Here is a 47,805-nt window from a genome sequence, read left to right as displayed (position 1 = left end):
GGTCAATTTGGTTGAGGCATTGACCAAGCGGTTCTCCAAGTTTTTGAGAGCGTATCGAATCCTTTTCAAAATGTCTGCAATCTTCGCACGTTCTCACAAACTCACCCCCTGCATGGCCGCCAGGAAGTCAATATCCGCCCTCAGCCGCTCCGTCTCACTGGGCGGGGGCGCGGGCTTAGAAGCCCGGTCCGCGGCGATCTCCTCCTCGGTGCGAGGGATTACCGTCTCCCCATCCCAGCGGTACAGCGGGATACTGTCCATGGTGCAGAGCGGCGGGTTTTCCTCGCCGCCTGGGAACAATCTCAGTTGATAGCCTCCACTGCCAAACTTTACATACCCTTCTGTTGTGCGCCCATTGTGGGGGCCGTCCGAAAATGCGTCAATGACAGAACCGTCATTTCTTACTTTCAGATAATAGCTATTTTTGAAATCGAAGTCCATATTCAACACCCCTTCATGGAAGAGTATCGGTTTCCACAATGCGGCTTGATAAAAACAGCGTCCTTTTCACTCCATCCGCATTTGAGCCGTCTGACAATGGTAGGCTCCGGAACTTTTGATATTTTGGACCAGTCCCTTAGTATATGCGTCTCCCCGTCTATTGTAATATGGTGGTTGCTTCTCATGTTTGTGTGTTGCGTTTCAACGTCTGCCCATCTGCAATTTTCAGGGCAGTAGTTGCCATTTACGTCAATCCTATCAATAGACAAGTTATCTGTATATCCGTTGGCAGTAGCCCATTCATAGAACGATTCAAAGCTCTTTTCCCATTCATCACATACGGAAATTCCACGTCCTCCGTAAAATTTGTAGACGGTTGAGTTCGAGTTATAGCATCTCTTTCTTAGACCCTTCCAGATTCTATAAAGTCTGGTTTTTGATTTTCCATGAGTAATTATCTTCTCTACCGTTCTTTGCCTTGATGTGCATCCGCAAGAAAGACTGTGCCCTTTTGTAAGAGAATAGTGATTGACAGTTGAAATTGTTCCACAATCACACTTGCACTCCCAATAAGGAACCCGGCTTTTATTTCTGTGGGAAAATTTAACGACTGCCCAGTTTCCAAATCTTTTCCCAGTTAAATCTTGCATAAAAACCTCACGTCTCCTCCTCGTTGATGCAGATTGCATCTGTAGTATCGCGCCCCTGGTGCGGCCCTGCTCGTCTACGTTGATGTAATGGCTGCTATAAAACTTATCCATGTTGCACCTCCTACAAGTTGGCGTCAAATAACAAGGGCGTGTCAATTCTTGCGGTTACAGGGTATCCAGGTACAAATTTGGATGTGTCTGGAACGTTAATTAAAATGTTACATGACGTTGACGATCCCCACCTGAAGCTCGCTGTTAAATTTTCGTAGAACCCATTCCCGCCATAACCAGCCATTTGTGCTCTGATTCCCGTTTTGGTCTGCATCGTCGGCGTACTCCTCATAGTGCAGGGGAAATTCACTCCAATATTGATACCTGCGCCATCCACTTCACCGGCGCCATAGTACGAACTAGTCGCATATTGATACCGCTGACATTTCGCCAGCTCCAGGGCCTTGTTGGGCGGCGGGTCGTTGAGCACCCAGGTATCGCCCTCTTTATGGGCAAGGGTTTGGTGTGAGCCAAGTTCCAGTTTACCTGCGACAAGTGTTTTATTAACTGTGGTATGAAAAACTGCTTGCCAATACGGAACATTTGGAAGGTTTCTAAACGAAATCCACCCCCAATCGGTATTTGCATATAAGCTATGTTCTGCATTGTGTGCAGCCCTTCCTGTACACACGGTCAGCTCTCCATCCGTGTCTAAAAATGACAGCGTGAGCAAAGTATTTTCCTCGATCTCCTCTAATGGAATAGCTTGAACGAACTGGCTCCCAGATGATTTGGCTATGATTTGTACCCTGGATTCAAGCAGCTTTACAGACACGCACTCGTATGAGTACCACCTGTCGATGGTGTACCCATTCTCGCAGTATCCCCTTACTGCCGCACTCGGAGCCGCATAATAGAAAGACTGGTGATACGCCGGATCCCTTACTTTTGCGTAAGCTGCTGTCTTCTCCACGACCTCGCAGGCAGCAGCGGCTGGGCCAATCAGCTCTGTAAATCCTGAGTCCCTGTATATTACTGCACCTTTGGGGATCATGTACCCATGCCGCTGGTCTATGGGGTCTGCAAAATACCAGTTGTCCAGCAGGTTGCGGTTCGAAAACCCGGTTGTGCCCAGCAGTACGCCGGTATCCCTATAGGAAGATGTGCCAATATCCCAGGTCCACCAGGTGCCGTTTTTTATGATGGGAGACTTGCCGACGCTGGCGTCAATCTGCGCCGCTGTGTACGGCAGACGCCATATTTTCTCTGGCAAAATCAATCACTCCTTAATAGTAAATGAGGATTCCGCCGGGGCCACCGTTGCCTCCGGCCCCGCCCTTTCCGCCTGGACCGCCTGCGCCGCCACGGGCGTAGGCTTGCCCCCTGTAGGAGTAGGCGTTGCCGCCGGATCCGCCGCCGCCGCCGCCGTTTCCGCCCGCGCCTGCTCCGCCCAACACAGTTGCGTTTGCGCCGTTTGCCCCGTTTGCGCCAGCGCCGCCTGCGCCGCCGTACCCAGAATCGCCTCTTCCGCTTCCATCTCCACCGTTTTGGCCGTTTGACCCATAAGCTGCTCCGCCGCCGTGGCCTCCTACGCCAACCCAAACCGCGGTAGCTGCCCCCGGCGCATGGCCTTCCGATCTGTCACTCTGTCCGTCTTCTCCTGGCTTCCAACCGTATACAGTCGGTTCTCCGGGAAAATCGTAGTCATTTGCTTCGCGTCCCCTGCCTCCATCTACACCGGGGACGTTTTTTGTCGCGTAGATCTCGCCGGAAAATATATTGGCTATCCCATTCTGGGGCGTCACGCCGGAGTCGGAAGAATAGGCGCCGAAAACAGACGCGCCGCCCCTTGCATTGGACGCGCCGCCCACCCCGCAGGCGTAATTGATTGCAGTCAGGCCGGTACAGTCTATCGTCACGGTAAGTACTTTCCCCGGGGTTCCCGGGCCACCGGCCGCCCCGCCCTTCCCACCCGGCGGGGCGGCCGGGGTATAGTCATAGGACTGATACACGCCGTTCGCCCCCGGCTCTCCGTCCGCCCCCGCAAATCCGCCATCTCCCGCGCCGATAATGACAGCCTGGAGGATGGGCCGGGGCTTTGCCAGGATTTCTGCCGGAATAGTCCACACCCCGCTCCCCGTCAAAATGGTGTACTTCGTATAATTGTTTCCCTGCCAAATGGGGGAATAATCCGTGATAATTTTGCACTCCGACTTAATATTGCTTGAGACGTTGGACTGCATGGATGCGATAATGCCAGAGATGGGCTCGTCGTAGGGGTCATAGCCTGTAATCATGTCCCCCGGGCGCTCCCCGTCCTCCACGATGGAGGCGGTGACGGTTTTGTGTGAACTGAAATACGCCAGGACGCGGCTTGCCACATTGTCGCTGTTCGTCGCGTTGACCAGATACGCCTCCGCCACTTTCTTCACATTTTCCCGCTGCGTATCCCTGCCGGGCGCTTGCTTGCGCAGGATGCGGGTGCTGTGGGTGAATTTCTTCCCGGTCAAAATCCCGGTCCCGGTGACGACAGCCCAGTTGACGCCGCTTGAATGGATCACCAAAGAACCGGTGGTTGACAGGCTGTGTAACGGACCGTTGGGAAACGCGAGAAAGGTATTGTCTGCCGTTTCGGAACCGTCGGTATTGTCGTATACGGTGACGGTCTCATCTGTACTCAGGGCGAAGAAGCTGTGCTCCGTCACGTCCACCGCGGATACCAGGGCGGGGTATTCAACGGACCCGTCGTAATAGATCCTTTTTTTAGGGATGTCCTTCACGTCTTTGTTTGAAATGAACCGAAACTCCATATCCCCCGCGGCGTTCCGGCCAATCATAACGCCGGTGGCGAATAAAAGCTGGTGCAGGTTTGACCGCTTCGTGCCGTAGGGAAGCCAGCCGTACACTTTGATATTCCTGACCTCCTCCGCCATGCTGAAAGGGACCGAATTCCCGATAATCTCAGACGCTACCGAGGCAAAGCTCTCGCCGTGATAGATCCCCCCGTAGTGCATCTGGCCCTCCAGAAGGCCGACGGGGGATACGCAGTGCAGCCAGTATCTGTTTTTCGCCATACGCTTCACATCGGAGAGATACATTTTGCAGGCAAGGGTACCGTCCCGGAAGTACCTTACCAACGTCCCGTAGTTCAGATTCCTCGGGTTTGCATAGACCTGGTTGGACGCAATGGCGTAGCCGTCCGTGCTGATGGCAATATCGCTGTACTTTGGGACAATGAGCTGGTAGGAGGTATCGCCGCCGTAGAAATCCACGCTGGCCGTGAGCGTGTCTATGGAAAGTTCGCTGCCTACCAAATCTACGGCGGTGATACCGTTCATGCCCACAATATCCCCGTCCTCAATCTGACATTCCGGGTTGTTTATGTCCGCCCCTATCACAAGTTTATGGCCCATGTTGCTCTACCTCGATGTAAACGTGACAGACGTGCGGGTCCAATACTCATCCCCTCCCGCGCCAAAGCCGCGGTAGGTCTGCGTGGTCACATGCCTGCGCATTTCCTCTTCCCTGTATCCGTTTGTCTTTGGGTCAAAATACTCAACCATGTGGTATACCCTCCCGTATACCTCATTCAAAAGGGCGGATAGCTGCTCCTGCGTCAGGGGCATACAGTTCAGCGTGACTACGGTCCGGATTTTCAGCTCGTCTTCCATATAGGTGCCGTCCAGCATCTGGCCCGCGTTGCTCCCCTGTACGCTCTCATACCCAACCGAATAGCCGGTTCTGGTAAAATAGCCGCTGTAGTCCGTGCCGTTGATTTTCAGCCGCTTCCCGTCCGTCATGACGGCTCACCTCCCTTACTGCTACTGCACCATCGCCGCGCCGATTCTTTCGCTCTCGGCCCTGTTGTACCGGAACATCCGGCGGGACAAAATTTCCCCGTCAATGGTTTCTGTGATGTTAATCACAATGTCTCCTCCTTGTTCCGCCATAACGCCGCCAGAGTTTTGCGTTTGCCCAATCCCAGAGTGGATATTTGCGGTAGTCTCGAAATTAAGGTCCGGCGTTTTGAATCCAAAATCCAGCGCGTCGCCAAACGCACTCTCTAACAGGGCCTCATTGTCTTTAATCCCCTTTGCAAAAAGCTGCATCATATCAGGGGCGTAGGTGTGAAAGTTGCTTAAAGGGCCTTTATCCGGCTCCGAAAAGCCAATGTAGTCCGCAATTGTTTTCCCTATGTTTTTTACAGAATCTACGACTTTTCCGATAGAATCTTTAATCCCTTGGACAAAATTGTCAATCAGGTCCGCGCCCCACTGAGCCGCTCCTTTAATCGCGTTGTCTATACCTTCTCCAACGGCGGATATAATTTCAAATCCGGCTTCTGTCATACTGCCAAGCCTGTCTGTAATAGATTGGACCAGCCCAAAAAACATTTTGGGCATAACTAATGCCAGCTGAGGGAGAGATTCTAACATTCCGCCTGCAAGAGCTATCACAATTTTTACTCCAGCCGCTCCAAACTTTGGTGTACTCTTGTTGAGTGTGCTTAGTAGTTTTGTTATTATTTCTGGCGCTTTTTCGATGAGTTCAGGCAAAGCATTGGCTATACCTTCCGCAAGGGATACCAGCAATTCCATCCCTGCATCCAAAATTTTGTCCGCATTATCTAAAAGCGTCTCTGCAAATTGCAAAATTGCGCTTATTGCCACCGGGATTAGCTCTGGAAGGTATTCTGAAACCCCAGCAGCCAGAGAGGTAATGATTTCGATTGCCGCTTCCGCTAATTGCGGTAATGCAGAAACCAGGCCGTCTACCAATGTAGTTACAATCTCGATAGCAGAATCTATAATCGTTGGTAGGTTGTCAATAAGGCCCTGCCCAAGCGCTCCCGCAACCTCCATACCGGCATTGATTACTGACGGAAGGTTTTCGATGATCATATTGAGGCCGTCACTTAAAAACGTTCCGAACGCCTCCATCGCGCCGGATAAACCGCCCTCTTTGAACGCGTCCGTAATGCTGCTGATTCCATCGGTTCCAAACTGGACAAATTCCCGGAGGCCGGGTGTGAGCTGGTCTGATAGGATGATCTGTGCTCCTTCCAGCGCGGATTTAAACTTTATGACATCGCCGGAAAGGTTGTCCAGTTGCGTTTCCGCCATCTGCGCCGCCGCGCCAGAAGACTCATCAAAAGCTAACTGCAAATTTTCCAGGTCGCCGCCCAATGCTTGTATGATTTGGTCAACAGAAACCCCGGCGTCAACCACCTCGAACAGACCAGACGCGACAGCTTTAGCGCCCTTTTTGCCATACGTGGAAAGAACGTAATTAAGCTCTTCCGCGCTCACTCCGAGCTTTTCAAGATTCTGTTCCAACTTTGACATACTGATATTATTCGTCTCGTCTAGCGCCTTTTCAAAATTGTCGATGGAGAAAGACGCCGCATCAATATATCCGCCAAGTTCGTAGAATCTAGCCCCCGCATTAGCCAACAGGGCTTCTGCCGATTTTAAGTCCCTGCTATTGAAAATATTGCTTAGTACCTCCATCCTTTCTTCTTGCGTCATATGGGACAGAATTATATTTAGTTCCGAAAATATATCGTTTAGAGAGCGCATCTTCCCGGACGCATCAAACACTTTAATCCCCAAGTTCTCCATGAGTGCAGACGCTGTATCTGTAGGAGCGGTAAGTGAAAGAATGATGTTTCTCAGCGCCGTGCCGCCCTCTGCGCCCTTTACGCCGTTGTCCGCCAGGATGCCCAAAGCGGTGGCCAACTCAGTTGTGCCGCCCGCAAGGTTCTTCGCGGTGCCGCCAACCGTCAGGATTGCTTCTCCTAACTGCGCTACGCTGGTATTGGACTTGCTGGAGGCCATCGCCATCTTATCTACCAGTTCGGCAGATTCCTCCATGCTCAAGCCAAGGGCAGACTGCGCGTCTGTCACCATGTCCGAAGCAGCGGCCAGTTCTATTCCACCCGCTGCTGCAAGATTTAGAACGTTTGGAAGAGCCTCCATAGCCTGCTCGGCGTCATATCCGGCGAGGGCCATGTAATTCAGTGCGTCCGCAGCTTGTGAGGCAGAAAAAGCGGTCTTTGACCCCATTTCCATTGCGAAGTCACGAAGTGCCCCAATTTTATCCACAGTGGTGCCCATCGTTGCCGCAACTTGAGACATCGAAGAATCAAAATCAGCGCCAACTTTTACAGAGGCACCAGCAAATGCAGCCGCGGCCCCAGTTGCCGCCGTAAGAGCAACAGCGCCTACTTTTGCTATCGTTTTTAGGCCATTGCCAAAACTTTTGGCTAGCTTGCTCGCGTTGCTCAGCCCGTTTTCGTAATCGCTTGTGTCCAGAATGATTCGCGCCACAAGGTCAAATACATTCAATTCGGAATTCCTCCTTTCTTACAAAATGGGACTTATACAGCGGCGAGTTTTGATTTGATATGCTGCACGATTTCTTCCGCCGTTCTGGTCTCCTGAACCTCTTTTTGAAACAGGTCTCTATACCTCGTTTCCAATCCGCGCCCGTGGGCCAGGCCCCATAAGGTGTCTGTGACGTATATCCGATACACCTTCTCCTTCTGGGCCTGGTCCATTCGGGCCTCGAAATAGCGGATCAGTGCGTTTACGTTTTGGGGGCCTCGGTACTCTCCGATGCAGAGCCAGAGGAGGCCGGGGTCTGACCCTGCAATCCGAAAAGCATCATCAGCTCGGGGTCGGAGATCATGGTGAACACGTCAACCAGGACTGTGGCGGCGGTACAGTGGTAGTCCGCCGGGTCTTGGTCGTTCAGCGTGGCCAGCATGGTCATGACATCCTGCGCGTGCCTTTGCAGAAGCAGGGAGGCAAACTCCCCCATATGCTTACTGCTTTTTTGCGCATTCGCCATTTCCTTGTCTGCGGCAATGTTCCCGATGGGCACCAGCAGCTTTGCGACTACTTCAATGCCCTTTTTGTCCCTGAAATCAGACAGCCTCATATTCCGCCACCTCCGTATCAGAATTGGTAGGAGCCGCACTGTAAAACTCCATTGGCATGGTGTCCTGGTCCTTGATGGAGACATGTCCGGTCAGCTCCATAGAGACCTGGCCCTTGCCGTTTTTGGTTGTCTGGAGGGAGAAGCCGCCGGTGGACAGAGCGTTGATCAGACGGATAGCGACCATGCCGCCGTCCGCCCGGTCGCCCACCCACCAGACATCGGAGAAGTCTTCTAGTTTCACGCTGCGCCGGGGAGTGATCTTGCCGGTGGCGGCGTCGATGTCCGCCGCACCCAGGGCAAGGCGGATGGATTCCGCAGATGTGCCCAGAGAGGTAAAGCCCATCTTGCACTCCCAGCCGTCCAGGTGCTTAAACTCCATGAGATTGATAGGCGCGTTGTCCACATCCTCCGCAAAGTCGCTGTATGTAGGTACACAGGACGGGTTAATGCCGCCGGTGGTGGCGCAGATGATGTCTTCATCCTTGGGGGCCGCACCGGTCTCCGGGTTAAATGTCCTCAGCAGTACGCCTGCGTCCAGCTGCAAGCCCTCAAAGGTATCCTGGGGGATAACGGTAAATTTGCCCATATTGCACTTCCTTTCAGAAAATAAGGTGCCATTTATTCAAAATTATCGAATAAACGGCACCTTTTAGCCCTTCCCGCCCTAAGCGTTGGGCGGGGAACAACGTTCAGTTTTTTGTCAGATATTCGGCAGTAACGTTGATGTACCGCCGCTTGATGGTCGGCGATGTCTCGTCGCTCAGGCTTTGGCACCAGGGCGTGCCGCGCTTGAGCCAGATATAACCGCCGTCACAGGGGATGATCTTCCCACCCAAACTGATTGCTTCAGACAGCTCCTCCGCCTTTGCGTTTGGCACAGCCTCCGACGTTGTGTAGAACCACAGGTTGACCGTCAGGCCGACCGGTTCCCCGCCCCAGGCGCTGGTGATAAGCTCGTAGGTCAAATAGGGGAATGTCACATCGTCCGGAACACTGGTGGCGGTGTAGGCTGGCATCCCAAACGAGGAAAAGAATTGATAGAGAGATGCGGCTTTGGTCATACCGCCCCAGCCTCCTGCCACGCTTTCCAGATTTTCGGGCCTTGAATGGCAATCCAGTCCACAAGTTCCTCGTTCTGCGCCCACGGGCTGTTTTCGGCAAGGCCGCACTCAAACAGGAAAGCATGGACAATTTCGTGACGGACATTTTTCTTCCGCTGAATGTCCAGCTGTCCCTTTACTCCGGGTTTCCCATCATCGCCCTCGTAGGTCTCTACAACGATTTCTTTTGTGGTTTCATCGCAAAAGCCGTCGATATTTTCCAGGCGCGGGTCATTGTGGCTTTGTGTGATGGTGTACTGTGCTCCCAAAATATTGATTGTCAAATTCTCACTCCTTGCATAAAAAATTCCCGCCACCTCATAGAGATAGCGGGAATTTTGATTGATTTGGTTGTTAGATTGAAGTGAGTATCCAGAAAAAGCCAAGGATTGCCGCGGTGCCAATCAGCCCCGCCAGAAGTTGAAATTTCTGCGTTCCGGTCAGCCGCTCCTCTGCCTCCCGGCGGATGGTAATGCCGTCCTCACGGATGGTCATCTCAAAGCGTTTCACAGGCGCTGACCTCCTCTCCGGGAAATGCCGCCTGGGCCTGCGCGGCGTCGCCTGTCAGGGTAATCGTCTTGCTCATGCCGACGCCCCCCGTCCTTCTCCCAGTGCGCTGTTTTCAAACAAGCACAGCTGCCCAGGTATCTGCTGGGAGAACGCCACCGGAACCGGAATGCCCCAAGTCTCCAACACGCTCTTGGTCATGGCTCCGATTTCGACCGGGCTGTTCCCCATGTCCAACATGACTTGCCGGGTGACAGTAATCAGTTTGGCAAGACCGCTGGGAGACACATCTGGGATACGCTTTGGGACGGGCGGCGTTGTCAGGGTCTGCCGCATCTCCTCAAAGGCTGAGACGTAGGCGGCGGTGAACAGGACGCCCTTCTTGCCGTTCATCTTGTTCGCCACCATGTCGCAGCCCTTCTTGGTGATAAGGAAGTTTGGCTGCTCCTGCCCATTGCTGGCTGTGTAAGTACTTTCGATGAAAAAATCGACCTGGGAGATTTCTCCCTCGTTAAGATACTTCACATACTGCCGGATGCTCTTCATCAGGTCGTTGTGGGGCCGATCCACCATCTGGGCCACATCCCGGCTGTCCACAACCTTCTTGCCGTGGAAGTCATGGGCTTTCAGCTCGTTCATGCCATTGCCCTCCTCAAGTCCACGCAGGCATAGATGCACAGGCGGTTGGCCGTGTTGACAATAGCGTGGTCAATCAGTACGTCGCCCAGGGCTTCCATGAGGGCCTTGTCCTCTTTGCCGATGACTACTTCCTGGTCAGGGCCGATAAGGACGGTGAATGTGGTGTCGTCTGCCATAACGGCAGCAAGTTCTTTGATGGTCATACCGTCGCCTCCTTTCTTTGAAAGAGGCCATTTTCTGCCAGAATCAACAGGGCCGCAGCAACGGCTTGCGGGTTTTGGCATGTGTTCAGCATTTCGTTGAATCGTTCGTTGTTTGTCTTTTTCTCGCTCATGGTGAAAACCTCCTTTTTTCTTGCGCGGAGGCCTCCCGTGTGGTATACTAAGGTATCCAGTTGGGGAACCTCCTGGTGTTTCTGAAACAGTCTGCTACTTTGACGAGGGGCGGGCTGTTTCACTTTTTTATGTCGTCCCCCAACTTTTTGATACCTCTCCTTACAGCTTCACCGCGCTCTACGCCTTTTTGTTTGCAATAGGTACTCAATGTGGACTCTGCTTCTTCATCAAGGCGAACCGTGATTTTGTAGGGTTTTGGATTGTCAGTAGGACGACCTGTACGCGGAGACATTCAATCACCTCACTTTTGTCTTCCATAAGTCATTATATATTTATGCCTTCCAAAAGTCAAGTGCTTTTTCAAAAAATTATGGACAAATTTTGAACATTGTGCTACAGTAAGTATATCTTATGAGAAAGAAGGAGGAAATATGGTGAAAAGGAAAATTCTTGCACTAATCTTAGCGGGACTAATGGCGGTTTCGTTGGCTGGGTGCGTGGAAGGTGAAAGAAACGCAGATTCTACACCACCGCCAACACAAGAGGTTGCAATTACACCTACACCCAAGCCTGAACCAAGCAAAGAACCGAAGTTTGTAGGTACGCCACTCTTTGAGGATGTTTACATAACATACGCAGAGAGAAAGCAATCCCTTGCGTTTGATGATGTGAAAGCATTTGTTGAGGAACTCGATTACGAAACAGAAATAACAGAACCCACGACGGATGACCTCGGACAAATTAAAGTGTTTGATTTAGGCAAAGAAGGCGACTATGTTTTTATCACTTTCTTGCCAAACGAAGCTAATTATGAAATTATATATTTGATTAGCTATTATCAGGCCGAAACAAATTGCGAAGTTTCTATGGCTAATTACTCAACAAACAGATTTGAGGCATACGATGAATTTAAAACTCACATAATTGGTGAAACAGAAATAACAGTATCAGGGATAGATGAGCAGAGAGAATTTTTGTTTTCACCCGATTCCAAGAAGCCAAAAGTCACAGAAAGCGCAGAAGGCCCTCAAGAAATGATTTCAGTTGGCTTTTCCGTAAATGTGGAAGGTTCGACTGGAAAACCGGAATTCCACATCGAAACTAACCTACCGGACGAAACCGTGCTTATGTTAACGTTGGACAGGGATGATTCCAGAGCCCAAACAAAGGTTATAGTCAAAAATGGTGAAGCAACAAGCGAAGCATTTTCCGACAAAGGCGCTCCATTAAGTGGAGATTATTTATTAACAGTCTCCATGGGCTTGCCGCGTTTGCAATCCGATTATGTTCGTTCTATAATAGGGGAAAACGGAGAATACATTGAGGGCCCTTACGTTGAAACGGATAGCATAACAGGTGAAAACGTGGTCAGCGCAACGTTTGATTTTGAATTTTAAGGATGAACACAGAATGATACTTACCACCACAGACCATATCGAGGGGAACCCATTTCGGAATACCTTGGGTTGGTTTCTGCTATCTACACTTTGTTGATAAGCGGGCCGAACAAAAAGACCTAAAATGCAACGACGAGTTTCGCATCGAACATTATTCACCGTCAGATTATGTGGATTTCAAAAGATGAACAACCCCCTCCGTTTTATAGCGGAGGGGGTTCAAAATTTCCGCTATCTCTATGAAGTTTTCAAGGTACACATTGTTTGCGTTATCCCAGCGGCAACGAATATTCCTCCGCCGTCACCTGGGAAAACGGAGTGATGTCGGAGGTGGGCGGCGTCTGCACGTCCTTGCCATCGGAGGTCACGCGGAACGTCTGTCCGTCGCTCTCCCGGCGGAACACGTCATGGAAGGACAGCAGAGCATTTTTTGGTGTGGTCACACGGTAGATTTTCGCCATGCCCTGGCGTTCGGCGATGACCGCTGTGGTGGAGGTGTCCAGCACCACCGCAGCCATAAACTCTGCGCCGTCCGTCCAGCCGGTGGTCCAGCCGCCCTCGCCGTCCGGGACTTTTTTGCTCTCGATGATGGTGCATTTTTCCTGCCATTGTTCAATCAGGCTCATGTGCGTCCTCCTCCGTTGAACCCATAACCAGGGAAAAGCGGGGGTTCCCAGGTTTCGGTAACAACTTCCTTTACCATGTTTCCTTCATAGTCGTATTCACGGATAGTCTCCGTTGTTTTGACTATTTTCTTGGTTTCCTCCATTAAATCTCCCTCAACTTTCTGTACGGGTTCAGCCGGGCCCGGAACGCTGCCTGCCAGCCGCCGGAACCGGTGCTATCCCCTGCGCCGCTGGCCTTGCTATAGCTGTAGCCGCCGAAGCTCTCACTGGTGTAAGGGCTGTCAATGACCGCCCCATACTTTTCTTTCCATGCGGCGATTTCAGCTGCCAAGTTTACTACGGATTTGGGGATTGCCAGCGACCAAATGGAGCCGTCAAAGGTTTCGTCCTGCAACAGTTCCATTTCCGGGCCATAGCGGTGGAGGCCGTCGTTGAACACGCTGCCTGTGATGCGGAAATACTGGCCGTCTTTAAGGAAGGGCAGCGTGATACCGCCGTCCTGGATGATATATGTACCACGATAGATGCCCACCTGGAACCAGTTGTGGATATGCGTCAGGACCTGCTCCAGCATCACGCCACCTCCTTCTTACTTGCTGGCTGTCTTGGCGGACGCCGCAGCGGGCTCGGACGCCGTAGCGGGCGACGCGCCGCCGATGGTGCCCTTCACGACGCCCTCTGCATACTCCACCAAGAACTGGATGCCGCTCATGACCAGGCTCTCGATCTGGGCCCGCTCCTCGTTGCGGTAGCCGCTGTTGATGCCGATCAGGCCCAAATCGTCGGCGGTGAGGCCAAACGCATTTGCCACGTCGCCGTTCATGGTCAGGTAGTACATGATGAAGTTCTCCTTCGCCGTGGACACGAAGGTCCCCTGAGTGATGCGGGAGGACATGACTACGGTGCCCAAGCCAAGGAAGTCCTCGATGTAATTCATGCCAAATGCGGTCTGGGTGGTAATGCTTGCCTTGCCCAGGTAGTCGGAGACATCCAGCGGGTTCAGGAAGTGGACAGGCTGGGTGGTGTCGTCCTCAAACTTGACCTGAAGCTGGCCCCATGCGGCGGCCAGCGCGGCCTGAAGACCGTCCCCAGACACAGGCGTGGAATTGGTGATGGTCCCGTTCATGAAGTCGAACAGGTCCTTGCGGGTGCTCACCTGAACGTCCCGCAGCAGGGCCGCGTCTGTATCCCGGACAGCGGCAGTGTAGCCGGATTTCTTGATTGCCTCAGCGCTGGCAGCTTTGCGCCACTTCTTCAGCGTGATTTCTCCAATAGGCGTCTTCTCAGTTTTGTACTCGCTCAATGGGATGATCTCGCCCTCGGCCACGTTGCCGTCCTGGAGCTCGCCGGTGGTGGTGTAGTAGTAGAGGGTGGTTCCCTCCATCATGGGGATCTTGCGTGTGGCGCCCAGCACCTCGATCAGCTTCGCCAGGCTCTTATGCTGGAACTGGTTTACAAAATCCACTTCCCGGATTTTCTTCATCTTCTCCGCCGTGATCAGATTGGTCTCGGCGGTGGTGTTTACTGTAGCCATAAGTTGCTCCTTTCATCAGATACCGAAAAGGTCGCTGTGTTCGGCCATTGCCTTATAGCGCTCGTCGATATCCTTGATATCCATGATCTGCTCTTTCGTCATCGTGTGGCCGCCGGTATTGGCAGGAGGCGTCGCAGTCGGTGCGCCCTCGGTGTGGGTGGTGGGGATGAAGTCGGCCCACTCGGTCTTAATGGACTCGGACAGCTTGTCCGCGCCCTTGATTTGGCCCTTGTCATCCAGCTCCACGCCGTCCACGTCGCTGACGCGCAGGACGGCCTCGATGCGCTTTTCGCTCACTCCGGCCTCCTTCAGGATCGCCCGGTAGGCGGTTTCCTTCGCCGTGCGGGTGTCCTTTTTGGCCTGTTCGGCCTTGAAGTCCTCAAATTCCTTTTTGAGGTCCTTGTACTCCTGTGTGTCTTTGACAGCAGGAGGAGGGTCTTGCTTGTTCTCCTCAAGGGCCGTTTTCACCTGACCTGCCGCATATGCATCTCTGGCCGAAAGATGCTCCTGCACCAGGACATCCTCAAACTCCTTGGGAAGTTCCATGCCGCTTTCCTTTGCGGCCTTACGGATAAATTCGCGTGTAAATGGCATGTTCGTTCTCCTTTTCTTTGGCCCCTGTTCTTCGGGGGCGAACGTTGTATAAAAACCGCCTGAGCGGGTCTTACCAAAATAAAAAGGCACCAACTTACAAGAAATCCTTACAAGCTGGCGCCTTTTCGCCCTTCCTGCCCACCATTTCGGGCAGGGAAATATTCAATTGTTTGTCTCACTGAGCTATAATGTCAAATACCCTGCAAAACGGGCGTGGGATTTCATCCGAAACAAATTTCTTTTTTGCCTTGCACCATGTATCTGGTCCAATGTAGTTCGGGGGAGTTGATACATAGCAAAGGTTTTTACAAAATTTGCATTTCCTATGTCGATTTCGCCACTCATTTATTGTCATTTTGACCGCCATCCTCCGCAAAGCTGCGTCTGCTGGTTGGTCTGCCGGATAAGCATAGACACATTGGTGCTGGGCCTCCAACGCTGGATGTACTCCACCGCCTCGTCAAAGCGCTTGCGGGGGATGTTGTTGCGGCTGTTAACCCGGAACCACTTTTGGATGTCCCGGTTGCACTCGCTGTATGTACGGCCCCGAACGTTCTTGTCGTGGTAGGCTGGGGCATCCGCACCGCCCAGCGCGTTAATGACCACGGCGTTGACCTGAGAAGCAAGGGTACGCTGCTGGCTGTAGTCGATGACCATGCTTTCTTCCAGAGCGGTGATCCTTTGCTCGTGCTTCATCGTCCGGCTGTCCAGCATGAAAATTGCTTGCAGTTCCTTGGACGTTCCGTCAAAGGTGTAGCTTCCGGTCTTGCGGATGGAGGGGATCACCTCATGCGTGATCCAGCGCTTGAAGGCTTTGGCCTCCGGCTTCCGGCTCCCAAGCACCAGGGAGTACAGGCCAGGTTCGTTGACGATGTTCATTTTCTGCTCGCCACCAGGGGTACTGATTGAACACGTACCCTTTTCGTCGTCGTCCAGCCGTTGTAGCGCGTTCCAGGTATCGGAAATCTCCAGCGCCCGGCACACATCCGCCGCCACAAACCATGGTTCTCCGCCTCGCTCAATGACGCGGATTTGCCCAAACTTGGGATTCTCGAAAATTTGCAGGTCGTTCATTTTTTATAGCTTCTTTCTGCCCTTCCGGCGGAACGTTCCGCCGGGTTTCGTCATTCAGTTGTTGCCAAGTATTTCCCGCAGGCGGGCCACGGCCTTTTCGTTGTAGCGCCATGCCGGGACCTGCTTGCTGCTGTATCGGGACTTGTCCCACACTTCCACGCCCAACTCGGGTGTTTTTAGGTGGTGCTCATTGGCCAGCCTGCCGATTTTATTCCCGCTGACCCCCAGCATCCTCCCCACCTCTTCGGCGGTGTATGTACGCTCCCTGACCTCTGGCAGAGGGAGCACTGCTGTGCCGCCGGTCAGCTCCGCGCTGGCGTAGTGGGCGCATATCTGCTGGTATTCCGGGATCGGGTTGACTTGAGCTATTTTCAGCCACATGGACGCCACCCTGGCGCGGGCGTTCTTGGCTTTGGCTTCGGCCAATGCGGATTTTGCTGTGTTTGCCGCCGCTTCCCGGCGCTGCTCCGGAGTGGCGCAAAAGTAGACGTTCACCAGCTGCCGCTGGACTGTCCAGGCCAGATCGTCGGTAAAGGACTTCACCAGCATCAGATAGCCGGATTCGGTGATGAGGGTCAAGCCTTGCGAGTTGGGGCGCTCTACGAAATCCGTAGAACGAGCCTCTTCATAGGTGAGTTGGAAGTAATCTACGCCCTCAATAAGATGTTTCTTGTTGGTGTAGAAGTTTCTCCCTGCCGTCCCTTCCGGGCGCTCATGCACAGCGTCGATCTCCTTTAGGGTCACAACACGCTGGCCCTTGTACTCCTTAATCGGGAGTTCCATTTTGTTGACGGTTACCTTCAGTTCCTTGCTCATTTTATAGCTCCTTTCAGCTTTCAGGTGGTCCTTTTACCGCCCGGATTTTACAAAGTTTTGCATATGTCCAAAGTTAACGCACCTCAACACATTCCCGTCATATGCGGCTTTCATGCACCTCGAATGCGACTTACAATCAATACATGATGCTGGCGCGTCTTTGTTTTGACCGGATTTTACAATGACTCGCTTGACGTGCGAGATTTTTATGGTTCCGTTGGGCCCCGGCCCGACCTCCGCCCGGTCACCTTTGGCGATGATGGCGTTGATGAGGGGGAGGTCGTCCACGGTGGCGGTGGGGACGGGTTTGGCGCTCTTCTCACCCACCGAACGTCACCGCCCCGCCCAGAAACTTCACATCCTCCAGATTGACGCCGGTGAAGGAGTGGGTGACCTGTTTCTCGCTGTCGTAGATTTCCAGCATATAGGTGATTCCACATCCGCAGCTGCGAAAGTCCTTCCGCTCCAACTTCACCAGCTCCCCGGTGAAGCCGTTGTAGATTACTTGCATGGTGTGGGCCTCCTTTTTCATTCTCATCCCAGCAAGAAACTCTTGCCGAAAAATTTTTGCAAATTCCTCTGTGTTTTTGGAAATTGCTGCCTGTAATAGACTCTCGCTCATATGTACAACACCTTTATTCTCTCACGCATTTTCCAGAGATCGTTTCAACAGGTCCCAATACTCCTGCGCATGGTCGGCAACAGCCGGTTTTAAGTACGGTCTTGGTTTCTGTGGATAGGCTCTATGGAAATTCCCAAATTCGTCCTGATAGACCCAGCTGGGCTTGGTTGTGCCGCCGCCGGTGGAGGCATATTGCCCAGTGCCTAACTCCACTTACTTGGGTAAGGAGCGTACTCGACCGCGCTCCCCACGTAGATTACAACCCCCATTTGACCACCTCATTTCTCTTGCACCATATAGGTGATACTGTTTCGCAGACGTCCCGTATCAACCGCGCCCTGCGCTGTGATATTGTCCTTTGCGTGCTTAACAGCAGTCTCACCGATTGCCATTGCGGCGCGGTCTATGGCGTTCTGCAACGCTTCCAGCGCTTCTTGGCTATGGTCGTCAATATGTACAATGATTTTAGTCATTTTTGATTTCCACCCTTATATTTGCTCGTCTTCGCTGTTCGGCGGTCAGGATTGATTTGAACTGAATTCCATCTGTAACGCTTGTGCAACGGCAGTTTATCGTATTCCATAGGCTTGCCCCCATACTCTTGTCTCCCGGACCCATCAGTTTTTCGCCACCAACAATGAATGGTTCTTTATTTGGAACTACTTGTCCGTCTGCCTCCATATGGTCATGACGTGTACGGTTATCAGGAGTAGCAACCCACCTTTTAGTGAGAATTGCTCCTTTTTCTTCTAATGCGTCTCTCGCCGCCTGCCTCCCAGCGTTTTCCGCCTCTGTAACGGCTGTGCGGGCCGCTCTAACGGCGCTGGTGCGGTTCATGTCCGTTACCCTGCTCATCAGGTGCCGCGCCATCTGGTTAATGCTCTGGCCCTGCAAAATCCCGCTGGTGACAACTGAGGTAATTTGCCGCTTGCCATAAGCCAAATCAATGCCGCGTTTGATCGCTCTGGCCTCTGGATAGTATGGCATTAGGTCAGGCCGTTCCAGGAGGAGACGTTTTACGGTGTGCTCGTCGAACAGGGCAAAGTCGATGCCATCCAGAATACCTCCAACCTGGCCCTTCACGCTGTTTATTGTGTATGCGTGATTCAGGGCGTAGATTTTCGGCAGATCACCGTTAATATAGGCGGCGGTCACTTCGCTCGCCCGTGTCATCCGCTCCGCCAACCTGTCCCGCAGGGCCTTGAACCGCTCCCCGCGCCCGATTTGATCCAGCCGCCACTGCTTATAATCCTGGTTGGTGTAAACCTTCCCGTTAACGATCGTGCCAATCAGCGCCTTTTGCTCCGCGTCCCGCTTGGCGAAGGAGGTAAAATAGGCGTCGATTTTATCAGTCAGCTCGTCAGCGGCCTTTTTGTATTCGGCGGCGATGCGGCGTTCCAGCTTTTCGAGTTCGGCGTCTGTCCAAACGTGAGCTTCGTCAGGCTTCATTGCAGATGTACAAATCAGCAAACTGTTGTTCGACCGTCACAGTTCCGATGTCAGATACTTCTTCTTCGATTATTTTTTTGATAACCCCGCTCAACTCCTCTTTTACGCTTGCTTGCAAGCAGTCGAACGGAAGAAGCCCATTTGTATTTTCATCTACGCAAAATTCTATTGTGATAGTTCCGACATATTTCCCTCTAATCATTTTTTCACCTCTTTCTGGCGGCGATGCGCTTTTCAAGGGCGGCAAGCTCTTGGTCGGTCAGGCGGTGGGCGAGGTCAGGCTTGCTCATGGCCTGTCGGGATATTTCCGCTTTATGATGGAATGGCTTTTGATTTCAGCGTCAATCTCAAAAATATCGCTATAAGGGTTTGCGTCCTCATTGTCACAGACTGTCAGCGACTGCGCCGCCGTTCCCTTCTTTTCAACCTCAATCCACCAAATGGCGGCATCTGCTTTTGGGTAGCCGACACGGATTACAGTTCCGTCAACAAATCGAACCCTAACATCACTGTCAAAGCATCCGATTTCATCTTCTTTGTATGCGCTGCCCTCAATTTCACAGAGGTCGTCGCTTGCACCGTAAACTTTAACCATTTCCGTTTTCCTCTCCTTCCTCCGGCTCATTCCCGCCGTCCTGCGGGTTGTTTCCGTCAAACCGCCCCAAATCATCAGCCGCACGGCGCTTCAGGATTTCGTCGGCCATGTCGCCGTCGCCCAGGATGGTCAGGGTCTTGCGGGTGATGTACTCCTCGTCGAAGTACTGCGCCGCCATGAGGACGGTCTGCATTTCCTCCTGCTCGTTGATGATGCGGTTGCGGGTGTAGGTCGGCTCGTCGTCGATGCCAGCCAGCGCCAGAATGCCGCTGATGAACTCCGTCACCTGACGCTCAAACTTGTCCACTTTCAAATCCAGCGGCACATAGCTGGCCTTGATTGCCGTGGCGCTCTGGTTGCTGGCCGTTACGGCGGAGCTGTCAAACGCCTGGAAGTCCTGGTAGAGCTTCTTCTCCAGCATGTCGATGGTGGTCTGTGTGCCCTCGAAGGGGGCTTCAATGGCGTGGGGCGCAGCGCTGGAGCCCTCGTCTCCGTTTTCGGCCCACGAAATATGTGTAGTTCTCACGCGATCAAGGAATTTTACCGCGCCTTCCTCATCCATTCCGCCACAGTTGGTCAGGACCCAATAGATCAGATTTCCCTCATCGACATTGTTAATCATGTTGGAACAGGCCAGGTCAAGGGCATCCACCGTGTTCCGCCTGCCTACCAACTCCGACTTGCAGTGCCGGTTATTTTTCAGCGGCACAATCGGGAATGTCGGATAATTTTCTCCGTTGTAAATTTTGGTTCTGTCTGCCGCCGTTTCCGTCACGTGTAGTATGTAGGGGCGCTTTTCTCCGCCATCCATAATTTTCATTTCCTCTCCAGGGCGCTGGATGTACTCCGTAAAGCCGTCCAGCTCGTAGAGCGTACACCGCAGGGGCCTATCCTGCGCAATCTTCCAGAAGCGGATGCCAGCGGAAAGAGAGCCGTTTTCCTCGTCCTCCAGCGGGACAAATTCTGTTACCGGAAACACTTCTAAGTGGTCCAGGTTCCAGAAGCCAAACGACACGCCGCCGATTAGGGCGTATTCTCCGGCGGAATGGATTTGTCGATCGAATTTCTTGCCTAACTTCTTTTTGGTGGAATCCTTTTTGAAGTTCACGCCGTTGCCCAGAAGGTAGCCTGTCTCCTGGTCTACCACAATGCCGAAAAACTTGCTGGCGATCTTGTGGTTCGCCGTCCACATATCTCTGTGGGCCCTGCCTTGCATATCGTAGATGATTTTCTCATACCGGTTTATGGTGGGGTTTTCGCCGTCATAGTATAACTGCGCGTCAGCAGCAGTCTGGTAAATGCGGCCCGCCTTGTGGTCAGCAATGGCAGACTGAATGAACGCAATCACGTCCGCCTCTCTGCCGCTTGCGCGGGCCTCCAGCAAATCTTGATAGGTTTTGATGGTATCACCACCCTTGAATGCCAGCTTCTATGAGCCGTATTGTAATGTTTCTCCTTACTATCTTTTTCCTATACACATCATCCACTATGTAAAAGTCAACATCAGTACATTTTGCGACGAACAGCCTGTTTCCGTTACCATCAGAGTAAGAGAATATCCCCATGTCAAAGTCTAAGAGCGTTGGAATAATCACATCATCTTCTGAATCAATAATTACATCCACTCGCCCTTTTGCTGGCAACGGAACGATTTTCATACTCTCTCACCTCTGGGCGGCTTTTACAGCGTATCCAGCAAAAGAATATCCTTGTCCTTTGCAACAATAATCGGGTGCCCATAATATCCATTGTGGGCGTTATAAACGGCAAACTGTAAAACAGAGCCATTCCCCATTTTGAAATCAACAAACTGGATTCCACCCTCGTAGAAACCATACGGCTCAAATTCATCCAGTTTCTTTTCGTTAAGGGCTGTATCAGTCAGTTCAACAGAATTCAGATTTTGTCCGATGAATTTTTCAAAATCATCATCACTGGAGAAATATCCCCAGCTTTCGCAGCAGGATTGACCATTGTCAATCAAAATCATGTACTCGTGTTCCGTCGTAGTGATTTTATATCCGTCATATTCGCTGCAACCACACAGAACATTCAGCATTTGAGCCATGCCAAGACTGACACGCTCCGTCGGCCTACCTGCATTCCCTAATTTCAGTCCGGTGATTTCCTCAATCTTCAGAACCTTCTCCATATATCCTTCCTCCGTTTTCAGCGGGGATTATCGGGCGGGGTTAATCAGCAATTCCGAGTCTGATTTTCAACCGCTCAATTTTACTGCGCTTATATTCCCGCACAGCTTCTTCACAGCCGTGCAAAATAATCATCTGCTCCAGCATGATTTGAACATCTGCAATTTCTTCCGCAATATGTTCTGTGTTGTCTGCGCCTCTGGAGTGCTTGCACAGTTCCTTCTGAAGTTCGGACATTTCCTCGAAAACCATGACAGTCTGCGCGTCTGCACCCCATCTGTTCAGCGCAGTTCTGAATATTTCTTTATTGTCCATGTTATCTCTCCGTCCTCTCGCGGTCAGGGGGCGTGGGCAGCGGCATCCAGTGGGTGACTTCATATTGCATCCAGCTCGAAATTTGTTCGGCGTTCCACCCTCGTATGCTTTTAAACTCCCACGCCTTTGCCTTTCTATTTTTTATGTCTGTTGTGATGTAACCAACAGCAAAAACATTTTTTCGGCTATGGATATTATCGTTGAACAAAACCAAGACTGGAATTTTATATTCTGGCAATCTGTCTTTTACGCTAATCCATTCCATCCCCCTACCTCCCCAAAATTGACTGGTACGGCTTTTCGCCGTACTTTAACAACTGCTGATACCAGGGCTCCAATCCGTATTCGAACGCATCCAAGCTGTCAATATCGCTTGTGCCATCGTCCAAGCGGACGTCCTCATAGCTTTTCGGGTCATAGACCGCCGTCTGGAACGCATCAATCAGGTGCTCACACTTCCGGGCCACATACAGCCGCTTCTGCGCCATCAGCAGTTGGGTCAGCTTGATCCGGTTTTTGATCTCCATCTTTTTCGCGTTGTGGACACTGCACCGCAGGTTTTCCCGCTGCACGGCGTTTCGGATGCCGCGGATCAGGACCGATTCCTCATTGTCCGCTCTGGTCTGAGCCTCACCGTAAATCGCCGTCACCCGCCGCGCAAACTCCACAAACCGCCGGTTGAGCTTGTCCGGATCCAGGTCGTTGCTGTCCATCCAGTCTTGGTCCAGGGCCAGCACGGTCAGCTTGTTGGTGATCCCCACCGCAACAAACGTGGTCGCCGATTTGGTCCCGCCGAAGTCCACACCAATCATCACGCGGGTGATGCGCTGGTTGTTCTCGCGGCACCATGAAAGGGGATCGTCAATCAGAAAATCGCTGGTGTTGTCCGCAAAGGTCTGATAGATCAAGCCCTCCGCTATACACCTCTTGCCCAGAATGTCCCGCTTGTACCAGACACTGTTCGGGTCATATCTGGATTTGATTTCCTCCCGGCGTTCATCTGTAATGGACAGGTTATCATCTATGGTGAAATGCTCGTACAGGTACCCTGGCTGTTTGTCCCGCTGGTACTTGTCGATGTAGTCCTCATAAATCCGGTGTTTGGGATTACAGGGGTTCAGGTCCCACAAAACCAGCGGGTCCAGCGCCGCAACTTGACGGCCAAAGGCGACCTTGATAAAACTCTCCCGGCTGTCGTCGCTGTCGTAGTGCTCGTTGATTTCCGTAGCAATCCATAAACCATAGGAGTTGCCCAAGATACGCTTGTAGCTGTCGGCCTTGCCGCCCCCAGCGAATACCACTACCTTCTCGCCGGTCTGGGTGTAGAGGAACAGCGCCTCGTTGTCCCGGTACTTCCCCCACTTGCAGCGGCCACGAAACAGAGCCTCCAGACCGAAGCCGTTGCATACGCCGATATTCAACTTCGCGTTGCCGATGGTAGAGCCTGACGCAAGGTGAATCCTGTCCCGGCACAGCTCCAGGTGCGCGGCGGCGATAATGCAGTGGTCGATTGTCTTGCCGGAGCGAATCGCGCCCTCGGCGACACATATTTTGTTTTCGAGGGCGGCGTTTATGTAGCGCTTGTGCTTGTCGGAGAAGTCCGCCCAGGGGATGGTTTGGGTGAGAATCATCTCGCATTTGCCTCACTCGTCTTTCCCAAAAACGCCTCAATGAAAGCAGCAGCCTCTTTTACCGCTTCCTCTCTACAAGCCGAACATTTCATACCGTGGCAACCCATAATTCCACAAAATTCGTAAACTTTTGGGTCTGATAGGTTCTGATTGCATCTCAACCAAGAAATGAGATCCTCACGGTTCATCTTCTTCCCCTCGCTCTTTCGCATTGTAAATCTTGCAAACTTCCATATGCACACAACTTATTTCCCTGTTGCGACCAACACAAGGGCCGCAAATTCCCAGCAAGTCTGTGCGTAGATAAAAATGTTCGCAAGTCAAACAGCACTCTTTCAGCTTAATTTCCATTTTCTCCATCTTCTCACACCCTCAATTTCTCCGCCAGCGCGGTCAAGTCCTCCATGGAGGTCTGTTGTTTGTTCTGCGGCTCCCATGTGCCGAAATGCTTTCCAAGCAACTCAAGAGCCTTAACTTTATCGGCCAGCTTATATTTCTTGATGAATCCCACATAGTTCCCATCACTATCTGCAACATCCTGCACATCTAGGCCAACCAGCGCAGCGGCGGTATCGTCGTCCAGCTTTGATATGTCTAACGGCTTCCCGTTCTTATCGAACATCTTCCGAATATCGAAAAAAGCCAATTTCGCGGTTTCCTTCAAAACCATATCCTGGGTGATTTTGGTTCGTTTCTCGCGCTCCTGTATGGCCTGATTTATTGCAGTTTCAATCTGAGGTTTTCTAAGGTTTTCATAACCAATAACCTCAGCCGTCTTTTTGCTGTATCCGGCCCTGATTGCAGCGGCAGTGGCATTGAGGTCCACCAGATATTCTTGTACAAATCGTTTTTGCTTCGGCGTTAATGCCATCCCCACCACCTCTCCTCAAAATCATCTATCCAACATAATTCCCGCAGCACCCGCCATAAAAGTACGGCGGATATTGCGCCGGATGTTGCACACAGCACTGTGTCAGCTGATACTGTGGTCTGTATCCCATGTATCCAGGCATGGGAAGTAAACTCATCACTGCTGCCGCACGCAGATTTTGTATCATTTGAAGTTCCAAACCGCCGTTTTGCGCTCTTAGGCTGTTTATCTGTTGATCTATCTGAGCCGTCGTCTGTTCCATCGGCTGATTTATTTGTTGGCGCATTTGCTCCATCTGTGCGGCTATCTGCTGTTCCGGGTTCTGCAATACCATATATTTCCCAAAGCCTCGCAGTTCCCCTGTATCGACCGGCCTCGGTTTTCTCCTGCTCACCCACTCCAGTTTTCCGTCCTCTGTCAGCCGCAGCCCGTCTAGCCCCCACCAGAGGATGATAGTTTGGTCAACTGGTTCCTGGGTTTCAAGAATATCGATGGCGGCTTGCTCTGTGCGGGCATAGTATTCGGAAATTACAAATGGCTCTAAATGTTCTGGTAGTTGTTCTTTTTGTGGCCTTGTCCACAATCCGATACGGTAAATCAGCGCAGATAATACCATCAGAAACGGTACAGCTAGAGCCGCTATGATTGTCACCATCACTTCAAAAACTCCTCCCACAGCCGAAGGAACAGATACCGCAGCTTCTCCGGGTCAACCTTGCGCTCTATCATCCAGGCCCGGAAATCCTGCCACAGCGCTTCGCTCTCAGTTGCATGCTGCTCCAGGTCACTCTCAAACAATTCGGGCTGATAGCCGTATTTGCTGGAGACTTCACCCACCCGTCGGGCGGTTGTGATTTTGTGGCGGTTCATTATAAATGCGCCCCGATAATTCCTCGCCCTTTTACTGGTTCAAATGCTTCCCTGCACCCATCTGGATCACCACATCCGGGCCAAAATCCCCGATGACAAAAGGTTTCGTCGGATAAATCATCAACATCAAAGTGCGCACAAAGTTCGCATTGATATGCCTTGATTTTGCTTTTGTCATTTTTGCAAAGTTGTATTTTGCTTCCGTGCCTTACTTCAATTCCCTTCATTTTCTTTTCTCCCCCAATCCTCTGCTGGTGGCCTACCGGTTAAAAGCCGGTTGCTCGACCTTCGAGCTAATGGGCCGTATAAGACCAAGGAGACCTCCGACCAACTCACACCGAATCTGTTCGCAAATAAATCTGCGGCTATCATCGGTTTCTTCTCCCTGGCCTGGCACGGACGGTAGGGAATCGAACCCACCGCAAGGAGATTTGGAGTCTCCCTCGCCGCCTTGGTACATGCGCCCGTATTTATAGCCAACGCTGTTTCTGCATAGGGGCTTTCGCCTTGCTGCATTATGGTTCCTTCCTTTGTTGGCTATTTTGCAGGTTTGTGGTTCGCGACCCGCCCGCTCTGCTTGCGGACACAGCCAAGGACTTGAACCTTGCGGGGAGCGACCCCGGCTACCTGCACTGTGCATATGTGGCACTATCGCAGGTCCCGCGCCGCCGAAATGTTATAACAGTTCCCGCAGAATGGGTATGATACTCTCATAATATCGGAACGACTGCACTTCTTTGCTGGAGTGTGCGGACTTGTCCACGAACCATTTCCCGTACTTATCGGTTTTCAAGCCGTTCGAGTTGGTCATCGTTCCGACCTTGTGGGCGGATATCCCGAGCGCCACACCGATCTCGGCAGCAGAGTAGGTCTTACGCTCCAGTGCAGGCAGAGGCAAGAGAAATTCTCCGGTGAGTTCCTTTGTGGCGTAGGCCTGAAGGACTTGCTTGTATGTACCATCGTACTCAGACGCGATCTGATTGAGCAGTTTTGCCTTCTGGATGCAGATATTCTGCTGCTGATAACTGGTCATGGGCCTAATCTGGTACCTTCCGTCCTTTCGGATGGATGGTAGGACCTCTGCTGTTACCCACCGGCGGAACTTCTTTGCGCCAGGGAGCTTGCTGGAGAGAACCAGCGAATACAGGCCGCTCTCGTTGATGATGGTCAGCCCTCGGTTCGGAATATCTAAGGTGGCGATTTGCCCCCTTTGGATTATTCGCTTGTCTTCGGCGTCGACATGGTCAGACAGGGCAGATTTTGTGTCGGCATACCCAAGTGCCGATGCCACGTCCTTTCCCACCAGCCACGGCTCACCGTCAATCTCCACGGTGCGGACAGTCCCAAACTCGGGGTTGTTGAAAATTTGCAGTTTGTTCATTCGAGAGGTCTCCTTTCATAATTTGATTGGAGAGGCGGCGGGGGTTATATCCCGCCATGCGTTTCCTCTCTTGGCGCAGTTTCCGGCTCATGCACCGGGTTTCTGCGTATATTGAGCGCCGTGCCGGTCCTTCCCCGGCTGGCCGTTTTTTGATATGACCCGGCGCTCATTTTTTGCTGGATACTCTCCCTCTCGACCTCTCCAGCGTTGCGCACTCCCTACCAGGCGGCCGCCCTTAACAACATTGTGCGCGTCCCATATTTTCCGCTTATCCCGTTCTCCCCATCGCCGAACCCTAATTCATAAGGCCAGTAGTCGAAACCTTTCAGCAGAAGAGCGATTTTCAGCGGAGGTTGCCCCATTCCGTCCCGCGGGGCTGGCGGTTCTTGCTTTAAACTTTTCCGCAGGACGGGTCTCCGGTGTTTATCCTGCCTTCTGCCGTAGCGAGCGGCGCCCCCGTCTATTCTTCTATCCCCTGATTTCAAGAGCCTGACATTTACCAGGAAGTTTAAAGCTGCTCCGTGTACTTTGGAGCGGTTTCTCTTGCGCCCGCATGTTACCGGCACATCCCGGATCGTGGGAGGCTATCACAAGGGGCAATGTAAATGCTGTGCCGAGAACTACGACACAAACAGCCGCTGGACCGACTCGAACGGTCGACTGTCCACAGGCGTACCTCGTGCTGCTCTTCCAACTGAGCTACAGCGGCATGGAGGACCCTGATAGGGCGGCGAAGCGTTTGCCCCACCGCCCATTACAGGGCAAGGAGGGAGGAGGATGGAATGAACACGGGGCATAGACTGACCCGCATAGTCAGTGTAAACCATGCGGGTCATCCAAGATCCCCTTAAAAGGGGAATTTTAAAAATTTTATCGATAATTTATGCGCCCGGTCAGGTAATCAAGTGATACCTCGAAATGGTCCGCAATCTTAATCAGCGCATCCATTGTCGGTTTTGATTCCCCTCTTTCATACCTCCGTACAGCATCTGATGGAAGTCCGCACAGCTCCGAAACAATTTTACGGCTCTTGCGCTGCTCTTCTCTCAGTCTTCTCAGCCTCTTTGGGAATTCGCTTTCAGCCACATCAGTTCCCCCTGTCCTCTCGCCGGGTGCTGTCTCTGATAATCTTATAGATTACACAGGCAGCGGACACAACAATCACCGCCGCGGCACACACGCATACCGTTCCAACCGCGAAGTAAAATCCACCAACCATAAACTCAAAGAGTTTCATTTTTTTCACCTCTTTTCCCGTTTTTCAGTTCTCTTTCGCATTGCAGGACCACTCTTTTCCCTAAACCCAGCTGCGCGGCAATCTCTTCTGCCCTGTACCCCTGGCCGATCATCTCTCTCGCCTGCGCCAGCGCCTTCTGGCGCTGTGCCGCGGCTCTTTCCTTTACCACAGGGCCAAACCGTCTCAAGTGCCCTGAGATGCAGCCCTGTGTCTTCCCTGTCTTTTCGGCGATCTCCTTTATGCCCAGTCCGCTGTTCCACAGAGCGTAGATTTCCCGGCTGACTTTCGTTGGCTTTGGTATTTCCCTCACTTGTAGAAGGCATCCCTTTTTGTGTGGATTGCACTCAGGCAGAGGGCAGCGCTCAAGGCAGCCGTCAATCCGCTCCTGGCTGTCGTAGCACATAATTCCTGCCTTGTGTTTCCCCTCTGTATCTGCCGGATCTCCGCCGCTCCAGGGCCGTCGGGCCCCCGGCAGCTTTCCGCCGTCCCATACAGCTATTGGCCCAACGCTGAACGGTCTGGTCCAGTCAACCACGGCGTTCCGCCTCCTCTTCCAAGTCCATCACCATACTTTCTCTAAACATCCCCAGCCTCCCGGTGAAGGCTGCGGCCGGTGTCAAATCCGTCCGGATACCGGGCCTTGAGCTTTTTGATGTTGGCCCGCATCACGCTTTCCAAGTCAAGCCCCAGTGCGGTACAGGCCTCCGCAATCATCCACAGGCAGTCGCCCAGTTCCTTTTTCAGATGGTCTGGGTCGATTTTGTGGCCCTGGTACTCTTTCTGAAAAATCCCGCTTACTTCCTGTCGCACAGGTTATGTAAACAATGCTACAAGGTGAGTATATCAAAGCGTATCCTATGCTTTCCCCGTTCTTTGTAACAAACACTGGCATACCATCCATCTCCCGCAGTTCGTCCAGGGTCAAAGGGTCGTTGTTGGGCGTTTTAGCCTGAATATCGTCCAAAGCGAACACGATACCAACGCAGAACAGCTCTCCATCCTCACAGATGTCGAATGTCTCATGGGGAATATCCGTCTCAAACGTCCAGCAGGGGTTGCCCTCGTCGTGCCATACGGCTCTGATGGACCGGGCCTCCTTGACCGCCTGGTTGAGATAAGGGCATTCATCCATGTCGCACTCGGAGGTTGGAGCATAAAGAATCCCGCTTTTGTTGATATAAATGGTGGTTTCCTCATAAGCCCCGATCTCGTCGTCGATGGCACCCCGAAATTCCACATTATCATCGGAGTAGCCGTACACCACAACCAGGCCAGCAGCTTGGGCGTTTCGTTCCTCTAGTGGGTAAATTTCACCGCCATATTCACGACCGGACAATATTCCCGCCAACTCTTTAACTGTCATTGTCTTCCTCCTCCCTCTTTTTCAGCGCCGCCTCGGCTTCTTCGCGGGTCCGAAATATAATCCTTCCAAAGTCTCCAGGCCGGAAAAAACCCAAATCAAAATCCTTTTCTATTATTTCATAACAATTTCCATCGAAATTAAATCTAACACGGTATATTTTCGCCCCTTCTTTTACTGGAAGCACCATCAGCCGCCCGTCCTTCTCGGCCTGTTGCCAGCGTTTAACCCGATCCACAAATGCACCGAAATGTACAGGATCAACAAGATCAAGCCCTTCAACTGTACGGTAAAAGTAAGTAAATCTCTCCAGTGGATCACTCACTGTCTCAGGGGACAGCCCGGTGTCCTCGTAGGCGGCGAGGCGGTCGATTGCCTCCTGCCTTGGAACGTGTATTGTCCATCCTCCAAAAATGCTTTTAATTGTCAGCCGTTCCATCGTTTCCTCCAATCCTCCGTTTCAGTACATTCCCCGGCCCACTGCTGCGCCATAGCGCGGGCCACGCCCGGGAAGGTCTTTGCACGGTTCTTTTGGCGGTCTTTCCCGCCTTTCATAAACCACGTCCCCGCCTCATGGCACCCGCAGTTATACTGCACAATATCCGTCGGCATCAGCGGCGGCAGTCCTTTCAGCCAAAGGCGGGTCTTTTTCTGCATGGGATGTCCAAACAGCCACGGCTGGATTTCCTGCGTATGCGGCGGCATTTCATAAATGCGGCTGGAAACGGGATTTTCTACGGCAATTTTTGGGCAGTCCGCAGAAAGGAACCGCAGGAAAAACGCCTTTGCCTCAAGCCCTTTTTGGTATCGCTCTTGATTCAGTTGTCCGCCTCGAAAAAGGTGTTTTGCCCCAGCGTTGGAGAGGTATGTACAGGGCGGAAAAGCGAGAATCATATCCCATTTCATTTTGAGCAGTTCCAGCGCATCCACCTGTAAGTGCCACTCAGGATGTCCGCCGGAACACGGCTCGATATCGCAGGAATACGCCTCATGCCCAAGGCGGCGCAGTTCTTTTGTAACCGCCTGAGATTCTTCACAGGCAACAAGGATTCTCATGGCGTTATCCTTCGTTCCAGCTCCGCCCAAGCTTCCTCGGTGAGAGGTCGCCCGCAGAATGGGCAGTAGTTAATTTTGACACCTTCCCATCCAAACTGTGCGTCAAAATAGTAGAGCGTGTCGCCATCGATGCGGAAATCATGCGCTCCACCATCTGCCCAGTCAGCTTGAGTCCATTGGGTGCTGCACATCTCGCAACTCTCCAGTGTACGGGACTGCTGGGCACGGAGGGCGGAGATTGCCATTTCTAGTGCCTCTTCAATTTGCACAAACGAAAAGCCATCTCCTGGAATAGTCGTTTTTCGTTCTAAGGTTTTAATCGCTTTTTCTATGGTCATAGTTGCCCTCCCATCAAATCGAACAGTGTTTCCTGTTTTTCATCCGCAGCAATCTGCATTTCCAAATCAGTCAGCATTTTCGCATTTGCCTCTTTTGCAAAATGCTTTGAAACCTCAAACCCATATGCGTTTCTCCCAAGCTCATACGCCGCTCTCAGCGTTGTTCCGCTTCCAGCGCACGGGTCTATCACCACGTCGCCTTGGTCCGTCAAAACCTCAATCAGACGCTTCAACACTCTGACGGGCTTTTGGTTTGGATGGATTTTAGGAATATTCGAGCCATCCCGTTCCCAAGGAAACCAGTTAAAAACCATCTGGCCGCTGTTTCTGAATTTTGGAAGCTTCTCCCTGTACAGCAGCATCCCGTATTCTGTCGCCCCAACAATCTTCATATTTGCTTTAAGTACCTGTGGAGAAAAATTTTTAACAAAAACAAGGGGGATATGGTGCTTAAAACCATATTTCTCTCCGTATTGGATAACCGTTGATAGCTGCTCAAACGAGCAAAAAACAACCATGCACGGGGCTTCATTTCGTTCCTTCGGCTCTTTTTTGAGAAGTCGATTGCAAAAATGGAAATATTCTGCGATATTGAAGGAAAAGTCTGTATGAAAAAACGCTTTTCCGGCCTTTTCGCTTGCTCCATTCCTGCTGTCTCCGCCCTTCCACCAGAGCGGCGAACTTCCATAAGCGTTTACACCGATGTTGTACGGGATGTCCGCAATCACAAGTTGCGCTTTCGGAATTCCATAGCGCTTGTAATTCTGGAAATTGTCATTGTACAGAGCGCACCGAACATTCCCCTTCACAGCCGCCTCCTCGCATACTCCGCCATCAGCAGCGCCTCCGCCATTCCATCGTGGTCTTTTTTGCAGCGGTCAGTCCTCTTCAAACTCACGCCCGGGAACAGACGCTTGCATACGGCGATGGAGCTGTTTTTATCTCCGGTGATCTGAAACTCCTTTTTCCACTTTTGAGGCGTTACAAGCTCATATGGGATAGAGTAAGCGGTCAAAAGGCCCTTGATGAAGCCGAAGTTTTCCATCAGGGCCCCCTGGCTCTTGTGGCCTTCTCCAGGCATCGTCCATACGCGCTCCAGGCAGCATTTGCAAAGTTGCTCAGTTACTATGGAAAGCGCCTTTGCGTATACCTCGTGCTCAAATGTCATAATAACCGGCGGCTCTTCTTCGTACAGGAATGCCACCGCTCCGTCCTTGCCGGGGTCTATGCCTATGTAAATCACCCGAACACCTCCCGGGCCAGACGCATTTTCTCCTCCGCCGCCTTTTTCCGGCGGGACGGGCCGTCGAAATATACTGGCACACACATCTCCAGTACTCGGTCGTAAATCCGCCCGAACCGCATGTCTTTTGGATTCTCCAGCTCCTTTTTGGTCAGGTTGGTGGTGACAATCAGCGGTTTCCCAGTTTTGTACCGCTCGTCCACTACGTACTGCACAATCTCCAGGGCGTAGTCATTCTCCCGCTCCGCGCCCAGATCGTCGATGACCAGCAGCGGGAAATGCTTCATCTCGCCGGCGATCGCCGCTTTATCCCAGCCGGAATTGAGAATCTTGAGAAAGCTGGTCACCAGCACCGGCACCCCCCGGTCAATAAGCGCGTTGGCAATACAGGCGGCGGCGTAGGTCTTTCCGGTCCCCACATTCCCCCAGAACAACAGGCCGCTGTTGCTGGACAGCATCTCCGGCCAGCGCTCCACATATTTCCGGCAGCGGGAAATATTCTTTGACGGCTCCGCCGTGTGAAACGTGTACTCCCGCACCGCCTTGTCTTGGATCCCGTTCACCCGCAGCTTTTTGATCCGGATCATCCGCTGCTCTTCCTCGGATTTCCGTTTCTCCCGCTCCCAGGCCACCTCCTCGCACCGGCACATACAGCCCACAGTCAGTATCTTCCCGCCGTACTCCACTCGGCACTGCTTTGGCATTCCGCATACGCCGCAGTGGAGCAGACCGCCCCGCTGATAGTCCCCTTCCGCCGCTCTTTTCTCCGATTTGTGCGTCAGGCTGTTAATGATTGTGTCAAACTCACTCATAAGCTGCCCTCCAAGTCTCCCGGGTCGTAGACAAACCCAGCTTCTTTTTCCCGTTTTGCTCCCTTTTCCAGCCTCTCCCAGATAATCCCCTGCCAGTTGGACGCCATACACTCCCGGATAAGCGCGCAGACGGCCTCCTCGCCGTGGGTGTCCGCCTTCTTGCGGATTTGGGACAGCAGTGACCGAAGCCCCGTGGGTTTATACCCCTGTCGTTTTTCCCGCTTGTAAGCAAGCCATTCCTCCACCGCCTCCAACAGTGCTCCGCCAAACACCTCACCCGGCGAGGGGGATACAGGGGGTGATACTCTCTTAGTCTTAGTCTTAGTCTTAGTCTTAGTCTTAGTCTTAGTCTTAGTCTTTATATGGGTCGCGTTTTCTGTCGCGGATACTGTCGCGTTTTCTGTCGCGGATACTGTCGCTTTATCGGACAGAAAATAAGCCGTGGGCGAACCTTTTTTCCCTTTCCGGTATTGGATAAACCCGGCATCCCGCAGCCTGTCCCGCGCGCGATAAGCGGCGTCTTTCCGACAATCCATCATAAGCATCAATCGCAGGGTATCTACTTGCACCTGCTCCGGCCATCCAGCCCGGTTAAAGACGTTCAATAACCTGAAGTACAGTAACTGAGCATTTCCCGGCAGAGGGTTGCTTTCGAGCCATTGGTTGAAGTCGTTCAGATAGTCAATGTACGTCATACAAACATATCCCTATTCTTTCGGTAGCCACGGAAAACAAGCTATATTCAATCCATCCATAATCGCACTCCTTAAATCAGAAGGGCAGATCGCCGTCGTCGTCCGGCAGGTCCCCGTAGGCGTCTCCATCCATTGTGGGCTCGTAGGGAGGCAGGGATGACTCTGGGGCGTTGCCCCCGTCGCTCTCCCGCCTTGCGCCGCCAAAGTAGATATTTTCCGCCACAACCTGGGCGGAGCGGCGCTTGTTGCCCTCCTTGTCCGTCCAGACCTGGATCTCAAGCCTGCCATCCACCACCGCCATGCTGCCCTTGGAGAAGTACTTTGCCACGAACTCCGCCTTCTGCCGCCAGGCCACAACGTCGATAAAATCCACGGCCCTTTCGCCGGTCTGCTTGTCCTTAAAATCCCGGTCCACCGCCAGGGCGAAGTTGGCAACGGAGGTGCCGGACTGGGTGCTGCGCAAAGTTGGATCAGCTGTTAACCTGCCTTGAACGAAAATTTTATTGAGCATTTTGTGTAAAAGCCTCCTTCAATTTGCAATAAAACGTGCTTTTTGATATTCCGTATTCGGCGCATATGTCAGAAACTTTCTCACCGCACCCCCGTCTCTTCACAAGCTCTGCTACATCTATATCTTTATAAAATGGATGATTTCTCTTGTCTGCAAATCTCTCTTTTGCTTTTTTAGAAAGGACTAACTTTGTTTTTTCGCTTCGCTTACTCCCGATGTGGTGAAATTTTGTGTGTGCTATAGAATCCATTAAGCACAAATTTTCAATTCGATTGTCGCTTTTATCTCCGTTTAGGTGGTGAACACAGCAATTATTGGGAACAGGAATCCTGGTTGCGTTCTCCCATACAACAATGTGCTCCATAACATATCCAGAAGAATCAGCCCTTGGGTGCTCTGGCATAAGTATTTGTACGTAGCCTTTTGCTGTGTGCCTACGGCCACCGTTCCAGTTCAAGGAATTTTCTCTCCTCCTTGCTTCTGACCTATTACGAAACTCGATCTCTTTTTTCTTTCTAAAGCCCATCTTATAAGCCTTTTTATATATGGCTTGTGCGCTTTTGGTCGGTATCAAACGTAAAAGTTCTGAATTTGAAACAGAATTATAGTTTTCTGTTAGAACTTTTACTTCCTCATGGCTCCAGGTTCTCACAAGCGACAACACCCAATTTGGCCCATGATGGTAATGTGATTGAGCACTATGTCTCCCTCCTGTATTCGATGTAAATTACGGTCTTATTCCCGTCCTTCCGCCGCCGCTGGCGGACGGTGTACCCAGCGTGGTAAAGCGCCAGGCACACCGCGTCCCGCTCGGCGGGGGTATTGATGTCAAGGGGTGTCCAGTCCATCAGGGGTCTCCTTCTCGTCTCCCTCTACAGGAACCCACCTCAGCACAAGCACCTTCTGTTGCTCGACCTGAACGCACTGCACAACAGGCTCGTCATCCCAAGGGCCCTCGTCCTGGCACTCCGTTGCGCCAACACTGTAACAGGTCTGGTAGAATTTTCCGTCCTTGTCCCGGAAAACAATTTCGTGATGGATGGACCAGCGGCTCTGGTCTACAATGTGGTTCTCAACAGATGCAAAAGGTAAATCCAACTCCCGGCGCAAATAGTCGCGGGGGAAATTTTTAGTCACCATGTTTACTCTCCTTTTTGTGTTGATGCAGGAACACATACCTGCTATTGGCCCCGGCGTTGCTTTCCCAAGTGCCAGATGCGGCACAGGGTCTTATCCAAGACGATCCCGCCGGGGAGATGGTACTTGTCGAAAAACTCCCGGTCCGACATGGTGTGGGCCTCCTGATGCAGCTCTGGAGAGAGCGGCAGCGCCTCCAGCCCTTCGTGGAGGATGTCGCTGCGGTCCCGGCCCATGCCAACCCGGTCCACATGGTGGAGCTGGGCGGGTTGTCCGGTTATGCAACACTTTTTGGATATTAGACAGGCGTAGATATAATCCTGCACATCGTCCACGAAGTTCAGCAGTGGAAAAGAACAGGGGATATCCCAATCCAGGATGAAGCGCACCAAAAATCGTTGAAAGGCGCACACCAGAGACATAGGGGCGTTGCTCAGGCTGAAAATCTTATCAGCAGTCTCGTTTAGGTCATCCAAGATAAATTTCAATTTCATCCACTCTTTTGTCGGGTCCGCCCCCATTCCGGTATAGTTGGATATCTCCCGGATCAGCGCGTAACAGGTTCTTCGCTGCTTATCTGACAGGGGGCGGCTATCTACCAGCTGCACCAGACATTCCCTATACTTCCGCTTGCACAAATTGTGAATATCGTCATAGGTGGCTCGAATCAAAAGCTCGCCACGCTTTTCGTCGTACCCCACAATCCGGCCCTTCGCAGTATCAACAGGTGATTTCACTTCGCCACCCACTTCTCCCTATAAAGGTTCAGATAGCCCATTTCAGCAATTGAATGGATAAACGTTCGAATGATGGACTCAGCGCTCCGGCACTCATTTGGGAAATAGGGCTCCACATAGACGTCTTCCCCGTCAGAGAGCAGGTAGCAAAACGCTCGGGCCTCCGGGACCAGATAGAAGTAGAAAGGGTGTTGGGGGCTGTCGAGGTATTTCCCATAAAAGTCACGGCCTCCCAGCCCCCCCTTTGCGGAAGTAAACTTCACATCGTAGATGATTCCGGCCCGCAGGGCGTCCAGGACTCCGTAGACCAGATATTCCTCGCCGTCCACCTCAATGGGCCGGGAAAGCTTTACCTGCACCTGAGCGCCCTGAATAAAGTCAGACACCTTCTTTATCCCGTTCTCCCACATGGGGGCGCTGTAGGGCAAGCCCGCGGCGTCCGCGTAAACGGCATTTTCAAAGTCAATTCCAGCCTGCATCGCCTCAGTCCGCTCCCCCGTTTCTCTGTGGAGCGTCCGCTCAAATTCCGCCCTGGCCACGTCCTCCTGCCCCTCCGCACAGTCAAACAGATAGGCCCATGCGGAAACCAGCGACTGGGTAATGAGAAAAGCCATCAGACCACCTCCTTCGGCTCTGGGGCCGGTGTGTACTTCCCAAGCACCCGGTCATAGAAAAGCCCCAGCTTTTTGGCGTTAGCATTCCACAGTATAGTCAGCTCCTTCCTGGAGGTCAGGCCATGATCAATCGCCTGAAAATCCGGAAGGGTCTTATTTGCGGTATCCACGTCAACCACTGCCCCAATCAGGGCCCTGCCCCGCTCCATTGCCGCCTCATATTTCTCACGCTGAGGGGCGAATTGCTCATTTTCCGCTGTGATATTAGTCCTTGCCTCTTCAAACAGTCGGGTCATAAAGCAATTAACGTCATCCTCACCAAGCTCTGGAATCTCACGCTTACCGGTGACGCCGTGGCAGCCCTTGGCGAAGTACTCCTGCTCTGGAGAGAAACAGATATATCGCCTGCCGTTGATAATCTGCACGTATCCACCAAAGTCGCAGGGGTTCCACACCGTGTTCCGTACGGAACCTTCGCAGAGCAGGCGTTGGGTAGCGCTCCCATCCTTGTCGCTCTGCTCCTGGGAGTGGAACACATAGATAACATTCTTGTTTTGGATGGTTTTAAGCTCCTCTGTAAATCGGTTAAACTCGTTCTTTACAAAGCCGAAGCCCTTCAGGGAGTTGAAGTCGCCTCCCTTGGTTTTGCATCCGGGCTGCGTGCGAAATGCCCAGTCCTTCAGAAAGGTCACAAAGCTGCCGCCGGTGTCAATGACAATGGTCTCATACTCCGCCATTTCCTTAGAGCGGATATCAGCCAAAACCTCCTCGTAGGTATCACACATAATGGTGGGCGTCCTGTGATTGGCCCTGACCCGGGACACGCCTCGATCAAAATCAATGAGAATCGGGTTTGGGGCAGACAGGGCAAGGGTGGTCTTTCCAACGCCTGGGGAACCGTAGATAATGGAGGAAAACCTCTGATTGGAAAAATCCATAGACGCAGGCTGAACAATCATAGCAGTCAATCCTTTCTGTCCCAAATAGGGACAACTACTTTTTTACAGATGCCTTACAGGGATGTTGCTCAAATCCGCAGCAGCAGCGGGTTCCCTATCCTGGCTGAACATCCGGGTCTCACAAGAGGCGTCATCCCCTCCTTGTTCTGCCCCGCACTCTGGGCATAGATCCCCCTCGTCGTATTGGTAGAGCTCCGCCTGACAGACGGCGCAGTATCCACGCGGCTCATCCTGCTGCACGTCCCCCCAAGAGCTGAACATCACGCCGGACCACTTGCAATTCAGCTGAAGCTGTGGTATTCTAGCTATGTATTTCATTGTGATACGCCCTTTCCCGCCGCCTGTCCGGTTTTGCTCGCCGGATAGGCGGCTATCTTTATTCCGCTGAAGACACAACGGGGACGCCCGCGGCATCCAGGCACAGGCGCACCATCCGCCCGTCCAGGTACGCCGCCAGCAGGGTCTCCCCCGCGCTGCACAGCTTCACCTGCTCCCCGCATAGCAGCTCCGCCGCAAAGTGGGTCAGTTTTACCCAGGTGTTCACTCGCATCCTGATTCCTCCTCTAAAAAAGTCTGTAATTCAATGATTCATCTAGCATAGACCACCGAAAATTTTTATCATCCGCTGATAGAAATCCATCATCTTCCGCTTGAAATCGCCGCTCAAAATCGTGAACCGTATGTCCATCTGAGTGAAATGATACAGGACTATCGCTGTCCCACTTGAGCATCAGCGTCCAGTATTCCGGATAATTCCGGCGTAGAAGCCGTAGCTGATTAACACTTTGATTGTGGCAAAACCAGCAACCGCCACGAGTAACTGTGGTATAAATTGGAGACAACAAGCCGTTCTCCTTGCACCATTCTTGACACATCGATTCTGTCCATCCGGCCTCAACAAGTGGGCTTTTTTTGGTATCTGATAGATTGTGAAAGCGGTTCGGTTCGTCTGCGGCAATACCAACATAAACAATTCCGCTACGCTCAACTTTGTCAAGTGGTGGCATTTTTACATCACTGTTGCAATACGGCCCTTTCGGAAACGGCCACCCATATATTTCTCCAGAGCGCTTATCTCCGCCAAGAATCCTATAAAATGCTTGCTCATAGGTCAAATGGCCTCGAATGCGCTCCACCTCGATCCCACACCAATCCTTGATAATGGAGTCCGCCTTTGCCTTAAACTCAACCATTGGCGGTAGGTCTGCTGGTATGGTATCTGTAGCCCACACCTCAGAATGTACAATGCGGTCCAGCGGCCAGCCCAATTCCTCTATGGCACCCAGGCAGGCCAGGCTATCCTTTCCGTAGGACAGGCTTAACACATATTCGCATACTTTTCCTGTTTTACCCAATTTTATTTACCATATTTTCGCGCCGCCTCCAGCACGGCGTTGGCGTACCAGCGTTTTCCTGTGTCGTGTCCGTCGTGATAGCTTTGCAGGGCGGCGGGAAGGTCCCCACCATACCGCTCCAGCTGCTCCCCTAAGTAGGCCATCCCGGCGCGGATGTTCTCCGCGGGGCTCAATCCGCTGGGGAAATATACCGGAGAGATTTGGGTCAGGCCATAGCAGCCGGACGTTGAGTTCACTGCCATTGGGTCAAAATTGCTCTCCACCTCAATGAGGCCCAGGGCTACCGCGTAGGGGATGCCGTATGTATCGCAGGCGTCATAGAGCGCCCCTTGCAGCTCCGGACTCAGGGGGACATCTGGGCGGTACGCCGATTCCCCAGGCGCGGCCGCCATGGGCGCAACATGGTTTGCGGACAAATAGCGATGCCGGACCAATTCCAGCTCCGGCGCCGCCGCCTGGAGCCCCGCCGCCGTGAGGGCTTGGGCCCCGGGCGCTTGCGCCCGTCCGCCCGGCGCCGGCAAAAGGCACAGCCCCGCCAGAAGCGCCCCCGTAATCGCCGTCACTCTTCCTTGGTACTTACTCCGCTGCATTGGAATTCCTCCTTTGTATTTCGTTTGAGTTCAAGGCGTTCCACCGCCTCCTCCAGCAGGGAGCGCATCAGGGGCAGGTCAAAGGCCCTCGCGCCCCGTTGGATGCCCTACATCCGACGGGGCATTCTTTTTGCTTACAGGAGATTTGGGAGTCTGTCCTTTTCTCGGGCGGAAAAATTGTAGGCCTGTAAAATTTGGACGGCGTACTTCCTGGGGCCGCTTGTCCGGTCTGCCTGGGCGTCCCGCACGATGTCGTTTGGCCGCTTCTTGTTCAGCTTCGCAATAAGGATATCCTCTTTGGCCTTGCCCTTATAGGTCCGCATGAACAGCCCAAGGCCCTTTAAAATCGCCGCTTGGCTTCCGGATGGGTCACCATCCCAGGCCTGCTTGATGACACGAATATAAGAGGAATACATCTCATTATCCGCGAACGCGTTGAACTCTGACCATAATGTACTGACTGCGACAACGGAGTTTTTTGCCTTGCTTCCCGTCCATGAGATTTCCAATCCGTTTTCCTCTGTGAGCCGTTGAAAATCAATAGATGCTTGGTCTCCGTAATTGCCGTTGACCCTGATCTGGTCCGCCAGATTTATCCGGCTGGTCGTACCGCGCTGCCGGATAAACATTTTTGCGGCGTCCAGCTTTGTCATGCCGTTATAGACCCTGCATTTTACACACAGGTCCCGGCCCCCGTTCCTAGCCTTCAAGACCTTCATCGTCATCTGCCCATCGAAGCAGTAATATTTCCCGTCGATAAACGCAACCGAAACAGGCTGCACAAGGTTTTCGTCAAAGGTCCTCATGATGGTATTAAATTGTGCGCGGCGGCGGTTAACGTCCCGCTGGCCCAGCTCGTCGATGTAGATGTCCTTTGTGTTAATATCCAAAAGGACATAATCAATCTTAGGTGCCACGTCTGCTTCCTCCCCGTTTGATACTTTCAATATGCAGGAAATAGCGCTTGATGATCTCCTGCGCTTTCTTTAGGACAGCCTCTGCCGTTTCCCGTCCATCCTCGGTCTTGAGGATATCCATATGGGCCAGGACCATGTGCTGTCGGAGCGCAAACTCAAACGTTTTTACCGCCGCGGTGAGGTCACCCCGAAAATCCTCGATGTTATAAGCGGGGCGGTCTTCCTCCTGCACCTCATCCTGTTCCTCATACGCTGGAGACGCGCAGTGAATAATCGCTTTCGCTGTGTCGGTGTCCCCATGCTTGATTGCCTCTACTACCTCCGCGCGGCGCTCTTCCGGGATATTGCGGATTTCGGAAATCAAGTTCTTGGGGGCCTTCACTTCGCCGGAAAGGACGGATTCCCGGATGCCAGGGGAAGCAACTTCGGCTGCGTCGAGACCACTAGAAAATTCGGTTGAGCGTTGTACATGTCCTTCGCTGGTTCCAGTTTCAATTGCAATGCGTTTACGAGTGGGTAGCGAATCAACTTGACCATTTTGGTCAAGTTGTTTTTTTGCATTTTGGTTCCCTGCGGGGGCACCTTCGGTCATTCGTTCCGCTTCATATTGCTTTCCAATCAGATATGCTTTTTGCCTATCGGTAAGATTCCTCCGCCCCAACTGGTTCCTACACATCCAGGCAATCGCCGCCCATTTGTCAGGGAAATCCATCTGCTTTACCTTGTACTTAATTTCTGGGTGAGCTTGGATGATCTTCCAACGGTGGTGTCCGTCAACAATCGTTTCGTTCCAGACAACAATCGGCTCTCGGACTTCTCCATCAGAAAGGATGTTCTCCTCCAATTTGGAAAATTCCTCCGCAGACGGAGCTGGTATCTTGTCCCGGAATTCCGGGTCAATTATAAAGTGGTCCATTTCTCCTCCTTGCTTCTGCCCACTGTCTGAGGTATAATCAAGACAGTGGGGCTGATTTTGGCTGGTTGGGTCCTGCTTCCCCGTCCCTGTGTTAGCAGGGATGGGGCTATTTTTGCGCTCTAATGATGTCCAGGAAGACCTCATCAGGTCAATCGAACACCCGGCCCAGCCGTACGAGCTGCCCAAGAGAGAACATATCTGGTCTTCGTTTGTACTTCCGGAGCGTAGATTCTCCCATGCCCAGCGTGGCGGCAATTTCCGGCTCATGTAATTGCAGACGGGCCTTTCCAACGCGATAGTGCTCGTTGAATCGCTCCGCCCGCCGCTGGGCGTCTGTCTTTTTTGAGCGTGGCATTATGTCACTCCCCTCTGCCCTTGCTGGTATGCACTTACCGGCAAGGGCGCTTTTTGTTGTTTTGTGGTTGTCCTCCTGCTATAATCCAAGTACAGGCTCTGCCAAGCCGAGTATTCGGAGAGAGGAGGGAAGGCAAGTGCTCCAATTTGTTTTGTATTGCGACCTATCCACAATGAAGTGCACCGCACAGGACATTAACGAGGAGTTGTCCAAGTTCGCAGATTCATATGTACAGGCCACCAATAGCTTGTGGTTCTTTAGGTACCCAGATGGATTTGACGGGAATCCTTTGACAAAAGAAGAACATCTCTTTTACGACCACTTTGAGAAGTTCACCGGCGAAGAAGGCATCATTTTCATTGGGATTCTAAAGAACCATTACTTCTACAATCTGCCTGATTCAGCGCACCAATTCCTTTGCCGTGAATAATCAGGTCCTCGTAGAGGTCCGTCAATACCCTGACAGCCTGAAGGTCATCATTGCTCAGGCTGTCTCTTTTTGTCATCAGGCCGATCACGTTCTTGACCTCTGCTGCATGGTTTTCAAAGAAACAGCGATGTACGCTGACCATTCGATTCGGTTTCGCCATCGTCTCTCACCTCTTTTCTCTCCGGCGTCTGCCTTTCCAGATGCCGGGAGTTTTCTTTTACTTCGTAGTCCCTGCAGGGCCGGTACAGGACCCCGCGCTGGCGCTCATGCAGGATGCAGTAACCAAAGCTGAGCGGGGTCATGGTCTTGTAGACCTCCCCCGGTACGGGGTCCTCCCGCCAGCACTGGCGGTACTGCGTACAGTTGATGCAGACCCGCTCCTTGGAGCTGATGGTGATCTGCTGGGTTGCCGTCATTGCCATGTTGGTTCCTCCTTTATAGTGCTCTATTCGAGCACTATTCTCGCCTTTATTATAGTGCTCTATTAGCGCACTGTCAAGAACTATTTTTATGGTGTACAATATGAACACTAAAAGGAGGGGGTTTGCTATGACATTCGGGGAGCGGCTCAACCAGGCCCGCAAAGAACACGGCAAAACGGCCCAGGGAATGGCTGAAATACTCGGGATAGGTCTTCGGTCGTATAGGGCCTATGAAAGCGGAGATAGGGAGCCATACTTTTCAACCCTAATTAAGATTGCTGACTATCTGGACGTGTCTACTGACTATCTTCTTTGCCGGGATGAATTTCTCGCAAAACACGCTGATTGATGCCGAGCAAATCTTCCAGCTTGTCCCACATCCAAATGGCCCCCAGGCGTTCGCCGCTCTCTATCGCCTTGTAATAGCGTTCATGTACCCCCAGCTTGTCCGCCATTTCCTGCTGCGTCAGCTTCGCCGCCTTGCGGGCGGCTTTCAGGTTTTCTCGCATGGGCAGACCCTCCTTGCCAGTAAAACTGACCTCATTGTGAAAGGAGCAACCAATGGACTATTCAGAAGTTCGTGTCATTCAAGAACTTACAGACTGGAAAGAGGCGAACAACTACTTATCCCATGGGTGGACGCTCATCCATATCTATCACTCCGCCTATGATACTCAGACACCAGGCAGCAACCATCAAACTCCGCATTATGTTCTTGCGTGGGCCGAAGGTGAGCCAGTCTATCCAAAGCCTGTCCCTTTTAAATACGATCCCGGATATTTGGAGGGAAGCCTATAGTATCCTCACCAGGCACCAGCAAATATCCGGTCCCTGAAACGCTGCGTTTACAATCACCCATTGCTCAGATTGGATCATTTTTGCAACTTCATGTGCGTCTTTACTCTCGAAAACCTCTTTCGTGGCGTGAAAAATATCTGCTTTCGTCAAAGCGTCTCCTCCTTTCCGCTTGATGCCTTCCCCGTCCCTGTGTCAGCAGGAGTGGGGATTTTTCATTCTTTCCGCCTAATGCGTTCCGCCGCCCACTCCTCCAGCAGGACCTTATACACAAACGTACGCGGTGCTTCCCCGTCCTTCTCCGGCGGAATCACATTCCCGAACGGGAACTCGTGCGCCCGAATGCCGCGTACCAGCATCTGCGACGAAATCCTCATGCCACGCGCACGGAGCCATTCTGTCGCCTCCGCCGCGGTCATTGTCTCAATGGTGTCCATTGCTTTTCCTCCTTTTATTGTTTTCACGTGCTGGTATCGGCCAGCAGCTCGTCCACGGTAACGCCAAAATAGTCCGCCACACGCTTGACACGTTCAATGGCTGCTGGGGGCTTTTCCCCCCAAGCGTAGATGCTCTTTTCGCCGAAACCGCACGATCTCCCGACCTCTTGAAGGGAAACGCCGCGCTCCTTGCACAGCGCCTTGATTTTTTCCAACAAATTACCACCTCCTTATACTGAATCGCTATCCAGGTCGGAAAGCAACTCGTCCACCGTACAGCCATACAGCTTCGCCAGCTGCTTTAGCCGTGCCGCCTCCGGCAGATAAGACCCGGCCTCCCAGTTGTAGACGTTTTGGGCGGAAACCCCAACGGCCCGCCCAGCCTCTGCCGCCGTAAGTCCGGCCCGCTTTCGAGCCTCTTTCAGTCCCATGTTTCACCTCCAGAAATAATAAGTTGAGCTTGACATTGCAACAGAAACCATTTAATATAGGAAGTGCCAACAAACCTAATATTTTTTCAAAAGCCCGCAAAATTGGGGGCCTGGGTTTTTGTTGCCCTCAAGTCAAGCATGAGATTATTATATTCTGTGTTTTTGCAGAAGTCAAGTCTAATTCTGCACTTTCACAGAATATTGTCGTATTAACTAAATAAACACTATTTCTGCTGTTAAAAATAAACAACCCCGCCATTGGCGGGGTCAGAAAGGGAGAAATAAATATGCTGATCGACAAAATATCATTCAATTTATTGGAGTCGCTTTACAAACATGACTTGAGTGAATCGGAAGTCGATGCGCTGGCTGGGGAACGCCCCAACGAAACAATAAATCTCTTAAGAAAAGAGAACTTAATATCGTCCCATGCTTCCGGCGGCATTCCCGATGGTGAGGGCGGCTTTCTTAATGGAACTGTTAAGGTGACTTATCACATACGCCCAGAGGGACGGGCGGTTGTAGAACAGGCCCAAAAAGAGGGCGTAGATAAATGGCTTGACAGAATCAGCAATCTAATCCCTTAAAACGCTCTGTGTAGTACCACTCTCTCCATTCTTCCTCTGTCTTTTTCATGCCATAGACCCAATGACAGCGGGATGTATTGGGCTCTCCGATTTCTGATTCAATACCGCGCATAATAGGCATAACGAGATCATACTTTGTAACTTTTTTTGCGTATTTTTTCGGAAACAGCTTTGACAGAACAGACATAATAAACGGATGGGAAATTCTTTCAAGGCCGTATCTATCGTGATTTGGCAAATCGTCAAACCCTTCCGGTTTTGGACAAACAATCTCGTCCCAATGGTAATTATTAAATCGGCAGTATGCAAGACCGAGACGGTCTACTTTGCTTAAAGAACTTTCGTCCACATCGTACAGCGGATTATACAGTTCGTTCCCTTGACTGTCTACAATGGTCATGCCATCGTGCTTTTTGCTGTACTCTCTGTATTCCATGTATTCATCAGGCATCATAATTTTTCCTCCTTTGTTGGTATAGGTATATTATATTCTGCACTTCCGCAGAAATCAAGAGGTGATTCTGCATGACCACATCAGACAGGATTGAATTTTTGAGAGAAAAGCGTGGCGTATCATTAACCCATCTTAATAATGCAATTGGGGCTTATCGTGGAAAACTGACAGAGGTCCGAAAGGGAAAGGCGTCTTTGAGCAATACAGAGATATTCATTCTTGCTCAGGAACTTTCGACCTCCACCGACTACCTCCTCGGCAACACCGATGACCCGGCCCCGGCAGGGCAAAAGGAAAGCCCCCCGCAAAGCGGGGAGCCGGAGAGGGATAGAAAAATAAAGCGTCTCACGACTGAAAACGCGGCCCTCCTTGACAGTTATCTTGACTTTCTACTAGAACGTCAAGATAACGATCAGCCTTAACCTTATTTTCACCTGTAAGACGTTCGTATTTTTCTAGTATGTTTGTTGGCTTTCCGAAGCTATCCACACGTTCAAATAGCCGGTGCAGAAAGTCTATGTATTCCTCACGTTCCTGTTCTTCCATGTGTTCTGCTTGTTTCAGCAGCTTTTCCCTCACATCCATTGAATTCATCCCCCGAATACAAAGAATATCATGCTGTAGGGCCCTACAGCATGAGCGCTATATATAGCGCTCGACGAAATTATATAGTTATACGGGCGCGTGATTTGTCAAAATTAAGGAAAGTCAAAATTTTTTGTGGTCCACCCGCTGGATAGCGGTAAATATAGAAGGGAGGAAAAATTATGATTTGTCCAGAGTGTGGCGGAGAAAACGTCACTATATCAATGGAAGAAATCGGAAGTAAAACCAAAAAGACTGGTGTTGGGCTGGGAGGCCACGCAAACAACACCGCGCGAGCCCTCACGGCAATGTGTACGTTCGGAATGTCTAACCTAGTGTGGAAGAAATCAAAAGGAGAGGCAAAAACAAAAACAGTCATGCAAAAAGTTTGCCTGTGCCAAAACTGCGGCCACAGTTGGGTCTTAGCCAAAAGATAACCACCGCCCCGGTATCCATACCGGGGCGGAACTATAGGAGGCGGTTATGTGCAATGCCGGAAGTGTAGAGCTGATATCCCAGGCGATGGGAAATTCTGCCCCTACTGTGGTATACGTCAAGACCGAGAGCCACGCAAGGCTCTAAAGAGAGCAAACGGGGCAGGAACCGTATATAAGCTCCAGGGCCGCAGGAGACGCCCGTGGGCGGCGGCCAAGAACAGGACTATTATCGGATGCTACGAGACCAAAACCGCCGCCCTGGAGGCCTTAAATCGCCTTACGGGCCGTTCTCTGGATGAGCGGTATAATATGACCTTTACGGATGTGTTCGAGGCATGGAAAACAGAACATTATAAAGAAATTGGGCCGAATGGTATTGCATCTTACAATCGGGCCTATGATGTATTTGAGCCGCTTCACAAAAAGAAGTTCCGGGACCTGCGGACAGCGGACTTCCAAGCAGTCCTTGACCCTTACATGAAGCAGTCTCACTCCACCCTTTCCAAGCACAAGCAGCTTATCACGCAAATGTCCTGCTGGGCTGTGCGGGAAGAACTGCTGGCCACCAATTTTGCTAAATTTGTCCGTTTGCCTGAGAATATTAAAAAGGAAAAAGAAATCTTCTCCGATACCGACATTGAAAAGCTGGAGGCCGACGGCAGTGAAACAGCAAAGATCATCCTCATGCTGATCTACACCGGGATGCGCATTGGGGAGCTGTTTTTTCTTCCACTAAAGGACTACCACGAAACCTATGTTGTTGGTGGGGAAAAGACAGAAGCAGGAAGAAACCGAGTGATCCCGATTCGCCCGGAGGGGCGTGGATATTTTGCCTACTTCGCCGCCCAAGCAGACGGGCCGCTGCTGTTATCAGGATACACAGGCCAGTGTGTGCCGAACAATTTCCGCAAACGGGACTACTACCCCCTGCTGGATAAGCTGGGCATAGAGCGGAAGACCCCTCACGCCACCCGGCACACATACGCCAGCCGGGCGCGAAAGGTGGGGATGCCGCCAGAAATCCTCCAAAAGATTTTGGGACACGCGGACTACAGCACAACGGCAAACATCTACGTACATACGGACGTAGATGAACTTGTAAGGGCTGTGGAGAGAGACTGATTTGTTTGTAATTTGTTAGTAACCAAATCAATACATACCGTTATATGCTTGATTTTAGTTTCATAAAACCGTTGAAAATGCTGGTATATATGGGTATGATTCAATACAAGTTCTTTCTATTTTTGCTTCACACGCAGGAGGTCACTGGTTCGAGTCCAGTAGTCTCCACCATAGGAACTCCTAGAGCCGCAACGGCTCTAGGAGTTTTCTTTTTTATGGTCTTAACCGATTTGTTAGTAACGTGTAAGTAACCGTTACTTTTCCTCTTTTTCTTTTATCCGGCCATGCAGTTCTTTGTTCTCAGGAAAAATATACGTCCTGTCTCGGCTGGCCAGGTCATATTCTGCTTCGCAGGAGAGCCCACTAACGATCAGTTGGTTGCTGATATCTGCCAGCCGTGTGTAAACGCTGTTTTCTCACTCGACACAGGAAAATATATTTGGAGATGAAAAGAGGGAGCTTACGCCCCCTCTTTTCAAATCTTACGCAGCTTTCTCATGACGCCGTCATAGGCTCTTGGATTCACCACCCGGAGAGTATCCATGAGCTCATCCATGACCATCCACGCTTTAGAGGGCGGTCTCCCCGCCACGGCGCGGAGAAAGTCGCTGTCGCCGTACTGGTCCAAGGCGTCCTCTGCTCCTGCGGCAGCTTCAGCGTAAGCCGCAATCTGCGGCTGGGCGGCGGAAAGCCCCAGCATCTCATTGCGGCAGGTGTAAAGCGCGGCCAGCAAGGTATACCGC

Annotated in this window: 76 protein-coding genes and 2 tRNA genes; 5 read left to right on the top strand and 73 right to left on the bottom strand. The window is 51.9% G+C overall.

The annotated features are described in order from the left end of the window. Positions 1–93: 93 nt before the first annotated feature. From D1159_RS03930 to D1159_RS19975, 14 genes are all read right to left on the bottom strand, one after another. Complete coding sequence (locus D1159_RS03930; protein ID WP_161844397.1) at positions 94–441, bottom strand: hypothetical protein; 348 nt, start codon at positions 439–441, stop codon at positions 94–96. A gap of 2 nt (positions 442–443) precedes the next feature. Then, positions 444–1,202: a hypothetical protein gene (locus D1159_RS03925; RefSeq protein ID WP_161844396.1), complete on the bottom strand. Its 759-nt coding sequence runs from the start codon at positions 1,200–1,202 to the stop codon at positions 444–446. Between the two features lie 10 nt (positions 1,203–1,212). Beyond that, complete coding sequence (locus D1159_RS03920) at positions 1,213–2,355, bottom strand: hypothetical protein (protein WP_161844395.1); 1,143 nt, start codon at positions 2,353–2,355, stop codon at positions 1,213–1,215. Positions 2,356–2,368: 13 nt separating this feature from the next. Beyond that, positions 2,369–4,495 carry a hypothetical protein gene (locus D1159_RS03915; protein WP_161844394.1) on the bottom strand — a complete coding sequence of 709 codons (2,127 nt, stop codon included), beginning with the start codon at positions 4,493–4,495 and terminating at the stop codon, positions 2,369–2,371. A 6-nt stretch (positions 4,496–4,501) separates the two neighbouring features. Further along, on the bottom strand, positions 4,502–4,882 hold the full coding sequence (locus D1159_RS03910; RefSeq protein WP_161844393.1) for a hypothetical protein: 381 nt from the start codon (positions 4,880–4,882) through the stop codon (positions 4,502–4,504). Positions 4,883–4,903: 21 nt separating this feature from the next. Then, entirely contained in the window at positions 4,904–7,429 is a 2,526-nt protein-coding gene (locus D1159_RS03905; RefSeq protein WP_161844392.1) for a phage tail tape measure protein, read from the bottom strand. Positions 7,430–7,670: 241 nt separating this feature from the next. After that, positions 7,671–8,024 carry a hypothetical protein gene (locus D1159_RS03900; RefSeq protein ID WP_161844391.1) on the bottom strand — a complete coding sequence of 118 codons (354 nt, stop codon included), beginning with the start codon at positions 8,022–8,024 and terminating at the stop codon, positions 7,671–7,673. Beyond that, on the bottom strand, positions 8,011–8,610 hold the full coding sequence (locus D1159_RS03895) for a hypothetical protein (protein ID WP_161844390.1): 600 nt from the start codon (positions 8,608–8,610) through the stop codon (positions 8,011–8,013). The genes D1159_RS03900 and D1159_RS03895 overlap by 14 nt, the downstream gene beginning before the upstream one ends. 103 nt (positions 8,611–8,713) lie before the next feature. Then, positions 8,714–9,085, bottom strand: coding sequence for a hypothetical protein (locus D1159_RS03890; protein WP_161844389.1), 372 nt, complete (start codon positions 9,083–9,085; stop codon positions 8,714–8,716). Then, positions 9,082–9,408 carry a hypothetical protein gene (locus D1159_RS03885; RefSeq protein WP_161844388.1) on the bottom strand — a complete coding sequence of 109 codons (327 nt, stop codon included), beginning with the start codon at positions 9,406–9,408 and terminating at the stop codon, positions 9,082–9,084. Before D1159_RS03885 ends, D1159_RS03890 begins: the two co-directional genes overlap by 4 nt. Before the next feature lie 70 nt (positions 9,409–9,478). Beyond that, positions 9,479–9,634 carry a hypothetical protein gene (locus D1159_RS03880; protein WP_161844387.1) on the bottom strand — a complete coding sequence of 52 codons (156 nt, stop codon included), beginning with the start codon at positions 9,632–9,634 and terminating at the stop codon, positions 9,479–9,481. Positions 9,635–9,706: 72 nt separating this feature from the next. Continuing rightward, positions 9,707–10,270 (bottom strand): Rha family transcriptional regulator, encoded by a 564-nt coding sequence (locus tag D1159_RS03875; RefSeq protein ID WP_161844386.1) that lies wholly within the window; start codon positions 10,268–10,270, stop codon positions 9,707–9,709. After that, complete coding sequence (locus D1159_RS03870; protein ID WP_161844385.1) at positions 10,267–10,473, bottom strand: hypothetical protein; 207 nt, start codon at positions 10,471–10,473, stop codon at positions 10,267–10,269. Before D1159_RS03870 ends, D1159_RS03875 begins: the two co-directional genes overlap by 4 nt. Further along, the gene (locus D1159_RS19975) at positions 10,470–10,604 is read right to left on the bottom strand and encodes a hypothetical protein (RefSeq protein ID WP_279279994.1); all 135 of its coding nucleotides are present in this window, start codon (positions 10,602–10,604) and stop codon (positions 10,470–10,472) included. The genes D1159_RS03870 and D1159_RS19975 overlap by 4 nt, the downstream gene beginning before the upstream one ends. Positions 10,605–11,036: 432 nt before the next feature. Between D1159_RS19975 and D1159_RS03865 the strand changes: the two genes are divergently transcribed. After that, the gene (locus D1159_RS03865; RefSeq protein ID WP_161844384.1) at positions 11,037–12,002 is read left to right on the top strand and encodes a hypothetical protein; all 966 of its coding nucleotides are present in this window, start codon (positions 11,037–11,039) and stop codon (positions 12,000–12,002) included. A 269-nt stretch (positions 12,003–12,271) separates the two neighbouring features. Here D1159_RS03865 and D1159_RS03860 read toward each other — a convergent pair whose 3' ends face one another. The 53 genes from D1159_RS03860 to D1159_RS03595 form a co-directional block, all read right to left on the bottom strand. Further along, on the bottom strand, positions 12,272–12,628 hold the full coding sequence (locus D1159_RS03860; protein ID WP_161844383.1) for a head-tail adaptor protein: 357 nt from the start codon (positions 12,626–12,628) through the stop codon (positions 12,272–12,274). Next, the gene (locus D1159_RS03855; RefSeq protein WP_161844382.1) at positions 12,625–12,771 is read right to left on the bottom strand and encodes a hypothetical protein; all 147 of its coding nucleotides are present in this window, start codon (positions 12,769–12,771) and stop codon (positions 12,625–12,627) included. Before D1159_RS03855 ends, D1159_RS03860 begins: the two co-directional genes overlap by 4 nt. Next, positions 12,771–13,202, bottom strand: coding sequence for a hypothetical protein (locus D1159_RS03850; protein ID WP_161844381.1), 432 nt, complete (start codon positions 13,200–13,202; stop codon positions 12,771–12,773). The genes D1159_RS03855 and D1159_RS03850 overlap by 1 nt, the downstream gene beginning before the upstream one ends. A 15-nt stretch (positions 13,203–13,217) precedes the next feature. Beyond that, entirely contained in the window at positions 13,218–14,162 is a 945-nt protein-coding gene (locus D1159_RS03845) for a hypothetical protein (RefSeq protein ID WP_161844380.1), read from the bottom strand. Positions 14,163–14,177: 15 nt separating this feature from the next. Continuing rightward, positions 14,178–14,756 carry a hypothetical protein gene (locus D1159_RS03840; RefSeq protein WP_161844379.1) on the bottom strand — a complete coding sequence of 193 codons (579 nt, stop codon included), beginning with the start codon at positions 14,754–14,756 and terminating at the stop codon, positions 14,178–14,180. Between the two features lie 351 nt (positions 14,757–15,107). Further along, positions 15,108–15,830, bottom strand: a complete 723-nt coding sequence (locus D1159_RS03835; RefSeq protein ID WP_161844378.1) for an ORF6C domain-containing protein — start codon at positions 15,828–15,830, stop codon at positions 15,108–15,110. A gap of 54 nt (positions 15,831–15,884) precedes the next feature. Beyond that, complete coding sequence (locus tag D1159_RS03830; RefSeq protein ID WP_161844377.1) at positions 15,885–16,646, bottom strand: ORF6N domain-containing protein; 762 nt, start codon at positions 16,644–16,646, stop codon at positions 15,885–15,887. A 319-nt stretch (positions 16,647–16,965) separates the two neighbouring features. Next, complete coding sequence (locus D1159_RS03825; RefSeq protein WP_161844376.1) at positions 16,966–17,157, bottom strand: hypothetical protein; 192 nt, start codon at positions 17,155–17,157, stop codon at positions 16,966–16,968. A 389-nt stretch (positions 17,158–17,546) separates the two neighbouring features. After that, positions 17,547–17,741: an HK97 gp10 family phage protein gene (locus D1159_RS03820; protein WP_161844375.1), complete on the bottom strand. Its 195-nt coding sequence runs from the start codon at positions 17,739–17,741 to the stop codon at positions 17,547–17,549. Further along, positions 17,734–18,717 (bottom strand): phage minor head protein, encoded by a 984-nt coding sequence (locus D1159_RS03815; RefSeq protein ID WP_161844374.1) that lies wholly within the window; start codon positions 18,715–18,717, stop codon positions 17,734–17,736. The genes D1159_RS03820 and D1159_RS03815 overlap by 8 nt, the downstream gene beginning before the upstream one ends. After that, positions 18,707–18,919, bottom strand: coding sequence for a hypothetical protein (locus tag D1159_RS03810; RefSeq protein ID WP_161844373.1), 213 nt, complete (start codon positions 18,917–18,919; stop codon positions 18,707–18,709). The genes D1159_RS03815 and D1159_RS03810 overlap by 11 nt, the downstream gene beginning before the upstream one ends. Before the next feature lie 84 nt (positions 18,920–19,003). Then, on the bottom strand, positions 19,004–19,312 hold the full coding sequence (locus tag D1159_RS03805) for a hypothetical protein (RefSeq protein WP_161844372.1): 309 nt from the start codon (positions 19,310–19,312) through the stop codon (positions 19,004–19,006). Next, on the bottom strand, positions 19,305–20,660 hold the full coding sequence (locus D1159_RS03800) for a phage portal protein (RefSeq protein WP_161844371.1): 1,356 nt from the start codon (positions 20,658–20,660) through the stop codon (positions 19,305–19,307). The genes D1159_RS03805 and D1159_RS03800 overlap by 8 nt, the downstream gene beginning before the upstream one ends. 58 nt (positions 20,661–20,718) lie before the next feature. After that, positions 20,719–20,970 carry a hypothetical protein gene (locus D1159_RS03795; protein WP_161844370.1) on the bottom strand — a complete coding sequence of 84 codons (252 nt, stop codon included), beginning with the start codon at positions 20,968–20,970 and terminating at the stop codon, positions 20,719–20,721. Positions 20,971–20,993: 23 nt separating this feature from the next. Continuing rightward, positions 20,994–21,464: a hypothetical protein gene (locus D1159_RS03790; RefSeq protein WP_161844369.1), complete on the bottom strand. Its 471-nt coding sequence runs from the start codon at positions 21,462–21,464 to the stop codon at positions 20,994–20,996. Between the two features lie 40 nt (positions 21,465–21,504). Next, positions 21,505–21,777, bottom strand: a complete 273-nt coding sequence (locus D1159_RS03785) for a hypothetical protein (protein WP_161844368.1) — start codon at positions 21,775–21,777, stop codon at positions 21,505–21,507. 1 nt (position 21,778) lies between these two features. Then, positions 21,779–22,042 carry a DUF551 domain-containing protein gene (locus tag D1159_RS03780; RefSeq protein WP_161844367.1) on the bottom strand — a complete coding sequence of 88 codons (264 nt, stop codon included), beginning with the start codon at positions 22,040–22,042 and terminating at the stop codon, positions 21,779–21,781. Between the two features lie 4 nt (positions 22,043–22,046). Beyond that, complete coding sequence (locus tag D1159_RS03775) at positions 22,047–23,408, bottom strand: PBSX family phage terminase large subunit (RefSeq protein ID WP_161844366.1); 1,362 nt, start codon at positions 23,406–23,408, stop codon at positions 22,047–22,049. 364 nt (positions 23,409–23,772) lie between these two features. After that, positions 23,773–24,279: a terminase small subunit gene (locus tag D1159_RS03770; RefSeq protein WP_161844365.1), complete on the bottom strand. Its 507-nt coding sequence runs from the start codon at positions 24,277–24,279 to the stop codon at positions 23,773–23,775. Positions 24,280–24,304: 25 nt separating this feature from the next. After that, on the bottom strand, positions 24,305–24,937 hold the full coding sequence (locus D1159_RS03765) for a hypothetical protein (protein ID WP_161844364.1): 633 nt from the start codon (positions 24,935–24,937) through the stop codon (positions 24,305–24,307). Continuing rightward, the gene (locus tag D1159_RS03760; protein ID WP_161844363.1) at positions 24,934–25,149 is read right to left on the bottom strand and encodes a hypothetical protein; all 216 of its coding nucleotides are present in this window, start codon (positions 25,147–25,149) and stop codon (positions 24,934–24,936) included. Before D1159_RS03760 ends, D1159_RS03765 begins: the two co-directional genes overlap by 4 nt. Beyond that, positions 25,149–25,376 carry a hypothetical protein gene (locus D1159_RS03755; protein ID WP_161844362.1) on the bottom strand — a complete coding sequence of 76 codons (228 nt, stop codon included), beginning with the start codon at positions 25,374–25,376 and terminating at the stop codon, positions 25,149–25,151. Before D1159_RS03755 ends, D1159_RS03760 begins: the two co-directional genes overlap by 1 nt. Positions 25,377–25,540: 164 nt before the next feature. After that, positions 25,541–25,617, bottom strand: a tRNA-Ser gene (locus D1159_RS03750). A gap of 208 nt (positions 25,618–25,825) precedes the next feature. Beyond that, entirely contained in the window at positions 25,826–26,530 is a 705-nt protein-coding gene (locus D1159_RS03745; protein WP_161844361.1) for a BRO family protein, read from the bottom strand. A 633-nt stretch (positions 26,531–27,163) separates the two neighbouring features. Further along, positions 27,164–27,239: transfer RNA gene (locus tag D1159_RS03740), tRNA-Thr, on the bottom strand. Between the two features lie 161 nt (positions 27,240–27,400). Then, complete coding sequence (locus D1159_RS19485; protein ID WP_161844360.1) at positions 27,401–27,616, bottom strand: helix-turn-helix transcriptional regulator; 216 nt, start codon at positions 27,614–27,616, stop codon at positions 27,401–27,403. 1 nt (position 27,617) lies between these two features. Further along, entirely contained in the window at positions 27,618–27,767 is a 150-nt protein-coding gene (locus D1159_RS03730; protein WP_161844359.1) for a hypothetical protein, read from the bottom strand. Continuing rightward, on the bottom strand, positions 27,754–27,936 hold the full coding sequence (locus D1159_RS03725) for a hypothetical protein (protein ID WP_161844358.1): 183 nt from the start codon (positions 27,934–27,936) through the stop codon (positions 27,754–27,756). The genes D1159_RS03730 and D1159_RS03725 overlap by 14 nt, the downstream gene beginning before the upstream one ends. Positions 27,937–28,446: 510 nt before the next feature. Beyond that, complete coding sequence (locus D1159_RS19480) at positions 28,447–29,130, bottom strand: hypothetical protein (RefSeq protein ID WP_243152098.1); 684 nt, start codon at positions 29,128–29,130, stop codon at positions 28,447–28,449. Further along, positions 29,120–29,566 carry a hypothetical protein gene (locus D1159_RS03715; protein ID WP_161844356.1) on the bottom strand — a complete coding sequence of 149 codons (447 nt, stop codon included), beginning with the start codon at positions 29,564–29,566 and terminating at the stop codon, positions 29,120–29,122. Before D1159_RS03715 ends, D1159_RS19480 begins: the two co-directional genes overlap by 11 nt. Further along, complete coding sequence (locus D1159_RS03710; protein WP_161844355.1) at positions 29,554–30,183, bottom strand: DNA cytosine methyltransferase; 630 nt, start codon at positions 30,181–30,183, stop codon at positions 29,554–29,556. Before D1159_RS03710 ends, D1159_RS03715 begins: the two co-directional genes overlap by 13 nt. Further along, positions 30,180–30,521: a hypothetical protein gene (locus D1159_RS03705; RefSeq protein ID WP_161844354.1), complete on the bottom strand. Its 342-nt coding sequence runs from the start codon at positions 30,519–30,521 to the stop codon at positions 30,180–30,182. Before D1159_RS03705 ends, D1159_RS03710 begins: the two co-directional genes overlap by 4 nt. Further along, entirely contained in the window at positions 30,518–31,330 is an 813-nt protein-coding gene (locus D1159_RS03700; RefSeq protein WP_161844353.1) for a site-specific DNA-methyltransferase, read from the bottom strand. The genes D1159_RS03705 and D1159_RS03700 overlap by 4 nt, the downstream gene beginning before the upstream one ends. Next, the gene (locus D1159_RS03695; RefSeq protein ID WP_161844352.1) at positions 31,327–31,764 is read right to left on the bottom strand and encodes a hypothetical protein; all 438 of its coding nucleotides are present in this window, start codon (positions 31,762–31,764) and stop codon (positions 31,327–31,329) included. The genes D1159_RS03700 and D1159_RS03695 overlap by 4 nt, the downstream gene beginning before the upstream one ends. Next, complete coding sequence (locus tag D1159_RS03690; protein ID WP_161844351.1) at positions 31,761–32,576, bottom strand: ATP-binding protein; 816 nt, start codon at positions 32,574–32,576, stop codon at positions 31,761–31,763. The genes D1159_RS03695 and D1159_RS03690 overlap by 4 nt, the downstream gene beginning before the upstream one ends. Next, complete coding sequence (locus tag D1159_RS03685) at positions 32,573–33,271, bottom strand: hypothetical protein (RefSeq protein WP_161844350.1); 699 nt, start codon at positions 33,269–33,271, stop codon at positions 32,573–32,575. Before D1159_RS03685 ends, D1159_RS03690 begins: the two co-directional genes overlap by 4 nt. Positions 33,272–33,347: 76 nt before the next feature. Next, complete coding sequence (locus D1159_RS03680) at positions 33,348–33,782, bottom strand: single-stranded DNA-binding protein (protein ID WP_161844349.1); 435 nt, start codon at positions 33,780–33,782, stop codon at positions 33,348–33,350. Continuing rightward, the gene (locus D1159_RS20165) at positions 33,772–34,434 is read right to left on the bottom strand and encodes an HNH endonuclease (RefSeq protein WP_161844348.1); all 663 of its coding nucleotides are present in this window, start codon (positions 34,432–34,434) and stop codon (positions 33,772–33,774) included. The genes D1159_RS03680 and D1159_RS20165 overlap by 11 nt, the downstream gene beginning before the upstream one ends. Positions 34,435–34,480: 46 nt before the next feature. Next, positions 34,481–34,630 (bottom strand): hypothetical protein, encoded by a 150-nt coding sequence (locus D1159_RS03670; RefSeq protein ID WP_161844347.1) that lies wholly within the window; start codon positions 34,628–34,630, stop codon positions 34,481–34,483. Beyond that, on the bottom strand, positions 34,611–34,922 hold the full coding sequence (locus tag D1159_RS03665) for a hypothetical protein (protein WP_161844346.1): 312 nt from the start codon (positions 34,920–34,922) through the stop codon (positions 34,611–34,613). The genes D1159_RS03670 and D1159_RS03665 overlap by 20 nt, the downstream gene beginning before the upstream one ends. 41 nt (positions 34,923–34,963) lie before the next feature. Then, positions 34,964–35,656, bottom strand: coding sequence for a putative HNHc nuclease (locus tag D1159_RS03660; protein WP_161844345.1), 693 nt, complete (start codon positions 35,654–35,656; stop codon positions 34,964–34,966). Further along, positions 35,653–36,270, bottom strand: coding sequence for a hypothetical protein (locus D1159_RS03655; protein WP_161844344.1), 618 nt, complete (start codon positions 36,268–36,270; stop codon positions 35,653–35,655). Before D1159_RS03655 ends, D1159_RS03660 begins: the two co-directional genes overlap by 4 nt. Then, positions 36,270–37,229: an ATP-binding protein gene (locus D1159_RS03650; RefSeq protein WP_161844343.1), complete on the bottom strand. Its 960-nt coding sequence runs from the start codon at positions 37,227–37,229 to the stop codon at positions 36,270–36,272. Before D1159_RS03650 ends, D1159_RS03655 begins: the two co-directional genes overlap by 1 nt. A gap of 42 nt (positions 37,230–37,271) precedes the next feature. Beyond that, positions 37,272–37,547, bottom strand: a complete 276-nt coding sequence (locus D1159_RS03645; protein WP_161844342.1) for a hypothetical protein — start codon at positions 37,545–37,547, stop codon at positions 37,272–37,274. Positions 37,548–37,605: 58 nt separating this feature from the next. Beyond that, positions 37,606–37,779, bottom strand: a complete 174-nt coding sequence (locus D1159_RS03640) for a hypothetical protein (RefSeq protein WP_161844341.1) — start codon at positions 37,777–37,779, stop codon at positions 37,606–37,608. Between the two features lie 13 nt (positions 37,780–37,792). Further along, positions 37,793–38,422: a reductase gene (locus D1159_RS03635; RefSeq protein WP_161844340.1), complete on the bottom strand. Its 630-nt coding sequence runs from the start codon at positions 38,420–38,422 to the stop codon at positions 37,793–37,795. A 164-nt stretch (positions 38,423–38,586) separates the two neighbouring features. Continuing rightward, positions 38,587–39,174 (bottom strand): lytic transglycosylase domain-containing protein, encoded by a 588-nt coding sequence (locus D1159_RS03630; protein ID WP_161844339.1) that lies wholly within the window; start codon positions 39,172–39,174, stop codon positions 38,587–38,589. A gap of 134 nt (positions 39,175–39,308) precedes the next feature. After that, positions 39,309–40,091 carry a DUF6551 family protein gene (locus tag D1159_RS03625; protein WP_161844338.1) on the bottom strand — a complete coding sequence of 261 codons (783 nt, stop codon included), beginning with the start codon at positions 40,089–40,091 and terminating at the stop codon, positions 39,309–39,311. Beyond that, positions 40,081–41,007, bottom strand: a complete 927-nt coding sequence (locus D1159_RS03620; RefSeq protein WP_161844337.1) for a ParB N-terminal domain-containing protein — start codon at positions 41,005–41,007, stop codon at positions 40,081–40,083. The genes D1159_RS03625 and D1159_RS03620 overlap by 11 nt, the downstream gene beginning before the upstream one ends. 148 nt (positions 41,008–41,155) lie before the next feature. Next, a complete protein-coding gene (locus tag D1159_RS03615; RefSeq protein ID WP_161844336.1) occupies positions 41,156–41,362 on the bottom strand; it encodes a hypothetical protein in 207 nt (68 codons plus the stop codon). A 356-nt stretch (positions 41,363–41,718) separates the two neighbouring features. Next, complete coding sequence (locus D1159_RS03610; protein WP_161844335.1) at positions 41,719–41,880, bottom strand: hypothetical protein; 162 nt, start codon at positions 41,878–41,880, stop codon at positions 41,719–41,721. A gap of 25 nt (positions 41,881–41,905) precedes the next feature. Continuing rightward, on the bottom strand, positions 41,906–42,214 hold the full coding sequence (locus D1159_RS03605; RefSeq protein ID WP_161844334.1) for a hypothetical protein: 309 nt from the start codon (positions 42,212–42,214) through the stop codon (positions 41,906–41,908). 296 nt (positions 42,215–42,510) lie between these two features. After that, a complete protein-coding gene (locus D1159_RS03595) occupies positions 42,511–42,723 on the bottom strand; it encodes a helix-turn-helix transcriptional regulator (protein ID WP_161844332.1) in 213 nt (70 codons plus the stop codon). A 52-nt stretch (positions 42,724–42,775) separates the two neighbouring features. On the opposite strand from D1159_RS03595, the gene D1159_RS03590 reads away from it, so the two are divergent. Further along, positions 42,776–43,012: a hypothetical protein gene (locus tag D1159_RS03590; RefSeq protein WP_161844331.1), complete on the top strand. Its 237-nt coding sequence runs from the start codon at positions 42,776–42,778 to the stop codon at positions 43,010–43,012. On the opposite strand, the gene D1159_RS03585 is transcribed toward D1159_RS03590, so the two are convergent. From D1159_RS03585 to D1159_RS03570, 4 genes are all read right to left on the bottom strand, one after another. Next, entirely contained in the window at positions 43,007–43,162 is a 156-nt protein-coding gene (locus tag D1159_RS03585; RefSeq protein ID WP_161844330.1) for a hypothetical protein, read from the bottom strand. The two genes, D1159_RS03590 and D1159_RS03585, sit on opposite strands and share 6 nt — an antisense overlap. 62 nt (positions 43,163–43,224) lie before the next feature. Beyond that, a complete protein-coding gene (locus D1159_RS03580) occupies positions 43,225–43,446 on the bottom strand; it encodes a hypothetical protein (protein WP_161844329.1) in 222 nt (73 codons plus the stop codon). Positions 43,447–43,469: 23 nt separating this feature from the next. Next, positions 43,470–43,661, bottom strand: coding sequence for a helix-turn-helix transcriptional regulator (locus tag D1159_RS03575; protein WP_161844328.1), 192 nt, complete (start codon positions 43,659–43,661; stop codon positions 43,470–43,472). A 15-nt stretch (positions 43,662–43,676) separates the two neighbouring features. Then, positions 43,677–43,877 (bottom strand): helix-turn-helix transcriptional regulator, encoded by a 201-nt coding sequence (locus D1159_RS03570; RefSeq protein WP_161844327.1) that lies wholly within the window; start codon positions 43,875–43,877, stop codon positions 43,677–43,679. A 287-nt stretch (positions 43,878–44,164) separates the two neighbouring features. On the opposite strand from D1159_RS03570, the gene D1159_RS03565 reads away from it, so the two are divergent. Further along, on the top strand, positions 44,165–44,464 hold the full coding sequence (locus D1159_RS03565) for a hypothetical protein (protein ID WP_161844326.1): 300 nt from the start codon (positions 44,165–44,167) through the stop codon (positions 44,462–44,464). Here the strand turns inward: D1159_RS03565 and D1159_RS03560 are convergent. After that, the gene (locus D1159_RS03560) at positions 44,445–44,918 is read right to left on the bottom strand and encodes a hypothetical protein (RefSeq protein WP_161844325.1); all 474 of its coding nucleotides are present in this window, start codon (positions 44,916–44,918) and stop codon (positions 44,445–44,447) included. The genes D1159_RS03565 and D1159_RS03560 overlap by 20 nt on opposite strands. A 71-nt stretch (positions 44,919–44,989) precedes the next feature. Between D1159_RS03560 and D1159_RS03555 the strand changes: the two genes are divergently transcribed. Both D1159_RS03555 and D1159_RS03550 read left to right on the top strand, forming a co-directional pair. Next, positions 44,990–45,340: a hypothetical protein gene (locus tag D1159_RS03555; protein WP_161844324.1), complete on the top strand. Its 351-nt coding sequence runs from the start codon at positions 44,990–44,992 to the stop codon at positions 45,338–45,340. 909 nt (positions 45,341–46,249) lie between these two features. Continuing rightward, positions 46,250–47,062, top strand: a complete 813-nt coding sequence (locus tag D1159_RS03550; RefSeq protein ID WP_161844323.1) for a site-specific integrase — start codon at positions 46,250–46,252, stop codon at positions 47,060–47,062. 475 nt (positions 47,063–47,537) lie between these two features. On the opposite strand, the gene D1159_RS03545 is transcribed toward D1159_RS03550, so the two are convergent. Then, positions 47,538–47,805, bottom strand: a 268-nt coding sequence (locus tag D1159_RS03545; RefSeq protein ID WP_161844322.1) for a hypothetical protein, incomplete at its 5' end; no start/stop codon positions are given.

It is taken from the genome of Pseudoflavonifractor sp. 524-17, assembly GCF_009935845.1.
Classification (GTDB): domain Bacteria; phylum Bacillota; class Clostridia; order Oscillospirales; family Oscillospiraceae; genus Pseudoflavonifractor_A.
This window is presented reverse-complemented; position numbering and strand designations above follow the sequence as displayed.

What these genes read in the sequence shown, in the direction of transcription:
- D1159_RS03930 (WP_161844397.1), bottom strand. Translation starts at nt 441, where the DNA reads ATGGACTTCGATTTCAAAAATAGCTATTATCTGAAAGTAAGAAATGAC.
- D1159_RS03925 (WP_161844396.1), bottom strand. Translation starts at nt 1,202, where the DNA reads ATGGATAAGTTTTATAGCAGCCATTACATCAACGTAGACGAGCAGGGC.
- D1159_RS03915 (WP_161844394.1), bottom strand. Translation starts at nt 4,495, where the DNA reads ATGGGCCATAAACTTGTGATAGGGGCGGACATAAACAACCCGGAATGT.
- D1159_RS03910 (WP_161844393.1), bottom strand. Translation starts at nt 4,882, where the DNA reads ATGACGGACGGGAAGCGGCTGAAAATCAACGGCACGGACTACAGCGGC.
- D1159_RS03900 (WP_161844391.1), bottom strand. Translation starts at nt 8,024, where the DNA reads ATGAGGCTGTCTGATTTCAGGGACAAAAAGGGCATTGAAGTAGTCGCA.
- D1159_RS03895 (WP_161844390.1), bottom strand. Translation starts at nt 8,610, where the DNA reads ATGGGCAAATTTACCGTTATCCCCCAGGATACCTTTGAGGGCTTGCAG.
- D1159_RS03890 (WP_161844389.1), bottom strand. Translation starts at nt 9,085, where the DNA reads ATGACCAAAGCCGCATCTCTCTATCAATTCTTTTCCTCGTTTGGGATG.
- D1159_RS03875 (WP_161844386.1), bottom strand. Translation starts at nt 10,270, where the DNA reads ATGAACGAGCTGAAAGCCCATGACTTCCACGGCAAGAAGGTTGTGGAC.
- D1159_RS03870 (WP_161844385.1), bottom strand. Translation starts at nt 10,473, where the DNA reads ATGACCATCAAAGAACTTGCTGCCGTTATGGCAGACGACACCACATTC.
- D1159_RS19975 (WP_279279994.1), bottom strand. Translation starts at nt 10,604, where the DNA reads ATGAGCGAGAAAAAGACAAACAACGAACGATTCAACGAAATGCTGAAC.
- D1159_RS03865 (WP_161844384.1), top strand. Translation starts at nt 11,037, where the DNA reads ATGGTGAAAAGGAAAATTCTTGCACTAATCTTAGCGGGACTAATGGCG.
- D1159_RS03860 (WP_161844383.1), bottom strand. Translation starts at nt 12,628, where the DNA reads ATGAGCCTGATTGAACAATGGCAGGAAAAATGCACCATCATCGAGAGC.
- D1159_RS03855 (WP_161844382.1), bottom strand. Translation starts at nt 12,771, where the DNA reads ATGGAGGAAACCAAGAAAATAGTCAAAACAACGGAGACTATCCGTGAA.
- D1159_RS03850 (WP_161844381.1), bottom strand. Translation starts at nt 13,202, where the DNA reads ATGCTGGAGCAGGTCCTGACGCATATCCACAACTGGTTCCAGGTGGGC.
- D1159_RS03845 (WP_161844380.1), bottom strand. Translation starts at nt 14,162, where the DNA reads ATGGCTACAGTAAACACCACCGCCGAGACCAATCTGATCACGGCGGAG.
- D1159_RS03840 (WP_161844379.1), bottom strand. Translation starts at nt 14,756, where the DNA reads ATGCCATTTACACGCGAATTTATCCGTAAGGCCGCAAAGGAAAGCGGC.
- D1159_RS03835 (WP_161844378.1), bottom strand. Translation starts at nt 15,830, where the DNA reads ATGAACGACCTGCAAATTTTCGAGAATCCCAAGTTTGGGCAAATCCGC.
- D1159_RS03830 (WP_161844377.1), bottom strand. Translation starts at nt 16,646, where the DNA reads ATGAGCAAGGAACTGAAGGTAACCGTCAACAAAATGGAACTCCCGATT.
- D1159_RS03825 (WP_161844376.1), bottom strand. Translation starts at nt 17,157, where the DNA reads ATGCAAGTAATCTACAACGGCTTCACCGGGGAGCTGGTGAAGTTGGAG.
- D1159_RS03820 (WP_161844375.1), bottom strand. Translation starts at nt 17,741, where the DNA reads ATGACTAAAATCATTGTACATATTGACGACCATAGCCAAGAAGCGCTG.
- D1159_RS03815 (WP_161844374.1), bottom strand. Translation starts at nt 18,717, where the DNA reads ATGAAGCCTGACGAAGCTCACGTTTGGACAGACGCCGAACTCGAAAAG.
- D1159_RS03810 (WP_161844373.1), bottom strand. Translation starts at nt 18,919, where the DNA reads ATGATTAGAGGGAAATATGTCGGAACTATCACAATAGAATTTTGCGTA.
- D1159_RS03805 (WP_161844372.1), bottom strand. Translation starts at nt 19,312, where the DNA reads ATGGTTAAAGTTTACGGTGCAAGCGACGACCTCTGTGAAATTGAGGGC.
- D1159_RS03795 (WP_161844370.1), bottom strand. Translation starts at nt 20,970, where the DNA reads ATGAAAATCGTTCCGTTGCCAGCAAAAGGGCGAGTGGATGTAATTATT.
- D1159_RS03790 (WP_161844369.1), bottom strand. Translation starts at nt 21,464, where the DNA reads ATGGAGAAGGTTCTGAAGATTGAGGAAATCACCGGACTGAAATTAGGG.
- D1159_RS03785 (WP_161844368.1), bottom strand. Translation starts at nt 21,777, where the DNA reads ATGGACAATAAAGAAATATTCAGAACTGCGCTGAACAGATGGGGTGCA.
- D1159_RS03780 (WP_161844367.1), bottom strand. Translation starts at nt 22,042, where the DNA reads ATGGAATGGATTAGCGTAAAAGACAGATTGCCAGAATATAAAATTCCA.
- D1159_RS03775 (WP_161844366.1), bottom strand. Translation starts at nt 23,408, where the DNA reads ATGATTCTCACCCAAACCATCCCCTGGGCGGACTTCTCCGACAAGCAC.
- D1159_RS03770 (WP_161844365.1), bottom strand. Translation starts at nt 24,279, where the DNA reads ATGGCATTAACGCCGAAGCAAAAACGATTTGTACAAGAATATCTGGTG.
- D1159_RS03760 (WP_161844363.1), bottom strand. Translation starts at nt 25,149, where the DNA reads ATGAACCGCCACAAAATCACAACCGCCCGACGGGTGGGTGAAGTCTCC.
- D1159_RS03755 (WP_161844362.1), bottom strand. Translation starts at nt 25,376, where the DNA reads ATGAAGGGAATTGAAGTAAGGCACGGAAGCAAAATACAACTTTGCAAA.
- D1159_RS03745 (WP_161844361.1), bottom strand. Translation starts at nt 26,530, where the DNA reads ATGAACAAACTGCAAATTTTCAACAACCCCGAGTTTGGGACTGTCCGC.
- D1159_RS03730 (WP_161844359.1), bottom strand. Translation starts at nt 27,767, where the DNA reads ATGAAACTCTTTGAGTTTATGGTTGGTGGATTTTACTTCGCGGTTGGA.
- D1159_RS19480 (WP_243152098.1), bottom strand. Translation starts at nt 29,130, where the DNA reads ATGACAGTTAAAGAGTTGGCGGGAATATTGTCCGGTCGTGAATATGGC.
- D1159_RS03715 (WP_161844356.1), bottom strand. Translation starts at nt 29,566, where the DNA reads ATGGAACGGCTGACAATTAAAAGCATTTTTGGAGGATGGACAATACAC.
- D1159_RS03710 (WP_161844355.1), bottom strand. Translation starts at nt 30,183, where the DNA reads ATGAGAATCCTTGTTGCCTGTGAAGAATCTCAGGCGGTTACAAAAGAA.
- D1159_RS03705 (WP_161844354.1), bottom strand. Translation starts at nt 30,521, where the DNA reads ATGACCATAGAAAAAGCGATTAAAACCTTAGAACGAAAAACGACTATT.
- D1159_RS03690 (WP_161844351.1), bottom strand. Translation starts at nt 32,576, where the DNA reads ATGAGTGAGTTTGACACAATCATTAACAGCCTGACGCACAAATCGGAG.
- D1159_RS03685 (WP_161844350.1), bottom strand. Translation starts at nt 33,271, where the DNA reads ATGACGTACATTGACTATCTGAACGACTTCAACCAATGGCTCGAAAGC.
- D1159_RS03680 (WP_161844349.1), bottom strand. Translation starts at nt 33,782, where the DNA reads ATGCTCAATAAAATTTTCGTTCAAGGCAGGTTAACAGCTGATCCAACT.
- D1159_RS03670 (WP_161844347.1), bottom strand. Translation starts at nt 34,630, where the DNA reads ATGGACTGGACACCCCTTGACATCAATACCCCCGCCGAGCGGGACGCG.
- D1159_RS03665 (WP_161844346.1), bottom strand. Translation starts at nt 34,922, where the DNA reads ATGGTGACTAAAAATTTCCCCCGCGACTATTTGCGCCGGGAGTTGGAT.
- D1159_RS03655 (WP_161844344.1), bottom strand. Translation starts at nt 36,270, where the DNA reads ATGGCTTTTCTCATTACCCAGTCGCTGGTTTCCGCATGGGCCTATCTG.
- D1159_RS03650 (WP_161844343.1), bottom strand. Translation starts at nt 37,229, where the DNA reads ATGATTGTTCAGCCTGCGTCTATGGATTTTTCCAATCAGAGGTTTTCC.
- D1159_RS03645 (WP_161844342.1), bottom strand. Translation starts at nt 37,547, where the DNA reads ATGAAATACATAGCTAGAATACCACAGCTTCAGCTGAATTGCAAGTGG.
- D1159_RS03640 (WP_161844341.1), bottom strand. Translation starts at nt 37,779, where the DNA reads ATGCGAGTGAACACCTGGGTAAAACTGACCCACTTTGCGGCGGAGCTG.
- D1159_RS03635 (WP_161844340.1), bottom strand. Translation starts at nt 38,422, where the DNA reads ATGGTTGAGTTTAAGGCAAAGGCGGACTCCATTATCAAGGATTGGTGT.
- D1159_RS03630 (WP_161844339.1), bottom strand. Translation starts at nt 39,174, where the DNA reads ATGCAGCGGAGTAAGTACCAAGGAAGAGTGACGGCGATTACGGGGGCG.
- D1159_RS03620 (WP_161844337.1), bottom strand. Translation starts at nt 41,007, where the DNA reads ATGGACCACTTTATAATTGACCCGGAATTCCGGGACAAGATACCAGCT.
- D1159_RS03615 (WP_161844336.1), bottom strand. Translation starts at nt 41,362, where the DNA reads ATGCCACGCTCAAAAAAGACAGACGCCCAGCGGCGGGCGGAGCGATTC.
- D1159_RS03605 (WP_161844334.1), bottom strand. Translation starts at nt 42,214, where the DNA reads ATGGCAATGACGGCAACCCAGCAGATCACCATCAGCTCCAAGGAGCGG.
- D1159_RS03595 (WP_161844332.1), bottom strand. Translation starts at nt 42,723, where the DNA reads ATGCGAGAAAACCTGAAAGCCGCCCGCAAGGCGGCGAAGCTGACGCAG.
- D1159_RS03590 (WP_161844331.1), top strand. Translation starts at nt 42,776, where the DNA reads ATGGACTATTCAGAAGTTCGTGTCATTCAAGAACTTACAGACTGGAAA.
- D1159_RS03580 (WP_161844329.1), bottom strand. Translation starts at nt 43,446, where the DNA reads ATGGACACCATTGAGACAATGACCGCGGCGGAGGCGACAGAATGGCTC.
- D1159_RS03570 (WP_161844327.1), bottom strand. Translation starts at nt 43,877, where the DNA reads ATGGGACTGAAAGAGGCTCGAAAGCGGGCCGGACTTACGGCGGCAGAG.
- D1159_RS03565 (WP_161844326.1), top strand. Translation starts at nt 44,165, where the DNA reads ATGCTGATCGACAAAATATCATTCAATTTATTGGAGTCGCTTTACAAA.
- D1159_RS03560 (WP_161844325.1), bottom strand. Translation starts at nt 44,918, where the DNA reads ATGATGCCTGATGAATACATGGAATACAGAGAGTACAGCAAAAAGCAC.
- D1159_RS03555 (WP_161844324.1), top strand. Translation starts at nt 44,990, where the DNA reads ATGACCACATCAGACAGGATTGAATTTTTGAGAGAAAAGCGTGGCGTA.
- D1159_RS03550 (WP_161844323.1), top strand. Translation starts at nt 46,250, where the DNA reads ATGACCTTTACGGATGTGTTCGAGGCATGGAAAACAGAACATTATAAA.